53 protein-coding genes, 1 pseudogene and 1 riboswitch (2 of these 55 only partly in view) are annotated in these 56,671 nt (G+C 69.0%); of the genes and pseudogenes, 16 read left to right on the top strand and 38 right to left on the bottom strand.

Translation table 11 applies throughout. The annotated features are described in order from the left end of the window. Positions 1-651: the 5' portion of a carboxylesterase gene (locus A9310_RS04845; protein ID WP_065629640.1), read on the bottom strand. 315 nt of this gene lie to the left of the window's left edge; 651 of the gene's 966 nt are visible here — the first part of the coding sequence; its start codon is at positions 649-651; its stop codon lies off the left edge, out of view. A 60-nt stretch (positions 652-711) separates the two neighbouring features. On the opposite strand from A9310_RS04845, the gene A9310_RS04840 reads away from it, so the two are divergent. Further along, a complete protein-coding gene (locus tag A9310_RS04840) occupies positions 712-1,299 on the top strand; it encodes a TetR/AcrR family transcriptional regulator (RefSeq protein WP_065629607.1) in 588 nt (195 codons plus the stop codon). A 200-nt stretch (positions 1,300-1,499) separates the two neighbouring features. Here the strand turns inward: A9310_RS04840 and A9310_RS04835 are convergent, their stop codons facing one another. Genes A9310_RS04835 through A9310_RS04820 form a run of 4 tightly spaced genes read right to left on the bottom strand, consistent with a single transcriptional unit; the run spans position 1,500 to position 4,766 of the window. Continuing rightward, the gene (locus A9310_RS04835; RefSeq protein WP_058249901.1) at positions 1,500-2,303 is read right to left on the bottom strand and encodes a type III pantothenate kinase; all 804 of its coding nucleotides are present in this window, start codon (positions 2,301-2,303) and stop codon (positions 1,500-1,502) included. A gap of 17 nt (positions 2,304-2,320) precedes the next feature. Further along, positions 2,321-2,761 carry an aspartate 1-decarboxylase gene (gene panD, locus A9310_RS04830; RefSeq protein ID WP_065629606.1) on the bottom strand — a complete coding sequence of 147 codons (441 nt, stop codon included), beginning with the start codon at positions 2,759-2,761 and terminating at the stop codon, positions 2,321-2,323. A gap of 2 nt (positions 2,762-2,763) precedes the next feature. Continuing rightward, positions 2,764-3,711 carry a pantoate--beta-alanine ligase gene (gene panC, locus A9310_RS04825; RefSeq protein ID WP_065629605.1) on the bottom strand — a complete coding sequence of 316 codons (948 nt, stop codon included), beginning with the start codon at positions 3,709-3,711 and terminating at the stop codon, positions 2,764-2,766. Between the two features lie 20 nt (positions 3,712-3,731). Then, the gene (locus tag A9310_RS04820; RefSeq protein WP_065629604.1) at positions 3,732-4,766 is read right to left on the bottom strand and encodes a Rossmann-like and DUF2520 domain-containing protein; all 1,035 of its coding nucleotides are present in this window, start codon (positions 4,764-4,766) and stop codon (positions 3,732-3,734) included. Positions 4,767-5,078: 312 nt separating this feature from the next. Here A9310_RS04820 and A9310_RS04815 point away from each other — a divergent pair, with 312 nt between their 5' ends. Continuing rightward, a complete protein-coding gene (locus tag A9310_RS04815; protein ID WP_065629603.1) occupies positions 5,079-6,491 on the top strand; it encodes a serine/threonine-protein kinase in 1,413 nt (470 codons plus the stop codon). 26 nt (positions 6,492-6,517) lie between these two features. Here A9310_RS04815 and A9310_RS04810 read toward each other — a convergent pair whose 3' ends face one another. From A9310_RS04810 to hpt, 9 genes are all read right to left on the bottom strand, one after another. Continuing rightward, on the bottom strand, positions 6,518-7,303 hold the full coding sequence (locus A9310_RS04810; protein ID WP_065629602.1) for a hypothetical protein: 786 nt from the start codon (positions 7,301-7,303) through the stop codon (positions 6,518-6,520). A gap of 124 nt (positions 7,304-7,427) precedes the next feature. Next, positions 7,428-8,780, bottom strand: coding sequence for a DUF6779 domain-containing protein (locus A9310_RS04805; protein ID WP_065629601.1), 1,353 nt, complete (start codon positions 8,778-8,780; stop codon positions 7,428-7,430). 115 nt (positions 8,781-8,895) lie between these two features. After that, a complete protein-coding gene (locus A9310_RS04800; protein ID WP_065629600.1) occupies positions 8,896-9,411 on the bottom strand; it encodes a DUF3180 domain-containing protein in 516 nt (171 codons plus the stop codon). Beyond that, positions 9,408-9,926 carry a 2-amino-4-hydroxy-6-hydroxymethyldihydropteridine diphosphokinase gene (gene folK / locus A9310_RS04795; RefSeq protein ID WP_065629599.1) on the bottom strand — a complete coding sequence of 173 codons (519 nt, stop codon included), beginning with the start codon at positions 9,924-9,926 and terminating at the stop codon, positions 9,408-9,410. Before folK ends, A9310_RS04800 begins: the two co-directional genes overlap by 4 nt. Beyond that, the gene (gene folB, locus A9310_RS04790) at positions 9,923-10,294 is read right to left on the bottom strand and encodes a dihydroneopterin aldolase (protein ID WP_065629598.1); all 372 of its coding nucleotides are present in this window, start codon (positions 10,292-10,294) and stop codon (positions 9,923-9,925) included. Before folB ends, folK begins: the two co-directional genes overlap by 4 nt. Beyond that, positions 10,287-11,141 (bottom strand): dihydropteroate synthase, encoded by an 855-nt coding sequence (gene folP, locus A9310_RS04785; RefSeq protein ID WP_065629639.1) that lies wholly within the window; start codon positions 11,139-11,141, stop codon positions 10,287-10,289. The genes folB and folP overlap by 8 nt, the downstream gene beginning before the upstream one ends. 50 nt (positions 11,142-11,191) lie before the next feature. Further along, positions 11,192-11,803, bottom strand: coding sequence for a GTP cyclohydrolase I FolE (gene folE, locus A9310_RS04780; protein ID WP_065629597.1), 612 nt, complete (start codon positions 11,801-11,803; stop codon positions 11,192-11,194). 9 nt (positions 11,804-11,812) lie between these two features. After that, positions 11,813-14,200, bottom strand: coding sequence for an ATP-dependent zinc metalloprotease FtsH (gene ftsH / locus A9310_RS04775; protein WP_065629596.1), 2,388 nt, complete (start codon positions 14,198-14,200; stop codon positions 11,813-11,815). Positions 14,201-14,371: 171 nt separating this feature from the next. After that, positions 14,372-14,935, bottom strand: coding sequence for a hypoxanthine phosphoribosyltransferase (hpt, locus tag A9310_RS04770; protein ID WP_065629595.1), 564 nt, complete (start codon positions 14,933-14,935; stop codon positions 14,372-14,374). A 333-nt stretch (positions 14,936-15,268) separates the two neighbouring features. Here hpt and A9310_RS04765 point away from each other — a divergent pair, with 333 nt between their 5' ends. Continuing rightward, positions 15,269-15,979, top strand: a complete 711-nt coding sequence (locus A9310_RS04765; protein ID WP_065629594.1) for a hypothetical protein — start codon at positions 15,269-15,271, stop codon at positions 15,977-15,979. 27 nt (positions 15,980-16,006) lie between these two features. Here the strand turns inward: A9310_RS04765 and tilS are convergent, their stop codons facing one another. Genes tilS through dacB form a run of 3 tightly spaced genes read right to left on the bottom strand, consistent with a single transcriptional unit; the run spans position 16,007 to position 19,451 of the window. Next, on the bottom strand, positions 16,007-16,957 hold the full coding sequence (gene tilS / locus A9310_RS04760) for a tRNA lysidine(34) synthetase TilS (protein ID WP_065629593.1): 951 nt from the start codon (positions 16,955-16,957) through the stop codon (positions 16,007-16,009). Then, positions 16,936-18,051: a zinc-dependent metalloprotease gene (locus A9310_RS04755; protein ID WP_065629638.1), complete on the bottom strand. Its 1,116-nt coding sequence runs from the start codon at positions 18,049-18,051 to the stop codon at positions 16,936-16,938. Before A9310_RS04755 ends, tilS begins: the two co-directional genes overlap by 22 nt. Continuing rightward, complete coding sequence (dacB, locus tag A9310_RS04750) at positions 18,048-19,451, bottom strand: D-alanyl-D-alanine carboxypeptidase/D-alanyl-D-alanine-endopeptidase (RefSeq protein WP_083207259.1); 1,404 nt, start codon at positions 19,449-19,451, stop codon at positions 18,048-18,050. Before dacB ends, A9310_RS04755 begins: the two co-directional genes overlap by 4 nt. Before the next feature lie 164 nt (positions 19,452-19,615). Here dacB and A9310_RS04745 point away from each other — a divergent pair, with 164 nt between their 5' ends. After that, positions 19,616-20,128 (top strand): inorganic diphosphatase, encoded by a 513-nt coding sequence (locus tag A9310_RS04745; protein ID WP_058249886.1) that lies wholly within the window; start codon positions 19,616-19,618, stop codon positions 20,126-20,128. 162 nt (positions 20,129-20,290) lie between these two features. Here A9310_RS04745 and A9310_RS04740 read toward each other — a convergent pair whose 3' ends face one another. Further along, positions 20,291-20,791: a hypothetical protein gene (locus A9310_RS04740; protein ID WP_065629592.1), complete on the bottom strand. Its 501-nt coding sequence runs from the start codon at positions 20,789-20,791 to the stop codon at positions 20,291-20,293. Then, entirely contained in the window at positions 20,788-21,714 is a 927-nt protein-coding gene (locus tag A9310_RS04735; protein WP_254661177.1) for an aminotransferase class V-fold PLP-dependent enzyme, read from the bottom strand. The genes A9310_RS04740 and A9310_RS04735 overlap by 4 nt, the downstream gene beginning before the upstream one ends. Positions 21,715-21,732: 18 nt before the next feature. Continuing rightward, positions 21,733-21,846, bottom strand: a riboswitch (SAM riboswitch). Positions 21,847-21,953: 107 nt separating this feature from the next. Between A9310_RS04735 and A9310_RS04730 the strand changes: the two genes are divergently transcribed. Then, positions 21,954-23,030: an isochorismate synthase MenF gene (locus A9310_RS04730; protein WP_065629590.1), complete on the top strand. Its 1,077-nt coding sequence runs from the start codon at positions 21,954-21,956 to the stop codon at positions 23,028-23,030. Positions 23,031-23,080: 50 nt separating this feature from the next. Further along, positions 23,081-24,025: an ERCC4 domain-containing protein gene (locus A9310_RS04725; RefSeq protein WP_065629589.1), complete on the top strand. Its 945-nt coding sequence runs from the start codon at positions 23,081-23,083 to the stop codon at positions 24,023-24,025. An 83-nt stretch (positions 24,026-24,108) separates the two neighbouring features. On the opposite strand, the gene A9310_RS04720 is transcribed toward A9310_RS04725, so the two are convergent. The 3 genes from A9310_RS04720 to A9310_RS04710 are packed head-to-tail and all read right to left on the bottom strand — an operon-like array spanning position 24,109 to position 26,203. Further along, complete coding sequence (locus A9310_RS04720; protein ID WP_065629634.1) at positions 24,109-25,326, bottom strand: O-succinylhomoserine sulfhydrylase; 1,218 nt, start codon at positions 25,324-25,326, stop codon at positions 24,109-24,111. Beyond that, positions 25,323-25,736 carry a rhodanese-like domain-containing protein gene (locus tag A9310_RS04715; RefSeq protein ID WP_065629635.1) on the bottom strand — a complete coding sequence of 138 codons (414 nt, stop codon included), beginning with the start codon at positions 25,734-25,736 and terminating at the stop codon, positions 25,323-25,325. Before A9310_RS04715 ends, A9310_RS04720 begins: the two co-directional genes overlap by 4 nt. Continuing rightward, positions 25,733-26,203 carry a hypothetical protein gene (locus A9310_RS04710; RefSeq protein ID WP_065629636.1) on the bottom strand — a complete coding sequence of 157 codons (471 nt, stop codon included), beginning with the start codon at positions 26,201-26,203 and terminating at the stop codon, positions 25,733-25,735. Before A9310_RS04710 ends, A9310_RS04715 begins: the two co-directional genes overlap by 4 nt. A 170-nt stretch (positions 26,204-26,373) precedes the next feature. On the opposite strand from A9310_RS04710, the gene A9310_RS04705 reads away from it, so the two are divergent. After that, positions 26,374-27,399: an ABC transporter substrate-binding protein gene (locus A9310_RS04705; RefSeq protein ID WP_065629588.1), complete on the top strand. Its 1,026-nt coding sequence runs from the start codon at positions 26,374-26,376 to the stop codon at positions 27,397-27,399. 180 nt (positions 27,400-27,579) lie between these two features. Beyond that, positions 27,580-28,977, top strand: coding sequence for an FAD-dependent oxidoreductase (locus tag A9310_RS04700; RefSeq protein WP_065629587.1), 1,398 nt, complete (start codon positions 27,580-27,582; stop codon positions 28,975-28,977). A 225-nt stretch (positions 28,978-29,202) separates the two neighbouring features. On the opposite strand, the gene A9310_RS04695 is transcribed toward A9310_RS04700, so the two are convergent. Then, entirely contained in the window at positions 29,203-29,709 is a 507-nt protein-coding gene (locus A9310_RS04695) for a hypothetical protein (protein ID WP_065629586.1), read from the bottom strand. Between the two features lie 269 nt (positions 29,710-29,978). Between A9310_RS04695 and A9310_RS04690 the strand changes: the two genes are divergently transcribed. Genes A9310_RS04690 through A9310_RS04680 form a run of 3 tightly spaced genes read left to right on the top strand, consistent with a single transcriptional unit; the run spans position 29,979 to position 32,988 of the window. Further along, on the top strand, positions 29,979-31,022 hold the full coding sequence (locus A9310_RS04690) for an iron ABC transporter permease (protein WP_065629585.1): 1,044 nt from the start codon (positions 29,979-29,981) through the stop codon (positions 31,020-31,022). Further along, a complete protein-coding gene (locus tag A9310_RS04685; protein WP_065629584.1) occupies positions 31,019-32,152 on the top strand; it encodes an iron chelate uptake ABC transporter family permease subunit in 1,134 nt (377 codons plus the stop codon). Before A9310_RS04690 ends, A9310_RS04685 begins: the two co-directional genes overlap by 4 nt. Then, a complete protein-coding gene (locus A9310_RS04680) occupies positions 32,149-32,988 on the top strand; it encodes an ABC transporter ATP-binding protein (protein WP_065629583.1) in 840 nt (279 codons plus the stop codon). Before A9310_RS04685 ends, A9310_RS04680 begins: the two co-directional genes overlap by 4 nt. Before the next feature lie 467 nt (positions 32,989-33,455). Here the strand turns inward: A9310_RS04680 and A9310_RS04675 are convergent, their stop codons facing one another. Continuing rightward, a complete protein-coding gene (locus tag A9310_RS04675) occupies positions 33,456-34,784 on the bottom strand; it encodes a ClC family H(+)/Cl(-) exchange transporter (RefSeq protein WP_065629582.1) in 1,329 nt (442 codons plus the stop codon). A 26-nt stretch (positions 34,785-34,810) separates the two neighbouring features. Then, a complete protein-coding gene (locus A9310_RS04670) occupies positions 34,811-35,848 on the bottom strand; it encodes an Lrp/AsnC family transcriptional regulator (protein WP_065629581.1) in 1,038 nt (345 codons plus the stop codon). Between the two features lie 216 nt (positions 35,849-36,064). Between A9310_RS04670 and A9310_RS04665 the strand changes: the two are divergent. Then, a pseudogene (locus A9310_RS04665) lies at positions 36,065-37,557 on the top strand (MFS transporter). Between the two features lie 15 nt (positions 37,558-37,572). On the opposite strand, the gene A9310_RS04660 reads toward A9310_RS04665, so the two are convergent. From A9310_RS04660 to A9310_RS04630, 7 genes are all read right to left on the bottom strand, one after another. Then, positions 37,573-38,052, bottom strand: a complete 480-nt coding sequence (locus A9310_RS04660) for a hypothetical protein (protein ID WP_254661174.1) — start codon at positions 38,050-38,052, stop codon at positions 37,573-37,575. Between the two features lie 32 nt (positions 38,053-38,084). After that, the gene (locus A9310_RS04655) at positions 38,085-38,966 is read right to left on the bottom strand and encodes an LLM class flavin-dependent oxidoreductase (protein WP_083207261.1); all 882 of its coding nucleotides are present in this window, start codon (positions 38,964-38,966) and stop codon (positions 38,085-38,087) included. A 109-nt stretch (positions 38,967-39,075) separates the two neighbouring features. Next, the gene (locus tag A9310_RS04650; protein WP_065629580.1) at positions 39,076-40,359 is read right to left on the bottom strand and encodes a fatty acid desaturase; all 1,284 of its coding nucleotides are present in this window, start codon (positions 40,357-40,359) and stop codon (positions 39,076-39,078) included. A gap of 8 nt (positions 40,360-40,367) precedes the next feature. Next, the gene (locus tag A9310_RS04645; protein ID WP_065629579.1) at positions 40,368-41,480 is read right to left on the bottom strand and encodes a ferredoxin reductase; all 1,113 of its coding nucleotides are present in this window, start codon (positions 41,478-41,480) and stop codon (positions 40,368-40,370) included. 142 nt (positions 41,481-41,622) lie between these two features. Then, positions 41,623-42,102 (bottom strand): DUF456 domain-containing protein, encoded by a 480-nt coding sequence (locus A9310_RS04640; RefSeq protein WP_058249871.1) that lies wholly within the window; start codon positions 42,100-42,102, stop codon positions 41,623-41,625. Positions 42,103-42,117: 15 nt separating this feature from the next. Further along, on the bottom strand, positions 42,118-43,800 hold the full coding sequence (gene purT / locus A9310_RS04635; protein WP_065629578.1) for a formate-dependent phosphoribosylglycinamide formyltransferase: 1,683 nt from the start codon (positions 43,798-43,800) through the stop codon (positions 42,118-42,120). A gap of 79 nt (positions 43,801-43,879) precedes the next feature. Continuing rightward, positions 43,880-44,230: a UBP-type zinc finger domain-containing protein gene (locus A9310_RS04630; protein ID WP_065629631.1), complete on the bottom strand. Its 351-nt coding sequence runs from the start codon at positions 44,228-44,230 to the stop codon at positions 43,880-43,882. Positions 44,231-44,273: 43 nt separating this feature from the next. Between A9310_RS04630 and A9310_RS04625 the strand changes: the two genes are divergently transcribed. Next, entirely contained in the window at positions 44,274-45,866 is a 1,593-nt protein-coding gene (locus tag A9310_RS04625; protein ID WP_065629577.1) for a Na+/H+ antiporter, read from the top strand. Between the two features lie 318 nt (positions 45,867-46,184). Next, on the top strand, positions 46,185-46,583 hold the full coding sequence (locus tag A9310_RS04620; RefSeq protein ID WP_065629576.1) for a hypothetical protein: 399 nt from the start codon (positions 46,185-46,187) through the stop codon (positions 46,581-46,583). 9 nt (positions 46,584-46,592) lie between these two features. Here the strand turns inward: A9310_RS04620 and A9310_RS04615 are convergent, their stop codons facing one another. After that, complete coding sequence (locus A9310_RS04615; RefSeq protein ID WP_065629575.1) at positions 46,593-48,146, bottom strand: adenylate/guanylate cyclase domain-containing protein; 1,554 nt, start codon at positions 48,144-48,146, stop codon at positions 46,593-46,595. 402 nt (positions 48,147-48,548) lie between these two features. Continuing rightward, the gene (locus tag A9310_RS04610) at positions 48,549-49,835 is read right to left on the bottom strand and encodes an adenylosuccinate synthase (protein WP_065629574.1); all 1,287 of its coding nucleotides are present in this window, start codon (positions 49,833-49,835) and stop codon (positions 48,549-48,551) included. Positions 49,836-49,916: 81 nt separating this feature from the next. Between A9310_RS04610 and A9310_RS04605 the strand changes: the two genes are divergently transcribed. After that, positions 49,917-50,573: a hypothetical protein gene (locus A9310_RS04605; RefSeq protein ID WP_065629573.1), complete on the top strand. Its 657-nt coding sequence runs from the start codon at positions 49,917-49,919 to the stop codon at positions 50,571-50,573. A gap of 8 nt (positions 50,574-50,581) precedes the next feature. Here A9310_RS04605 and A9310_RS04600 read toward each other — a convergent pair whose 3' ends face one another. The 4 genes from A9310_RS04600 to A9310_RS04585 all read right to left on the bottom strand — a co-directional run bounded on the left by A9310_RS04600 (position 50,582) and on the right by A9310_RS04585 (position 54,605). Further along, on the bottom strand, positions 50,582-51,934 hold the full coding sequence (locus A9310_RS04600) for an MFS transporter (RefSeq protein WP_065629630.1): 1,353 nt from the start codon (positions 51,932-51,934) through the stop codon (positions 50,582-50,584). Between the two features lie 91 nt (positions 51,935-52,025). After that, positions 52,026-52,937 (bottom strand): cation diffusion facilitator family transporter, encoded by a 912-nt coding sequence (locus A9310_RS04595; RefSeq protein WP_065629572.1) that lies wholly within the window; start codon positions 52,935-52,937, stop codon positions 52,026-52,028. Between the two features lie 48 nt (positions 52,938-52,985). Then, the gene (locus A9310_RS04590; protein WP_065629571.1) at positions 52,986-54,110 is read right to left on the bottom strand and encodes an aromatic acid exporter family protein; all 1,125 of its coding nucleotides are present in this window, start codon (positions 54,108-54,110) and stop codon (positions 52,986-52,988) included. Positions 54,111-54,152: 42 nt separating this feature from the next. Continuing rightward, positions 54,153-54,605: a DUF3151 domain-containing protein gene (locus A9310_RS04585; protein ID WP_065629570.1), complete on the bottom strand. Its 453-nt coding sequence runs from the start codon at positions 54,603-54,605 to the stop codon at positions 54,153-54,155. Positions 54,606-54,984: 379 nt separating this feature from the next. Between A9310_RS04585 and A9310_RS04580 the strand changes: the two genes are divergently transcribed. Then, a protein-coding gene (locus A9310_RS04580; RefSeq protein ID WP_083207257.1) for a hypothetical protein crosses the window boundary here: on the top strand, positions 54,985-56,671 show its 5' portion. The gene runs 107 nt beyond the window's last position; the window shows 1,687 of its 1,794 coding nt (coding positions 1-1,687); the start codon lies at positions 54,985-54,987; its stop codon lies off the right edge, out of view.

Here is a 56,671-nt window from a genome sequence, read left to right as displayed (position 1 = left end):
CGGGTCGCGACTCATCGCCGACATCGGCGCCACCCAGCGGATCGGGAACCGCATCCGGGCGAGCACCCCGACGCGGGCGAGCACCGGCATCAGCGGGATCAGTCGCGCGAGCGCCGGCGTACGCGCGACCGCTCGACGCGCATCGGGATCCCCGGCCAGATCGAGCAGGCAGGTCGCGACGACCGCGGCCACCCGTCCGGTCCGGCTCGCGACCTCGTAGGCGAGCATCCCACCGAGACTCGCCCCCAGCACGATGAGCGGACGCGGATCGTCCTCGGTCTCGGCCACCACGAGATCGGAGATCAGATCGACCCAGTCCTGGTAGCGGACCCTCCCCGGATCGGCCACCCGCGTGCGTCCGTACTGCGGCAGATCGGGGGCGAGGACCTCGAACCCCTCGTCCGCGAGGATCGCGCCCAGCGGCCAGACCAGGGCACTGTGTCCGCCACCGCCATGCAGCAGCAACACGCGCAGCGGTGCCGCGCTCCGGCGCGCCCGCAGGATGTGGACGTCGACCTCCCCGTACGGCCGGCCGGAGCTCGACGGCCAGGTCCACCAGGTGGATTCGGCCGCGACCCCGGCGGCGACGGAGCGCCATGGCTCGGGCAAGAAGCGAAGGTAGGATTCGGGGGTTCCGGATCGGCGGATCATGTATCCATCGTCGAACCGGCGGCGGGACTCCACAACTCGCATTCCACGAGGATCGATCAGATGCGCAAAAGGCCACGGCAGCAACGCTCTTCGTTCACCGTCGACACGATCCTCGAGGCGGCCACTCAGCTTCTCGACACCGAGGGCGCGGAGATGACGACCAACCGCATCGCCGAGAAGGCCGGGGTGTCGGTGGGCTCGATCTATCAGTACTTCGGCGACAAGCAGGCGATCTTCGACGAACTCGCGCTTCGCCATCTCGACGCGGCCGCCGGGGCGATGACGGCCGTCCTCGCCGACCACCCGCCCGGTTCGTGCCCGTGGCCGGAGGTGCTTCATGCGGTGATCGAGGTCGCGGTCCGCGAGAACTCTACGCACGGCCGCGCCCATGGGCGGCTGCGCGAACTGGCCGACCCGACACGCCTGGCCACGGAGTACACCACCCTGATCGATTGGCTGATCGACCGGTTGAGCGCCCATCTCGTCGCCGACGGCTGGACGGCGCAGTCCGCGGCCGCCGACCTCCGGCTCGCCTTCGCCGCCGTCGACGCCCAGATCCACCAGCTGGCCGGCACCGACCTGACCGCCGACGAACTGACCGACCGCATCACGGCCTACACCGAGGCAGCACTCCGCGCGCACCGATGACACGCCGAATCCCCGTGCCGCTGTTCGGTTCGCCTAGTGTCCCGGGTCGGAAATTCGTTTCATGAGTTCGGCGGTCCAGGTGGATGCATCGCGAGGCGGCGGAGGACGCAGCTACTGGATGTACCTGCGACGACGCCAACGAAGCGAGGCGCCGCCTGGGCGTCGCAATCATCAACGAATTCCGGCGCGGGACACTAGATCTACTTCCCGCGACGCGGATTCGCCTTGGCCCGTTCGTGGACCAGGCGCAGGCCATCCAGGGTCAGGTGCGGGTGATGATCGGTGAGGGAACGACATTCGTCGAACATCAGCGGCGCGAGAAACCCGGTGGCGACCACCGTCACGTCGTCGCCGTCGAATCCCGGGACGGTGTCGCAGACGCGGTCGACCAACCCGTCCACCTGACCGGCGAAGCCGTACAGGATGCCCGACTGGAGCGCTTCGACGGTGTTCTTGCCGAGCACGCTGCGAGGCGGCATCAACTCGACCTTCCGCATGGTCACGGTGTGCTCCGACAGCGCCTCGACCGCGAGGTTGACGCCCGGTGCGATGGCCCCGCCGAGGAACTCGCCCGTCGCGGAGACCGCGTCGACGACCGTTGCGGTACCGAACGCGACCACGATGCATGGTCCGCCGAATTCCGTGTGCGCGGCAAGGCAATTGGCGACCCGGTCGGTGCCGACCTCTTTCGGGTTGTCGACCAGGAGGGGAACCCCGGTCCGCACACCCGGTTCGAGCAGCACGTGTGGCCCGTTGCCGAAGTAGCGCGGCACCATCACGCGCAGTTCGCGCAGGAGCGACGGAACCGTCGACAGCGCACTCACCCCGGTCACCTGCTCGATGTCGTCGCCGAGCATGCCGCGGAACGCCCACGCCAGTTCGTCGGCGGTGTAATGCGGGTCGGTGTGGATTCGCCAATCACGCACCAGGCGCGCGTGATCCCCGACCCCGGCGTACACGCCGAGATGGATGTTGGTGTTGCCGACGTCGACGGTGAGCAGCATCAAAGGTCGTCGCCGCGTCAGAGCGAGGCGTCGGCGAAGATCGGACCGTCGAGGTGACGCGGGTCGAGCAGGCCCGACCCCGCGGGTACGTCGGCCGGATCGTCGCCCGTGGTCACGATGCGGTTCTGCGCGTCGACGAACACCACGTTCGGCGAGTACTCACGCAGCTCGGCCGCATCGAGCATGCTGTAGGCGATGATGATGACCAGGTCGCCGGGGTGAACGAGATGCGCTGCCGCACCGTTGATCCCGATGACACCACTGCCGCGCTCGCCGGCGATCGCGTAGGTCACCAGCCGGGCGCCGTTGTCGATGTCGACGATCGTGACCTGCTCACCCTCGAGCAGACCCGCGGCGTCGAGCAGATCGGAGTCGATGGTCACCGAGCCGACGTAGTGCAGGTCGGCCTGGGTCACGGTGGCGCGGTGGATCTTCGAGGTCATCATGGTGCGCAACATGGTCATCGTCCCTCTGTCGTGGTTGTGGTGGCATTGGTCCAGGCGATTTCTTCTTCGAGCGCGGCGACGCCGCCGACCGTCACGCCGACGTTGTCGATCAGGCGTGCGCCGCCGAGCCGGGCGGCGACGAGCAGCCGTCCCGCGCCCTTCTCCGGTGGTTCCTCGAGCTGACGCCCGCGCAGGTCCAGGTAGTCGACCTCGATCTCCGGGACCGTGGCGAGCACCGACCGCGCGGCGGCGAGGATGGCTTCGCGTCCGCTTTCGGCCGCGTGGGCCCCCGCGACGAGCGACGCCGAGAGCGTCGTCGCCAGCTCCCGCTGCTCCGGGGTGAGGTAGCGGTTGCGTGACGACATCGCCAGCCCGTCGGACTCGCGGACGGTCGGGACGCCGACGATGTCGACGTCGAGGTTCAGGTCGGTCACCATCTGCTTGATGAGCACCAGCTGCTGATAGTCCTTCTCACCGAAGAACGCCGCATTGGGTCCGACGATGTTGAGCAGCTTGAGGACCACCGTCAGCATCCCGGCGAAGTGTGTCGGCCGCGAGATCCCGTCGAGGATTCGGCCCACCTCGCCCGGGTGCACCGTCGTCCGCGGACCGTTCGGGTACATCGACGACGCGGACGGCGCGAACACCAGCTCGACGCCCAGCGGCTCGAGGAGCGCGAGGTCGGCGTCGAGGGTGCGCGGGTAGGCGTCGAGGTCCTCGCCGGCGCCGAACTGCAACGGGTTGACGAAGATGGACACCACCACCACGGTGTTGCCCTTCGCCTTGGCGGCCCGGACGAGCTGCAGATGGCCGGCGTGCAGGGCACCCATGGTCGGGACGAGCACGACACGTTTGCCCGCGGCCCGCAGCGCGCGGGCGACGCGGCTCAGGGACGCCGGCTCTCGATGCACGGTCATCCTGCCGGCCGAGTAGGTGGGCTGTGCGTCGGACGGGCCGCTCACGCCGTCTCCTCCGCTTGATGTCATCGGTCCTCCAATGCGTCGATCAACGCCTGCGGTGCGTGGCTGTGGTCCGCGGCGCGCCGGGCGAGTGTGCGATATGCCTCGGCGATGCCGTGCGGTCCCGGGCCGGCGGGGACGGTGCGCAGCGCCGCCAGGTGTCGGGCGACCGCGGGCGCGTCACCGCGGGCGACGGGCCCGGTCAGCGCCGACGGGCCGAGTTCCAGCACGTTTCGCAGCGACGCCGCGGCCAACGGCCCGAGGATGCGTTCGGCGAGGCGGTTACCGTGTCCGTCGACGGTCGCGGTGTCGCGGCCGGAGTGGTCGATGGCGGCGTTGAGTGCGAGGACCGCGTCGGAGATCAAGGCGATCAGGTGGTTGGCGCCGTGGGCCAGTGCGGCGTGGTAGAGCGTGCGCTCGGCTTCGGCGATCCGCACCGGGTCACCGCCCATTTCCAGCACCAGCGACGACGCGATGGCCTCGCCGACCGCATCGGCGGCGGTGACGGCGAAACAGGCGTTGGTGAGGCGCGCGGTGTCGTCCTCCGAACCCACGAACGTCATCGCCGGATGCAGTGCGATCCCCAGTGCACCGCGGTCGGTCAGCGGTTGCAGCACGGCCACCCCGTGCGCGCCCGCGGTGTGCGCGACGATCGTCCCCGGACGGAGCGAGTCGGACGCCGCGATCTCGTTGACCACGGCGGCGAGCTCGGAGTCGGGCACGCTGACCAGCAGCAACTCGGATCGCGCGACGACCGCGTCGAGGTCGAGGACCTCGGAATCGGGGAGTCGACTCACCGCGCGGGCCCGGGACTCGGGCGACCGCGCCACCACGGCTCCGACCACATGCCCGGCCTTCTCGAGCGCCTCGCCCAGAGCGGTCCCGACGCGGCCGGCGGACACGAGGCCGACGGTGAGGCGAGCGGGCGTCGGCAGATTCGTCATGCCGGGAAACGGGTCGGTGAGACCGGAACGGAGGTGCGAGCCATCGACGAAGGCGTCATCGCCACCGGTTCGCCGTGCCGATGGCATACCGGCATCACCGCTCGGTGAGGTCACCGCTGTCCTCCAGAGTGTCGTTCCAGTCCCGCATCTGCCGAGACGTCCGTCGGATGAGCGGACTCATCGCGGCGGCGTCGGCACGGGTACCAGACGTTGCAGAGCAAGAGTAGGTCCGACACCGCGGCCGGTGCCAACGTCTGTGACAGGTGTCACCTCGAGGTCGTCCGGTCGATCCGCCGGTCGTGCCGACCGATCCACCGAACCACCGGTGACCTGCGCCGACGCGGCGTAGTCTGAGACAGCCGCAGTCCGCCCAGGATTGCCGGCCCGGACGACATCGACACACCCCCGCACACGAAGGTCCCGCCCATGAGCTTGGAACCGGGCACAGAGTTCGCCGGTTACCGGGTCGTGCGCAGGATCGGTGCGGGCGGGATGGGTGAGGTGTACCTCGTCCGCCATCCACGGCTCCCGCGCCATGACGTGATCAAGGTGCTCGCCGAGCAGGTGTCGAACGATCCGATCTTCCGCGCCCGGTTCACCCGCGAGGCCGACCTCGCCGCCCAACTGGACCACCCGTGCATCGTCAGCGTCTACGACCGGGGCGAAGTGGAGGGACGACTCTGGATCTCGATGCAGTACGTGCCCGGCACGGACGCCGCGGCAGTGCTCGCCACCAGCCCCGGCGGGCTCCCGCTCGCCGACGTCGCGGCCGTGGGCGACGCGATCGGCGCGGCGCTCGATCACGCACACCGCTCCGGACTGCTGCACCGCGACGTCAAACCGGCGAACATCCTGATCAGCCCCGGGGAGTCCGATCCGCGACTCCCCCAGCACGTCACGCGCCGGCGTATCCGGCTGGCGGACTTCGGGATAGCGCGCCCGACCGACGGTGGTGCCACCTCGCTCACCTCGACGGATCTCGTCATCGGCTCATTCCCCTATTCGTCACCCGAACAGCTCTCGGCCGAGACCCTCGATGCCCGCAGCGACGTCTACTCACTGGCCTGCAGCGTCTTCGAATTGATCTCGGGCACAGTGCCATTCACCGCACGGACGCCCGCCATGATGATCCACCACCACCTCAGCACCCCGCCCCCGGAGCTGTCCGACCTCCGTCCCGACGTGCCGCGGGCGGTGTCCGGCGTGGTGCGCTCCGGTCTCGCGAAGAGCCGGACGGACCGTCCGTCGTCGGCGGGCGCCTTTGCCGCCGAGCTCCGTTCGGCGATCGACTCGACGGTCTTCGCCCCGGCGCCACCGCGGCCGGAGCGCACCGTGCGCGGCCACGCCGCGGCGGCACCGATGTCCGGTCCACCGATGTCCCGACCCGCACCGCCGGCGCTGCCCCCGACCGCCTTCGCACCAACTGCTGCGATCCCGGTCACCGGTGCCACCCGGCCGAGGGACGACGGCGCTCGGCCCACCATCGCACGGGGCGCGACGGCATACTCCGGACTCCCCGGACACGCTGTCCCCCAGCATGATCCCGGTTCGTCGACGGTCCGCGCCTCGCGCGATCTACCGGTGCTGGACCCACCTCGGCCCGGCCCGGGTGCGACCCGGCGGACCACCGCGTCGCTCGCATGCGGTGTGGCGGCGATCCCGTTGAGCGTCGTCGGCGGACTGGGCCTGCCGGTCGGCGTGGCCGGCTGGTATCTCGCCGGCCGTGGTCAGCCGGGTTCGGCCGGGCGGTTCGCCCGTGTGCTGTGCGTCCTGGGCGTCGTGCTGAGCCTGGGGTTCATCGCGTTCACCGTCGGACGCGCCGTGGCGATGCAGTTCTGACTTCGACGTCGTGGCAACGGATTTCGTCAGCGCCAGCTCCCCGGCCGGGACTGCTGCGGCTCACGCGCCTGCCTGGACAACGCGCCGAATACGGCGTCGACCACCCACAGGGTCAGGATGCCCGCCACGATGTCGACCACGTCGTCGAACGGTGAACGGAATCTCGGCGAGAACGGGTCCAGTACCTGCGAGGCCGGGACGTCGAGGAGTCTCCCGGTGCCGTCGACGATCGCGTCGACCGGGTTCGACGCCCAGCCCTCGTACGCGTTGATCGCCAGCAGCATGATGACCGGAATGGCCAGCACCCACCAGAATCCACGTCGACGCGCGACCGACCACGCCACGATCAGCATCACGACGAAGGCGGGCATGTGCTCCGAACAGAGCGTGAGCACGGGGTAGTCTCCCGATCGCACCAGGACCGGGACCTGACCACCCCAGAATCCGAGTGCTCCGACCGCGCCGATCACCACCGCGATCCCCGACCGCATCGGATTACGAGCCCAGATCCCCAGCACGAGAACCATGTACAGCGGCATCAGAGCCGTCAGCGACCAGATGAGCAACAGGCTCGCCTCGGGACCGTTGGCCTGGAGGTTCGCGTGGTACTCGGGGAACGGGGTGCCGTCGAGCGGGTCGAAGGTGAAGAGCCACAACACCGTCGGCCACCACGCGATGACCGGCAAGAACACCGCGGTGCTCACCAGCGACTGCTTGACCGCGTTCCCGCGCTCGGTATGGCGGATCGCGGCCATCGACGGATCGGACCCCGGCCCGAGACCGAACTCCCCACCCGCGAGCGTCTCGCTCATACGGGAATACTAGGGCGATCGTCCAACTCGTATCGGCGAATCCGCGGCAACGCCGCAGATGCACCCGGACGGATGACAGGGGCATCGGACCGCGACCCGGCAGTGTCGCAAGCGGCCGGGCGGATCAGCCGTTCCGTCGGCGCCGTCCGCCGCCGGTGGACTCCGTCTGTGACCGCAGCTGGCTCAGGAGTTCGGAGACGGGCAACCCCGCCGAGTGTGCCGATTCCGCGTCGTCGGCAACCGCACGGCGTCGACGACCACCGCCGAAGGACTCCGCGGGCCGACCGCCCGGCTGATTCTCGTGTCGTCCAGCGGACCCGAGGAAGGGCGGGGGCTCCACGTCGTCGGAAGCATCCGCGACGCCCGGGGTCTCATCGCTCTCGGGTGCTTCGCCCGACGCCGCCCGGGTCGACCATTCGTCGGTCGGGGTGTCGTCGGTGTAGAGCGGTTGATTCGCGTCCGCGACCGGCGACTGCGATCCCGGGCCTCGGGTATCCGCCGCGTCGGTGTCGTTCCCGAGGTAGAAGCCCCCGGAGAACGGCACTGACGCGGACTCGCCGGCGCCGGTCGACGCACCGTCCGCACCCGAGGTCTCGGCGCCTGCGGAGGCCTCCGGGCCGTCGGCGTGATCGGTGTCGACGATCTCGGCGTCGGAGACGTCTGAGTCGGACGTCCTCCCGGACGTCCCCGTCGCGGCAGCGGGTTCGGCCGGCGCGCTCGTCGCCGCGGGCTCATCGGGCGATACCTCGGTGGCGATGCGGCCCGAGATCGGATCGTCGGTGACGACCGGGATCACCTCGGTCATCTCGTTGGGATCGACCGGTCCCGTATGCCTGCCGTCGTCCGCGGTCGGAGCCGTCGCCGCGAAGTCGCGCGCGGCGAGCACCCCGTCGTCGGCGTAGGTGGCGCCGTAGGAGGACACGCCACCGATATCACCGGAGAAGCCACCGCCGTAGGGTGCGCCGGATCGACGTCCCGCGCGTGATTCGTCGTTCAGGCCCGAGGCCAGTTCGCGCATCTTCTCACTCGACAGGGCGACCCGCTGATCCGGCAGCGGTTCACCGAGGAGCATCTCCAGGCTGGAACGCAACGCCAGCACCTGGGCCTTGAGCTCGGAGAGTTCTTCGTTCGACTCGGCGGTGACCTCTTTGCGGATGGTCGTCTCGACATCGAGTTCGTACTGCCGACGCGCGGCGATCTCGCGTTCCAGCTGCAGTTCGTAGACCAACCGGAGGTCACGGCTCTTCGCCTCGGCGCTCTCGGCCTGTCGACGGAACTTCGTCACCAGGATCGCGCCGATGACGGCCGCCCACAACGCCGCGATGACTGCCAGCGAGCCGGTGATCGACAGCCTGTCGGTGAAGACCATCAGGATGCTGGCGATCAATGCGAGCACGATCAAGAGGCCGAGCAACCACTGAGCCGTCGACCGACTCGAGCGGCGCGAGTCGGCGGCACGGCCGTTCGAGGTCGTCATGATCGTGAATTTACCCGCTGTGAGTGCATTCGGACCGCAGGCGGGTGCGGAGTTTCTCCGATAGTCGACATGTTAGGCGACGAGTGGGCGGGGCGTCCGACACTCGCCCCGACCCTCACGGACCGCCGACGGCGGACGGATCGTCGGGTGCTCGGCAGCAGTACTCGAGCCACAGCGCGGCACCGACGAGGACCACCCCGCCGATCAGTCCGACGATCGCGCCCGGCCGGTCGTGGTCGGCAGCGGCCAGATCGTGTTGGCCGAGCAGGAAGGCCAGCAGACCCAGCCACACCCCGACGGCGATCGCGCCGAGGATCGCAGAAGCCATGGCCAGGGCCAGCACTCGCGCGGCCGTGAGTGGATGGAGTTGTCCCCGCGCGCGACCGACATCCCGCGAATCGACCCGGGAACGGACGACGAAGGCGATGACGATCTCGAGTGCGGCAAGCACATACAGCACCACACCGGCGAGCAACGGCAGCGGCGGGAAATCGGAGTAGTTGTACCGCACCAGGATCCACGCGACGATCGCCGTGACCGCTGCGATGACGGCGAGATCGCGGACCCGGGTGGGACCGAGACCGGTCTCCTCGTCGTCCTGATCCGGCCGGCGCGGATCCGGCGCGGTCACGACTCGACCCCGGTCAGGCGGCCGACCGGACGCACCGCGTCCCGCTCTGTGGCGTCGAGCCGGGCCACGAGATCGGACACCGCGCGCGCACCGTCCGGGGTCCAGAGGGTGGCATCGGGTTCGATCTCGAGCCACGGGACGAGGACGAAAGCCCGTTGCGCGGCACGGGGATGGGGCAGTGCCAGGTCCGGGTCCCCGGATACGACGACCTGGCCGGACTCGGACACGGTGATCACGTCGACGTCGAGAGTTCTCGGCCCCCAGCGGATCTCGCGCGTCCGTTCGGCCGCCCGCTCGAGTTCGAATCCGCGCTCGAGCCACCCGCGCGCATCATGCGGGCCGTCGACGACGAGCGTGATGTTGCGGAAGTCCTCCTGCTCGACCCCGCCCCACGGCGGCGTCGAATAGACCGCGGACACCGCGACCAGGTCGTCGGCGAAAGCCTCGACGACCGAACGCAGGTGCGCGGTCGGGTCACCGATGTTGGAACCGGCCGAGAGCACCGCGCGGCTCATCGCGTCCCCTTGCGGGAACGCCTGGTCACCACCGCGACGTCGTCGAAGGTCAGTGGGATCGGCGCCGACGGCTTGTGCACGGTCACCTCGCAGGCATCGATGCGCTCGTCGGTCATGATCGACTCCGCGACCTCGGCCCCCACCTTCTCGATGAGGTTGCGCGGTTCGCCCCCGACGATGCCGGCGACCTGCTGCGCGAGCGCGCCGTAGTCGACGGTGTCGGCGAGGTCGTCGGACTCGCCGGCGGCCCGTAGGTCCACCCAGAGCACGACGTCGATGTAGAAGTCCTGGCCGTCGGCCCGTTCATGGTCGAACACACCGTGATTGCCGCGGACCTTGAGGCCGCGCAGTTCGATCCGGTCAGCCATTCGAGTCTCCTACCGAGGACGAGGTTCGGGAACCGCCGGTACGCCAGGCCGCCGCGACCGCGACCGCGTCGCGACTGCTCGCGACGTCGTGGACGCGCACCCCCCACGCGCCCGCGGCGGCGGACAGCGCCGAGACCGACGCGGTGGCGACATCGCGTCCGGCGGGCGGCCGGTCCGCACCGTCGCGACGCAGCAGCGCCCCGAGGAAGCGTTTGCGGGAGGCTCCGACCAGCACCGGGAAGCCGAGACCGGTGATGGTGGGCAATGCGTGAAGCAGGGCCCAATTGTGCTCGGCGGTCTTGGCGAAGCCCAGCCCCGGATCCAGGATGAGGCGGTCGGCATCGACGCCGGCCGACACCGCCGCGTCGACCTGGGCGAGCAGTTCCCCACTCACCTCGGCAACCACGTCCCGGTACCCGTCGACGTCTCCGCTGCGGTGCGTGAACCGCCGGTCCGAGCTGTCCCCGGCCGGGCGCCAGTGCATCAGGATCCACGGCAATCCCGCGTCCGCGACGACCCGCGCCATGTCGGCGTCGGCACGCCCGCCGGACACGTCATTGACGATCGCGGCGCCGGCCCGGATCGCGGCGGCCGCGACCGGGGCGCGCATCGTGTCGACCGACACGGTCACCCCGCGCGCGGCGAGTTCGCCGATCACCGGGACCACGCGCTCGGCCTCGAGACCGGGGTCGACCCGGACCGCGCCGGGCCGGGTCGATTCGCCACCGACGTCGATGAGGTCGGCACCCTGCTCGATGAGTTCGAGCCCGTGTGCGATGGCTGCATCGGCGTCGAGGTAGCGGCCGCCGTCGGAGAACGAGTCGGCGGTGACGTTGAGGACGCCCATCACGAGAGTCCGGTGCACACCGCCGCCGGCGGGGACTGCGTACGCCTGCGTCACCGGGCGATCAGGTCGAGGGCTTCGCCGCGGGACACCGCACTGGTCTTGAAGATGCCCCGCACCGCCGACGTGGTGGTCGTCGCGCCGGGTTTGCGGATACCGCGCATGGCCATGCACAGGTGCTCGGCCTCGATCACCACGATCACCCCGCGGGGTTCGAGTCTGCGCATCATCGCGTCGGCGATCTGGCTGGTGAGCCGCTCCTGGACCTGCGGACGCTTCGCGTACAGGTCGACCAGGCGCGCCAACTTGGACAGCCCGGTCACCCGGCCCGAGGTGCCAGGGATGTAGCCGACGTGGGCGACACCGTGGAACGACACCAGATGATGCTCGCAGGTGGAGTACATCGGGATGTCCTTCACCAGCACCAGCTCGTCGTGGTCCTCGTCGAACGTCGTGGCGAGGACCTCGTCGGGCTCGGTGTACAGACCGGCGAACATCTCCCGGTAGGCGTTCGCCACCCGCGTGGGCGTCCGGATCAGACCCTCCCGATCCGGGTCCTCGCCGACGGCGAGCAGCAACTCGCGGACCGCGGCTTCGGCGCGTGCCTGGTCGAAGTCGGACCGGGGTCCCTCGAGTACGGCGTCCCGCCGCTCGCTGATACTCATCCGGCCACTTTACGAACTCGGACGCGAGTCGTCGTCACCGGCGCGATGACCCCAGCCGTTCGTGTCGCCGTTGCGACCCGACCGCGGGTCGGGCTCGGGCGGCCAACCGGGTGCGGACCAATCGCGCGGCGCGCCGTAATCCGGACGCGTGCCGCCCCCGTACGGCCCGCCCGACCCGGGTGCCGTCCGGCCGTTGCCCGGGTCCGGATACTGCGGGTTGGGGTAGTTCGGGTTCGGGTACTGGGGGTTCGGATACTGGGGATTCGGATAGTGGGGGCCGGGATCGGCCGGCGGATATCCGTGGTCGGGGTACCGCGGTTCCGGATTGCCCTGCGTCGGGGGTGTCGGACCACCCGGCTCGGGATACATCGGCGGGTAGTTCGGCACCTGGCCGGGGACCTGCGGCCCACCGGGATAACCGGCACCCACCGGCTCGGGGATCTTGGCCTGCTCCGGCGGCGGCCACGGCTCACCGCGTTCGATCGCCAGCTCTCCCGGCGTCTTCACCGGCGGTTTGTCACTCGGAGTGCGTTCGCCGAAGTCGTTGAACGCGGTGATCCGCGGACGCTTGTCGACGTCGGCGAAGATCTTCTCGAGGTCCTTGCGGGTCAGCGTCTCCTTCTCGAGGAGCTGCGTCGCGAGCACGTCCAGGGTGTCCCGGTACTCGGTCAGGATGGCCCACGCCTCGGTGTGCGCGGCCTCGATGAGCCGGCGCACCTCGTCGTCGATCTCGCTCGCGATTTCCGCGGAGTAGTCGGTGTGCGAGCCCATGGACCGGCCGAGGAACGGATCGCCCTGGTCCTGGCCGTAGCGCACCGCACCCAGCTTCGAACTCATGCCGTACTCGGTGACCATCGCACGCGCGATCTTCGTCGCCTGGTCGATGTCCGACGACGCGCCGGTCGTCGGCTCGTGGAAGACCAGTTCCTCGGCGGCACGGCCGCCCATCGCCATCACCAGCCGCGCGATCATCTCCGAGCGGGTCATCAGGTCCTTGTCCTGCTCGGGGACGGCGAGCGCGTGGCCGCCGGTGCGCCCGCGCGCCAGGATCGTGACCTTGTAGATCGGGTCGAGATCGGGCATCGCCCAGGCAGCAAGAGTATGGCCGCCCTCGTGATAGGCGACGACCTTGCGCTCGTGTTCGCTGATGATCCGGGACTTGCGGCGCGGACCGCCGATGACCCGGTCGACCGCCTCTTCGAGGGCCTCGGCGGTGATCGTCTGCTTGTTCTCCCGTGCGGTGAGCAGCGCCGCCTCGTTGACGACGTTGGCCAGATCCGCTCCGGACATGCCGGGCGTGCGCTTGGCCAGACCGTCGAGATCGGCGTCGGAGTCGATCGGCTTGCCCTTGGCGTGGACCTTCAGGATGGCCCGGCGACCCGCCATGTCGGGGTTGCCGACCGGGATCTGCCGGTCGAAACGTCCGGGGCGCAGCAGAGCCGGATCGAGGATGTCGGGGCGGTTGGTGGCCGCGATCAGGATGATGCCCGAGCGGTCGCCGAACCCGTCCATCTCGACGAGGAGCTGGTTGAGCGTCTGCTCACGCTCGTCGTGACCACCGCCGAGACCCGCGCCGCGCTGTCGGCCGACGGCGTCGATCTCGTCGACGAAGATGATGCACGGACTGTTGTTCTTGGCCTGCTCGAACAGGTCACGCACACGCGACGCGCCGACGCCGACGAACATCTCGACGAAGTCCGAACCGGAGATCGTGAAGAACGGGACGCCCGCCTCGCCGGCCACCGCGCGGGCCAGCAGCGTCTTGCCGGTTCCGGGAGGGCCGAAGAGCAGCACACCGCGCGGGATCTTGGCGCCCAGCGCCTGATACCGCGTCGGGTTCTGCAGGAAGTCCTTGATCTCGTAGAGCTCTTCGACGGCCTCGTCGGCGCCCGCGACGTCGGCGAAGGTCGTCTTCGGCATGTCCTTGGTGAGCTGCTTGGCCTTCGACTTGCCGAAGCCCATCACGCCGCCGCGGCCACCGCCCTGCATACGGCTCATCACGAAGAAGAACAGACCGAACAGCAGGATCATCGGCAGCACGAAGATGAGGATCTGCCACAGGACGGACTGCTCGTTGACGTTGGTCGTGTACGGGGCGCCGGTGCCCTGGACGGCCTCGAAGACCTGGTCCCCCGCCTGCGCCGGGTACTTGGCGCTGATCTTGTCGGCGTCGGCGTCGTTGACCTTGATCGGGGTGTTCAGCTCGATGCGCAGCTGCTGCTCGCGGTCGTCGATGCTGATGAACTTGGTGTTCTTGTCGTTGAGTTGCTGCAGTGCGACAGAGGTGTCGACGCCGCGGTACTCCCGACCGGAGTCGCTCATCACGCTCCAGCCCCACAGGGCGAGCAGGATGAGCGCCAGGATGGCGAGGTTGCGGAAGACTGTCTTACGGTTCATGCCAGTTGGTGGGGGTCGTGCGGGCTCACGGGATCGAGTCCCGGTGCCGACGCCGTTCCCATGTCCTTCCCGTCGACGTACACATTGAGGCTACCGGTCAACGATCGCGCTGGTGAAACCGTTCCCTCGCAGGTCGGACACGCGGGCGCCGCGTCATGCGCCGGCGATGGATCAGTGCGTGTACACCGACGGCTTCAGTCGTCCGATGTAGGGAAGGTCGCGGTATCGCTCCGCGTAGTCGAGGCCGTATCCGACGACGAACTCGTTGGGGATGTCGAACCCGACGTCGGCGACCCGGATGGTGGAACGCACGGCGTCCGGCTTGCGCAACAGAGCGCACACCTCCAGGCTGCGTGGCGACCGTGTGGCGAGATTCTTCATGAGCCAGGACAGCGTCAGACCGGAGTCGATGATGTCCTCGACGATCAGGACGTCGCGTCCCTCGATGTCGCGGTCGAGGTCCTTGAGGATGCGGACCACACCCGAGGACGAGGTCGACGACCCGTAACTGGAGACCGCCATGAACTCCATCTGCGACGGGATCGGCAGCGACCGGGCGAAGTCCGTCATGAACATGATCGCGCCCTTGAGGACACCGATGAGGACCAGATCCTCCTCGATGTCGGCATAGCGCGACGCCACGGACTGGGCGAGTTCGGCGGTGCGCTGCTTGATCTCTTCCTCGGTGATCAGGACAGCGTCGATGTCGGCGGCATACGGATCGGCAAACTGCACGGTCCCAGCTTGTCATGTTTTGCCGATACCGCGGCGAACGGGGGTTGCACGAGGGCCGCGACCGTCGGTCGGAGAAATGATCGAGCATCGACCTGCGGTTTTATCGAGAAATGCCTGCTCAAATCATTGTTGACCTTTCACACCGACATTTCGCGGAATTGCTATGTGCATAACGGTCCCATAACAACTCATCACACCGGCACCATTCCGAGTGGTTGCGTTTCGAAGTGGATCAAGCGTCTGACATTCTCGGAAACAGAGTGCTGAGCAACAGACCTCTGAATTCCCCTCCCCTTCTCACGCCCTGTCCCGTGCGGACAAGAAGGAGCGCTCGTGTTCCCCACTTCGCGTTCTCCCCTGCGCAAAATACGTTTCAGCGCAATTCTCTGCCTGGTCACCGCGGTCGTCACCGTCTTCGCCGCGACCGCCGAAGCTGCACCTCAGCGGGCCGCGGCTCCGACCTACGACGCGTCGTGGAATGCCTCGGCCCTCACTCTCACGGTGCACAACGCATCGGTCAGCACGGAGAACGGAAATCTGACGATCCGGGACACCGCCGGCGCGGAACTCTTTCGCATGCCGCTCATGTATCGCAGCGAGTATCGGCAGTTCCCGATCGACACTCGGACCACGGGAAACAAGGTGACCCTCATTCCTTCCCGTGAGGTCGCGCGTTCGACGGCGCTCAATCCGACCGCGGTCGATCAATTACGCGGGGTGGCCCGACACAATGTCGCGGCGCCGCAAACACGCCAGGAACGTGACGACCAGGCACTCGAACGTTTCCAATCGCAACTCCGCACAGGAATGACCGTGTCGTCATTAGTGGGGACGATCGTAGGCGGCATCGTAGGCGGCGCACTTGGCTGTGCACTCACGGGAGTAGCCCTAACCCCTCTCGCATGCATCATCGTCGGCATACCGGTTGGGGCAGCTGCAGGCGGGATCGTCGGCCTCGCGCTTGGTGGTGGCGGCACGCTCATCGGTGCCGGCATCCACTACTTCCAGACGATCAACTCGCCGTTCACCCCGCCGCGTCGCTGATCGCCCGGGTCTTCACGACGGTCCGTCTCACCTCGCGGTGAGGCGGACCGTCAGTGTTTCCCCGGCACGTACGACGACGCGTCGTGCTCCGGGGTCGCCGCCGATGGCCACCTGCGACCGTGCGTTCCCGGTGGTCGCCATCAGATCGTCGACGGCCGAGATGACGCGGTGCGTCGGTTCGGTGGCGCCGACGCCGAGCAGCCAGGCGCGCAGGACACGCGTGCGGACCGCGAGCGGCACGGCGAGCAGCGGCGCAACCGCCAGCCCGTCGTAGCGCCCGGCCTCGGCGAAGACACTTGCCGCCCACTCGTCCAGCGCGTCGTTGTCGGCCCGCAGGCCCTCGGCGGTCCGGCCCAGCGCGTCGACGACTCCGCCGTGCAGGACCTCCTCCAGCAGCGGCAGCACCTCGGTCCGCAGACGGACGCGGGTGAACCGCGGATCGTCGTTGTGCGGATCGCGATGGGGCACGAGACCGAGTTCGGTGCAGGCCGCCAGCGTCTGCTGCCGGCGGACGCCGAGCAACGGCCGGGCCCAGGGGTCGTTCCACGCACGCATGCCGGCGATCGACCGCGCCCCGGAACCCCGGGCCAACCCGAGCAGCACGGTCTCGGCCTGGTCGTCGGCGGTGTGGCCGAGCAGGACGGGCCGATCCGCACGGGCCTCGTCGAGCGCCGCATACCTGGCGTCGCGCGCACCGGCCTCGAGGCCGCCACGGCGCCCGACGCGCACCGGTAGCACCCGGACGCGGGCGCCCAGACTCCCCGCCACCTCTCCCGCCGTCGCGGCGACCTGTGCGGAGTCCGGCTGCAGTCCGTGGTCGACGATCAGCGCGGTGACGTCCAGACCGGCGCCGACGGCGGCTGCGGTCAGCGCGAGCGAGTCCGGTCCGCCGGAGAGGCCCACACAGACCTGCGGCCCCGAGAGATGAGCGGCCGCGAACTCCGCGACCGCCCGTCTCACAAGACCCGCTGAATCCATGCCTGCGGGTCGTCGATCTCGCTCGGCAGCGGCATCGTGTCCGGCGAGGTCCACACGACGTTGAACCGCTCCATCCCGACGGCCTCGACCACCGCGTCGACGAAGGCCTTGCCGCGGATGTACTGCGCGAGCTTGGCGTCCATCCCGATGAGCGCCCGGATGAGTCGCTGGACCGGGTTCTGGGGAGCGGTGCGTCGTTTGTCGAACGCGGCTCGGATGCTCGCCACCGACGGCACATGCGCCGGACCCACGGCGTCCATGACATGGTCGGCGTGACCCTCGAGCAGCGTGCCCAGGACCATCATGCGTTGGAAGGCGGCGTGCTGCTCCGGGCTCTGCAGCAGTTGCATCGCCCCGATCACACCCTTTTCGCGCGGACCGTCGGAACCCTTGAGCGCCTTGGTCATCCGCGTGACGATCTCGGTGGTCGACTCGCCGGCGTCGGAGGTCAGCACGGCCACGTTGTCCTGCATGTAGTCGCGCAGCCACGGGTTGGCCGAGAACTGCACCCGGTGGGTGACCTCGTGCAGGCACACCCACAGGCGGAAGTCCGACGGGATCACCTTGAGCTGACGTTCGACGTTGATGATGTTCGGCGTCACCACCATCAGCACACCCGGTTCGCCGGTCTCCGGGTCGGGCGTGAACGGGTCGTACTGGCCGAGGATCGCGGTGGAGAGGAAAGCGAGCAATCCGCCGGCCTGGAGGCCGCCGAATCGGGCCCCGAGTCCGGGCGATCCCGCATCGATCGACTCGTCGGAGCCGAGCATCGAGCGCATCGACCGGGACGCGGCGTCGATCCACCCGGCCCGGTCGAGGACCCGGGTGGTCGGTACGCGCAGGCCGTCGGCGAGCCCGGTGACCTCACGGACCGGGGCTTCGGCCCGGGTCGCGGCGTCGGCCAATTCCGCACGGGCCGCCTCGTAGGTGTAGGCCGTGGTCTTGGGACCGGGACGGGCGAGACGTTTCGCGGTCGACGCCGCGAGCGACCAGTCGATCTGCGACCCGATGCCCGGTTGACGGTCGGCGGTCTCGGCGACCTCTGTGGTCCCGGCGTCGGTGACGTCCGACCCGGCGGTTCCTGAAATGGTCATCGGCACCCGCACTCTCTCAGTTGACCCACCACGGCGTCGAGGGCGGGTCGCGCGTCCGCCGGCGAGGTGCCGCCGGACATCAGGGCGAACGACAGCACGCGGCCGTCGACTGTCTGCACTATGCCGGTCAACGAACTGACCCCGGTGAGTGTTCCGGTCTTGGCGCGCGCCCAGCCCGCGCCCGGGTTGCCGGGGGCGTCGAACCGGTCCGCGAGCGTGCCGGTGCCACCGGCGATCGGCAGCCCGTCGAGCATCGGGCGCAGCGCCGGCCGGCTGGGTCCGCTCGCGGCCGTCATCACGGCGTCGAGCAGTTCCGGCGTGGTGCGGTTGGCGTACGAGATCCCCGACGCGTCGTGCAGGGTGGTACCCGCCCACTGGTCCGGGAACATCGACGACAGCACCTGTTCGATCGCCTCGACGCCGCCGGCGTGCGTCGGCGGCCCGCCCCGGTGCACCGACAGTTCGATGGCAAGCGTCTCGGCGAGCACGTTGTCGCTGTAGCGCAGCATGTCGTTGACCCGGGTGACCAGCGGCGCTGACTGGACCTGCGCGATGACGCGGTCGTTCCCGGATGCGGGTGCGCCGGAACCGGTCACCTCCGTGACGGGACCCTCGACGCCGAGAGCCGCGGCCAGCGCCTCGCCGGCCATGATGCCCGGGGCCGCGGTGCGCGGCGAGTACTCGCCGAGCGGTTCGAGCCGGGCGCCGTCGACCATCAGCGATTCGATCGGCGCGATGTCGCCACCCTGGATGTCCCGGCGGTCCCAGGTGGTGTCCATCGTCGGACCCGAGAACGCGCGCAGGTCGACGGCCACCGACGTCACCGGGATCTCGGTGTCCTCGATCTGCCGCGCCAGGTCGGCAATGCGACCGGGGTCGGTGTAGAAGGTGTCGGTGCCGGCGGGCTGTGCGGACAGGGTCGGGTCACCCGCACCTCGGAGGATGATCTGCCCGTTGCTGCCGGCCACCACCGTCGTGGTCAGTCGCTGATCGTGCGGCACGGCTTCGAGCACGGCAGCCGCGGTCAGGATCTTGGCGTTCGACGCGGGGATCCGCGGACGCTCGGGGTTGCTGGTCCACAGGACCGCGCCGGTCAGCGAGTCGCTGATCATGCCGGTGAGTTCGCCGAGCGCCGGATTCCGCAGTGCCGGCGCGATGGCCCGCGACACACCGCTCGGCGTGGGCTCCGGCGCGGAGGCGACCACCGGGTCGATCCGGGGGTCGACGGCGATCGCGGCGGGCTGCGGGGGAACCCCCGGCGGCAGTTCGGGTTCCCGGTCGAGCCGGAGCGCGATGATCACCGAGGCCGTCGCGACGAGGGCCAGGATCACCACCGCGGTGATCGTCCACCACAGGAGTCTCCGACCGGAACGACCGCCGTTTCGGGTGGATGCGCCCACAAAGCCTCCGGGTCTCTCGCGGTTGACGGTCGATGGAACGGCCCGGACATACGCACAACAAGGGGTACGAACATCGAGGTCGCCGGACCAACAGTATCGTTGGGGCAGCGTGCGGGCGTTTCGGCCCGACGCGGCATCCCCGATCAAGACTGCCAGGAGGAACTGTGGAATTCGATGTGACCATCGAGATCCCCAAAGGTGGCCGCAACAAGTACGAGGTCGACCACGAGACGGGCAAGGTCTACCTCGACCGCTACCTGTACACCTCGATGGGCTACCCGGCCGACTACGGCTACATCGACGGCACCCTCGGTGAGGACGGCGACCCGCTCGACGCGATGGTCCTGCTCCCCGAGTCGGTGTTCCCCGGCATCATCGTGCGCGCACGGGTCGTCGGCATGTACACCATGACCGACGAGGCCGGTGGCGACGACAAGCTCCTCTGCGTCCCGGCCAAGGACGTGCGCTGGGACCACATCAAGGACATCTCCGACGTGTCCGAATACGAGCTGGGACCCATCGCCCACTTCTTCGAGCACTACAAGGACCTCGAGCCGGGCAAGGAGGTCGACCCGGGCGGGTGGGTCGGCCGCGACCAGGCCGAGAAGATCGCACAGGAGGCCATCGATCGCCTCGCCGCGCACCCCGACGCGGCCAACGAGCCCTCGCGCGGCTGATCTCTCCCGCACACGAGACCGCCGGCACCATCATTCGAGATGGTGCCGGCGGTGTCGTCTGGTCACCAGGTGGCTTCGACTCGGCGCCTCGACCTCGACGCGCTCCTTCGTCGCTTGCTCGGCCCGGCGGCTACGCTCGGTGCCGGCTCAACCAGCAGTGGGTCAGGCCACGCGGTACCGCTGCTCGGCGAGCACCGGCAGGATCTGTTCGCGGATGCGGCGTTCGGTGGCCGCGCCGTCGATCGGGATGAGGATCACGGCGTCGGCGACCTCGGCTGCGTAGATGTCGCGGACCAGCGTGATCAGTCCGTGTGTCGTCCCGATGTAGCGGATGGTCCCCGAACTCGTCTCCGACGACGCGTTCACCGCCGCAGCAGCGGCCGTGCGCGCCGACGCGGCGTCCGGCGCGACAGCCACCTCCACCTCGAGTGCGACCACGAACTTGGCCTGATCGTGGCTGCCGGCCCGGAGCAGGGAGCGGGCGCGCTGCGCCTCGCGGAGGGTCTCCCGCCGCACGACGATCGGAAACGTCTGTGCGAGATCGTCTCCCGCGAGCGCGATCTGGAATCCCGGACGTCCGATGCTGATCGGGGCCGTCGGGGTGGCAGTCGGTGCGGCGATCACGGTGCCGCGGTCAGCACGTGCGTCGAGTTCGATGGTCATCTATTCACCCCTGGTCGAGTTCGGTCGGTCTGTTCGGTTCGCGCCCGGAATGCATCGAGAATCCGGTCGATGTCGTCGACGGTGGTGCCCGCTCCGAAACTCGCGCGCACCGTGTCGGCCGGCGGTGCGAGGCCGTCGACGGTGTAGCCCGCGACTCCCGCGCGGTCGGTGGAATCGGTGAAGATCCGCAGCGGCGTGAAGCCGCCGATCGCGGCCAGGCCGGCGTCGAGACGTTCGGCGAGGCGGCGTTCGTGCAGCCCGATCGTCTCGGGTCCGAGATCGGCGAGCACCCGACACGCCTCGGCGACCGCGATCGCCCCGGAAACGCCGTCGGCGTCCGGCGAGGCGTCGACATCGGCGGCGTCGAACCAGTCACGACGACCGATGAGGACGCCGGCGCCGCCCGTCTTCCGACCCGGTTCACCGACCGCCAGGTAGTCGATGCCGTGGCTGACGACGGAGACGGGCCGGTGCCCGACGAGTTGCGCGGCGTCGACCAGGATGCGGGCCCCGGACCGGTGCGCGAGCGAGGCGAGCCGGCCGATCGGCAGCACCTCGCCGGTGATGTCCGATACCGCGGCCACGACCAGGAGCGATGCCGGCGCCGAGGCGAGCTCGGTCTCCAGCGCGACCAAGGTGTCCTCGATGGTCTCGCAGGCCGGGACGAACCGCGCACGGTCGCGTCCCTGCCGTGGTGCGCACCACCTCAGCAGGTCGGCGCCCGACCCGATGTCGAGGACGACGACGTCGCCAGGAGTGATGCGCGCCGCGAGGTCGAGGGCACCGGCGGGACCGCGGGTGAACACGATGGTGTCGTCGACCCGCGCACGGACGAACTGCCGCACCGATTCCCGGGCGGCGTCGAGGCGGACGTCGACTGCGGGCGACAGACGACCGGCGGGTGCGGACAGGACAGCGGTCACGGCAGGAAACTCCTCAGACATTCGCGCTTGCCGCGTCCGGTCGGTACGCGGCCGGGTCGTCACCCGGAGCACCCCACCGCGAAGGAGGGTTGCCGACCAGCGAGCCGGGGCTTGTCACTGGCACTCATGACCTACGACCAAGGGTCGTCGATCTCGCGCGGACGTGTCAATTTTCACTCAACGTGATCGGAAGTTAGGGCACACTTACCTGTAGCGTGTCAGGGGTGTCAGCGACTGATGTGTTCGTGTTGTCCCGCCCGCACGGCACCGTGCGGGGCATGGGCGCGGTCCGTGCGTTCACCGACGTCGACGCCGCCTCGGCCGCCCTGCGCGCCGGGACCGTCGACGGTCTGACCGGCGCGATCCCCTTCGACCTCGCCGACCCCGCCGCGCTGGTGGTGCCCGAAGTCCTGCACGTCGACGCGGCGCCGCTGGCGGGCGGGCCGCCACTGACGCGCACGCCGGTGTCGACGACCCTGTACCCCACGGCCGACGAGCACCGCGAACGGGTCGCGCACGCGGTGAAGCGGATCGTCGCCGGCGACGTCGGCAAGGTCGTCCTCGCCCGCAGCGTCGACATCGTGCTCGACGCCGAGGTCGAGCCTCTGCGACTTCTCGACGCATTGGCGGGCGGCAATGCCGGACACAACGCATTCGGTGTCGATCTCGGCGCGGCCACCGGCTCGGGTTCGTGGCTGTTGGGCGCGAGTCCCGAAGTGTTGCTGCGCAAGTCGGGTTCCGTCGTCACCTGCCACCCGTACGCGGGATCGGCACCGCGGTCACCCGACCCGGTCGTCGACCGCGCCGCTGCCGACGGATTGTTCTCCTCGGCAAAGGACCTCGCCGAGCACGCCTTCGTCGTCGACCACCTGCGAGACCGGCTGGGACACCTCTGCGACGACGTCGACGCGCCGTCGACCCCGCAATTGCAGTCGACCGGGGAGGTCTGGCATCTGGCCACCCCGATCCGCGCGCGGCTTCGGGACCCGGCGACCACTGCGCTCGATCTCGCACTCCTGCTCGGCCCCACCCCGGCGGTCTGCGGCACGCCGAGTGATGTTGCTGCGCAGATCATCCGCGAGGTCGAGGGTGAGCGCGGCTTCTACGCGGGGGCGGTCGGCTGGTGCGACGCCGCCGGCGACGGGGAGTGGATGGTCACCATCCGGTGCCTCGAACTCGAGGCCGATCGTCGCAGCCTCCGGACGTGGGCCGGCGGCGGTATCGTCGAACACTCCGACCCGCAGGGCGAACTCGAGGAGACGGCGTTCAAGCTGCGGACGGTCCTGAACGCGTTGGGCATCGCCGCACTCGACTGAGCGGATCGATTGCGGACGCGCGCGATCTTCGCCCGTTACGCTCGTCGATGATGCCCGACGACCTGATCATCGCCCGAAATCCGGAACAGGGCTCCTCACTGCCCTTTCTGGTCCGGATTCCGCTCGGCAGTGACGGGATCGTCTTGAAGGTGAGGGAGACCTGGCCGCGAACCAGCAAGGTCTATTGTCATCGCGCCGACGAATGGCCGACCACACCGCAGATCGTCGAACGTCTTCCGGTTCGGTCGGTGACGCGGCGCGGGGCGGCGATCGATCTGGTGCTCGACCGCGCTCGCGAGAATCGGTCACAGTTCGTCGTCACGCGGGCTCGCGGACGCGAGATGATCTTCTGGCAGACGCGCAAAACCACCAAGCAGGCGCGTCCAAACGTCACGCTTCCCACCGCCCGGGCACACGGCCAGGCGCTCGAGATCGTCGTCGACACAGGCGAGAAGTACGCCTACTCCTTCGGTCATCAACAGGCGACCACCACTCGACACCGCCTCGATGCCGGCGATTACGCGATCGTCGAGGACGACCAGGTGGTCGCCGCCGTCGAACGCAAGTCGATCGACGACCTCGGCAACGGTCTCATGAAGGGAACTCTCACCTACCAGTTGGCAGGTCTCGCGGGACTCCGACGCGCCGCGGTGGTCGTCGAAGCCTCATACAGCAAGGTGTTCACGCGCGAATACGTCAGCGGCGCCGCGCTGGCCGAGGCGGTCGCCGAGGCGCAGGTCCGGTTTCCGACCGTGCCGATCGTCTTTTGCGACAACCGCAAACTCGCCGAGGAATGGACCTACCGCTGGCTCGGTGCCGCGCTACACGAATGGCGGCTCACCGTCGGCAGCGAGCCCATCGTGCAGGGCCTGCACGGTCCACCGGCGACACCGTCGGAGATCAGGGCGTGGGCTCGCGCCCAAGGGATCGAGGTGCCCTCCAAGGGACGGATCCCGAGTACGGTGCGAGCGGCCTGGGATCGCCGGAACGACTGAATGGCACCACCCTCCGGGGACTCGGCCCCGCTCACCGAGGCGGATTCGCGCTGTGCCGCAACGGAATACGTCAGCGCGTACCCTCAGCCCAGCGCGTGGTCCAGGTCGCCCAACAGGTCGTCGACCCCTTCGAGGCCGACCGACAGCCGCACCACCGAGTCACTCAGACCGATCGCCGCGCGTCCCTCGGGACCCATCGCACGATGAGTGGTGGTCGCCGGATGCGTGATCAGCGACTTCGAATCTCCGAGATTGTTGGAGATGTCGACGATCCGCAGGCCGTTGAGGACCTCGAAGGCGCGCTTCTTGCCGTCGATGCCGTCGTGGTCGTTGAGCTCGAAGGTCACCACCGTGCCGCCGCCGGACATCTGCGATTTCGCCAAGTCGTACTGCGGGTGTGACTGCAGGAAGGGGTATTTGACCCAGCGCACGCGCGGATCGCTCTCGAGGAACTCGGCGATCCGCAGCGCCGACGACACCGAGGCGTCGACGCGCAGACGCATCGTCTCCAGCCCCTTCACGAGGGTCCAGGCGTTGAACGGACTGAGTGCCGGACCGGTGTGTCGCATGAGTTGCTGCACCGGACCGTCGACGTACTCCTTGGTCCCGAGTACCGCGCCACCCATGACGCGCCCCTGGCCGTCGATGTGTTTGGTGCCCGAGTAGACGATGACGTCGGCGCCGAGTTCGAGACCCCGCTGCAGCAGCGGGGTGGCGAAGACGTTGTCCAGCACCACCTGTGCGCCCGCGGCGTGCGCCATCTCGGACACCTTCACGACGTCGACGAGGCTCTGCATCGGGTTCGACGGTGTCTCGAAGAACACCGCGTCGGTGGGCTTGGACAGGGCCCGCTCCCACTGCTCGAGGTCTTCGCCGTCGACGAACTCGGTCTCGATCCCCCAGCGCGGGAGGATCTCGTTGCAGACCACGAAGCAGGAACCGAACAGGCTGCGGGCGGCGACGAGACGGTCGCCGGCCTTCAACAGTGCACCGAGCGCGACGAACACCGCGGCCATGCCGCTCGCGGTGGCGAAACACGCCTCCGCGCCCTCGAGCCGGCGCAATCGCTCCTGGAACATCTCGACGGTCGGATTTCCGTAGCGCGAGTAGACGAATCGTTCGTCCTCGCCGGTGAAGGCTCGCTCGGCGGCCTCGGCGGAGTCGTAGACGTAACCGCTCGTGAGATAGAGCGCCTCGGCCGTCTCGTGGAAACCCGAACGCGCCAGCCCGCCGCGAACCGCGATCGTGTCAGCCGAGAGCCCTTCAGGCAGTTCACGGCTGACGGGCAGATCGAAACTCACGATTGCCTCCACGGCAGGTTCTCGGCACGCCAGCCCGACGTCCCGCGGTGGTCGTTCTCGTCGAGGGCGCCTTCGAACCCGTCGATCACGTTGTATGCCTTCGCGATACCGTCGGCGGTCGCGGCCTCCGCAGCGCCGATCGACCGGTGCCCCGAACGGCAGATGAAGATGACCTCCTGGTCGTCGGAGACACCGGAATCACGCAGCTGCGCCACGAAGTCATCGTTGCGGCGACCCTCGGGGAAGGTGGTCCACTCGGCGAAGATCGCGCGCTTCCCCAGGACCTCGAGGTCGGGCACGCCGACGAACGACCACTCCGCCTGCGTGCGACAGTCGACCAGCACCGCATCCGGGTTGCTCTCGAGCTTCTCCCACGCCTCGCGCGGGGTCAGGTCACCGGCATAGCTCATGAGGAACACACCTTCCACTCGCCGTTCTCGCGCACCACGATCGTGTCCACGACGTTCACATCATCGGGGGTCTTGTCATAGTGCCAATGAACCTTCGCGGTCGCCCGGTCTCCGTCGACCACCAGCTCGGTGATCTCGGGGATCTCGATGTGACCGTTGGCGAGTAGCGACTCCCGGTTGTCGGCGAGGAACTGTTCCTCGGAGACGAAGTCGGCCGCCTCGACATCGGCCGCGCAGGTGTTCGCCCGGTATTCGCCGAAGTTCGGACCGTTGCGCGCGGTGTAGATGTCGTTGATCGCGTACTGGACCTGAGCCGAGTCGCCGGCCCGGTCCTCGGCCGGACGGGTCACATTCGACAGCACGACGCCGAGCACCACGAGTCCCACGACGCCGGCCGCGACGAAGAACGGCCAGGCGTTCTTCCACGACGGGGGCTTCTGGTCGCCCTCACCTGCAGCTTCGGCCATGGCGGGCAGTCTATCGAGCGTCCCGGCGGCGGTTGAGACCGGCGTCGTCGGACCCCGGACGCACCGGGCGGAGCGCCGAACGACGTCGACATCGAACACGTCCTGCGTAAGGTGGCCCTAAGTTCCGCGGCGAACGACGTCGCCGACCGCAACGACCAGCGAGGACCCGGATGCGCGCTTCCACCCACCGTTCACTCACCCTTCTCGTCGGGCTGCTCGCGGCAGCCCTGGTGGTGACCTCGTGTTCGCCGCCGGACGAGACGGTCGACTCCGGCACGGCCCAGGTCCCCACGCCCGAGGCCGGCGCGATCCCGGTCACCGTGCAGCAGGCCTACGCCCCCGCGACCGTCGACCAGGCACTCAAGCGCGTCGCCGCGATGGGCGTGGGTGACGGCGACACCCTCCTCGCACTCGGCGTCACCCCCACCACGATCGCCCCGTTCGCCGACCCCGACCAGGCGTCGGCGCCGTGGAACGCCGAACTCCTGGCCGACTCCAAGCCGGTGGTGCTGCCGAACGCGTCCGGCGCGTTCGGCGATGAGATCCCCAAGGCGCTGGCCACCGAGCCCGACCTCATCACCGCCGTCGGCGCCGATCCCACCCGCGACCAGTTCGATCTGCTGAGCAAGACCGCCCCGACGATCCTGCGGCCCGCCCAGTTCCAGCCGTGGCAGGTGCCGTGGGACGCGCAGACCCGCCAGATCGGTACCGCCGTCGGACTGCCCGAACTCGCCGATCGCAAGGTGACCGAGACCGAGCAGTTCCTCGCGAACGTGCGGGAGCAGAACCCGCAGCTGGCCGGGAAGACGGCGGTCGTGGTCACCGCCAGCCCCACCGGCGGCGTGTCGATCTACGGCCCCGGCGACGGGCGCGGACAGACCCTCACCGGTTACGGACTCACCTTCCCGCCCGCGCTGCAACCTTCGGTGACCAGCGGTTTCTACGGTGACCTGCCGGCCGAGAGCCTGAACCTGCTGGACTCGGCCGACGTCGTCGTCGCCGTCGACTGGCAGGGTTCCAACGACCAGCTCAAGTCCAACGCGGCGTTCAACCGGCTGGCGGTCGCGCAGTCGGGCCGCGTGGTCTATCTGCCCCAGGAGGTCGGCAGCGCGATGTCGGTGCCGACGGTCCTGACGATCCCGTGGGTCGCCGAGCAGGCCGTCGGACCGATCGCCGCGGCCGCCGGCAAGGCGTAGCGGGCCCGAACCCGCCGGACACCGCGCACCCGCCGAGTGAGGGTTACCTCACAGACGGATTTTGGTCGGGGACAGCAAGCGCCTACCGTAGAAGGGATAGGCCTTATCCATACGCGCGGACCTGGGGGTCACCGAGATTTGCTTGTCCTCGCGTGCTGAGCAACGGAAGACACCTACTCCATGAGCGACAACAGCCGCCCGCTGCGGGTTGCGATCGTCGGTGCCGGTCCCGCCGGGATCTACGCCGCCGACGCGTTGATGAAGTCCGACACCGCCAAGGACCGCGGGGTCAGCATCGATCTGTATGAGCGCATGCCCGCTCCGTTCGGTCTGATCCGCTACGGCGTCGCACCCGACCACCCGCGCATCAAGGGCATCATCACCGCCCTGCACAAGGTCCTCGACAAGCCTCAGGTCCGCCTGCTCGGCAACGTCGACTACGGCACCGACATCACCATCGACGAACTACGCGCCCACTACGACGCGGTGATCTTCTCCACCGGCGCCACCGACGACCGCGCCCTCGACATCCCCGGCATCGACCTCGACGGCAGCTACGGCGCCGCCCAGTTCGTCGCCTGGTACGACGGCCACCCCGACTTCCCCCGCACCTGGCCCCTCGAGGCCGAGAAGGTCGCGGTCATCGGCGTCGGCAACGTCGCCCTCGACGTCGCCCGCGTGCTCGCCAAGACCGGCGACGAACTGCTGCCCACCGAGATCCCCGCCAACGTCTACGACGGACTCAAAGCCAACAAGGCCGTCGAGGTCCACGTCTTCGGCCGCCGCGGACCCGCCCAGGCGAAGTTCACCCCGCTGGAACTCAAAGAACTCGACCACTCCCCCAACATCGAGGTCGTCGTCAACCCCGAGGACATCGACTACGACGAGGGATCGGCCGTCGCCCGCCGCGGGTCGAAGATCACCGACCAGGTCGCCACCATCATCGAGAACTACGCGATCCGCGAACCCAAACAGGGCGCGATCCACAAGCTGTTCCTGCACTTCTTCGAAAGCCCCACCGAGATCCTCGGCGCCGACGGCAAGGTCGTCGGTCTGCGCACCGAACGCACCCAACTCGACGGCACCGGCAACGTCAAACCCACCGGCAAGACCACCGACTGGGAGGTCGGCGCGGTCTACCGTGCGGTCGGCTACCTATCGGACAACCTGCCGCAGATCCCGTTCGACTCCCAAGCCGGGGTCATCCCCAACGAGGCCGGACGCGTCTTCGACGAGGGACAGCAGCTGACCGGTATCTACACCACCGGATGGGTCAAACGCGGCCCCGTCGGCCTCATCGGCCACACCAAGGGCGACGCCAACGAGACCGTCGACTGCATCCTCAAGGACATGGAAGCCGGCACACTGCTCGACCCGGCCCACCCCGGCGAAGACGCCATCGTCGAACTCCTCGAGTCCAAGAACATTCCCTTCACCACCTGGGACGGCTGGTACCGCCTCGACGAACACGAACGCGCCCTCGGCGCCGCCGAAGGCCGCGAACGCGTCAAAGTCGTCGAACGCGAAGACATGCTCGCCGCATCGGAGCCGGACAAGGTGTCCCGCCCGTCCGCGTGACCCCGCTTCCCGCCGGCTGAGCCCACCCTCCGCCGGCTGAGCCCACCCCCGCCGGCTGAGCCACCCTCCGCCGGCTGAGCCTGTCGAAGCCATAAGAGCGGCGGCCGAGTTCGCTCGGTCGCCGCTCTTTCGCATGCGCCCGGCGGGTGCGGGGGCGTCCTCCCCGCACGCCGCCCGGCGCGAATGGCTCAGTTGTGGTGCATTCTCAACTGTCGTCGGATGAGGTCAGCGACCCGGAATCGCCGGCACGCCCGCGACGTCGGTGCCGCCTCCGGTCAGGGCGGCCGCCGAAGCGGAGGAGCCCGTACCGAATCGGTCCAACGGGTTGTCGATGCGCCGGATGTTCCACCAGAAACCGGCGTTGTCGGTCAGGTTCTCGGCGTAATCGGAGATCGCGTACCCCGCGATGGAGGACGGGAAGCAGCCGAACCAGGTGGTCTTGATGGTGAGCGACTCGTTCTTCTTCAGCAGCGACTTGAACTTCGTCGCGCCGTTGATCTCCTGCAATGTGACGTTACGGAAATCGCCGTCACGCGCGGTGACGCGCATGAACCGGGTCATGCTCCACGCCTGATTCCACGGCGTGCCAGGGGCTGCGAACTGGCAGTAGACCCCGCCCGTCATCTGGAGGTTGGGAACAGCGGCCTGTGCCGGCGCGGCACCCACCAGCGATCCACCGGCGATTCCTGCAGCGACCAGAACCCCTGTGAGAGCCCGTTTCAGCGATTTCATCGATCCTCCTCGTTCGTAGGCGACACTGTGTTTCCCGACGTCGCCGTCGTGGGGAGCGGTTCACGCCCCCCACCGACGACCGGTCTTGCTGCGGTCGGCCCGAGATGCCCACCGACACCGGGACTATCGACCCAGCCTGAGCGAAGTGTTACCGCGCGCACAGCCTTCCCTCAGGTTTCGTCGACAATTCGTTATACGAACGACACCGACGACCGAGCTCGACGCCGCGCATGACGAATCATCCAAGAAGGTTGGTAAGGTTTACCTTCGTGCGCCGATCCCTCCGACTTTTCGGAATCCCGCTGCTCCTGGCGGTCCTCGCAGCGCTGGTCGTCGCGTCGGTTCTCTTCGGCACCCGACCGGTCCCGCTCGACGAGATCTGGCCCAGCTTCACCGCTGGWGTCGAAGAGATCTGGAACGCGCTGATCAACCTACGGATGCCGCAGGTGCCCAAGGATTCCGATGTCGACGGCATCGTGTGGGATCTGCGCGTGCCGCGCACTCTGCTCGGCCTCGCCGCCGGACTCGCGATCGGCGCGGCCGGTGCCATCACCCAGGGCCACACCCGCAACCCGATCGCCGATCCCGGCATGCTCGGCGTCAACGCGGGTGCCGCCTGCGCGGTCGTCGGCGGCATCTACCTGCTGGGCATCACCAGTCCTATCGCGTTCATGTTCTTCGGTCTCGWCGGGGCGATCATCGCCGCCACCGTGGTGTTCGGACTGTCGTCGCTGAGCGGCTCGAGCCCTCTGACCCTGATTCTCGCCGGCACCGGCCTGACCGCGATGCTGACCGCCATCACGTCCGCGATCGTGCTCGTCGACACCAATTCGCTGGACCAGTGGCGCTTCTGGAGCGTCGGCTCCACCGCGGGTCGGGGCATCGACGTGTTCTGGGCGAGCCTGCCGTTCATCACGGTGGGCCTCGTCCTCGCGCTGGCGAGCGGCTTCTTCCTGAACGTCCTGAGCCTGGGCGACGACATGACCAAGGCCCTCGGTTCCCGTGTCGTGCTCATCCGCGCCCTCGGCGTCCTGACCATCACGCTGCTCATCGGCGCGGCGACCGCGGCGTGCGGGCCGATCGTGTTCCTGGGCCTGGTCGTACCGCATATCGCCCGCGCCTTCGTAGGCGCCGACTATCGGTGGATCATCCCGTATTCCGCTCTGCTGGGCGCCATCCTGCTCGTCGGATGCGACATCCTCGGCCGGATCGTCGCCCGTCCCGGCGAAGTGCAGGTCGGCGTCATGCTGGCACTGGTGGGCGCACCCTTCCTCATCGTCATGGTCCGCCGACAGAGATTGGGGACCGTGTGAATCCGCCGACCTCCATCAAGACCGACATCACGTCCGGAACCACGACGAAGGGCCGGATCGCACCGCACCCCGGCGGTTATCGGATCGCCGTCGAACCGCTGTCGATGGTGGTGCGACCACGGATGCTCACCGTCGCGGTCGTGTCCACGGCCGTCACGGTCGTCCTGTTCCTCACGAGCGTCGGTGTCAGCGACTTCCCGCTGACCCCCGTCGACGTCGCCCGCATCCTGCTCGGCGGCGGCACCCGCGTCGAGAACGTGGTGGTCTTCGACGTCGCGCTGCCCCGAGCGCTGGTCGCCCTGCTCGTGGGATTCGGTCTGGGCCTTGCGGGTTCGATGACCCAGCTGATCGCCCAGAATCCTCTGGCCACACCGGACATGCTCGGCATCACCGCCGGCGCGAGCGTGGCGGCGGTGACCGCCATCGCGTTCTCGACCACCAGCTGGGGTGCCTGGCTGGGCGATCTCGGCGTCCCGGCGGCGGCGATGATCGGCGGGTTGCTCACCGCGGTCGCGATGTACGTCCTCGCCTGGCCGGGTCGCAAGGCCAACAGCGGCATCAACCCGTTCCGGCTCGTGCTGATCGGCGTCGGGATGACGTGGTTGCTGCAGGCGCTGACCCAGTTCCTCCTCTCGCGCGCCGACATCCGGGATGTGGCTCGTGCGCAGGTGTGGATCGTCGGGTCGGTGTCCAACGTCGGCTGGTCCAACGTGTGGCCGGTCGCCGCCGGTGTCGTCGCGAGCATCATCGTGGTGGTCGTCCTGGCCCGCCAGATCGGGATGCTCAGCCTCGGACCCGATCTCGCCCGCGGACTCGGAGTCCGGACCGGCGCGGTGTCGACGACGCTGCTCCTGGCCGCGGTCCTGGTGAGCGCGCTGAGCGTGTCCGCGGCCGGGCCCATCGCCTTCGTCGCGCTGCTGGCCCCACAGATCGCGCTGCGGCTGGCCGGTACCGCCGTGCCCACGCCGCTCGTGTCCGGTGTCATCGGTGCGTCGTTGGTACTGGGCGGCGACCTGATGGTGCGCACGGTTCTGCCGGGCGGCCTGCCGGTCGGCATCGTCACCGCGGCGATCGGCGGCCCGTTCCTGATCTACCTGATGATCGTCATGTCCCGAAAGGCGAGCGTATGACCGCGTCATCCCTCGAATCCCCTGCCACCACCGCCCGATTGCGGGGCGTCGGACTGACCGTCGGCTACGACGAACGGATCGTCATCGACGGCCTCGACATCGACATCCCCGACGGTCAGGTCACGACGATCATCGGTTCCAACGGATGCGGCAAGTCGACACTGTTGCGTTGTCTCGCACGGCTGTTGCCACCCCGGGCCGGTGCGGTCTACCTCGACGGCGACGACATCTCCTCGGTCCGGCCCAAACAGGTCGCCCGCACCCTGGCGATCCTGCCGCAGAATCCCATCGCGCCCGAAGGGCTCACCGTCGCCGATCTGGTCGGGCGGGGACGCCATCCGCACCAGCGCTGGTTCGCGCAGGCCAGCGCGGCCGACGAGGCGGCAGTGGCGCTGGCGATGGAGATGACCGACACCCTCGACCTCGCCGACCGCACCCTCGACGCCCTGTCCGGCGGTCAGCGGCAACGGGTCTGGATCGCGCTGACGCTCGCCCAGGACACCGATCTCATCCTGCTCGACGAGCCCACCACCTACCTCGACCTCGCACACTCCATCGACGTCCTCGACCTGGTCCGCCGGCTCCGCGACGAGCACGGCAAGACCGTCGTCATGGTGCTGCACGACCTCAATCTGGCCGCGCGCTACAGCGATTCGCTGTTCGTCATGCGCAACGGAGCCATCGTCACCACCGGCTCGCCCACCGAGGTCATCGACGCCGAGACCCTCGACGCGGCGTTCGGCCTCCGGGCGCACGTCATGACCGATCCGATCACCGGTGGCCCGCTCATCGTGCCGCTGGACTCCCGGACCCGCGCTACCCCCACCGCTCCCTGATCCGAAGCGCGGCCCCTGCTCCCCGCTCCCCGCTCCCCGCTCCCTGCTCCCCGCTCCCTGCTCCCTGCTCCCCGCTCCCCGCTCCCCGCTCCCCGCTCCCCGCTCCCCGCTCCCTGCTCCCTGCTCCCTGCTCCCCGCTCCCCGCTCCCCGCTCCCCGCTCCCCGCTCCCCGCTCCCCGCTCCCTGCTCCCTGCTCCCCGCTCCCCGCTCCCCGCTCCCMGCTCCCCGCTCCCCGCTCCCTGCTCCCTGCTCCCTGCTCCCTGCTCCCTGCTCCCTGAGGTGCGAGCGAAGCGAGCCACGAAGGGCTTCGCAACGTGTCTCACCAGGCCCTTCGTGGCTCGTCGCCTCGACGCGCTCCTTCGTCGCGTGCTCGGCCCGGCGGCTTACGCTCCTCGCACCTCAGGGACCAGTGGGTGTGTGGCTCTTCCGGATTAGGGAGCATGGGCGGCAGCTCGCAAGCTCGCTCCTCAGGGAGCGGGGGGAGGCTCTTCTCGTCCAGCCGGTTTCGCGAGCATCCGCTCGCGAAGAGAGTCGTAGACCGGCGGCGACCCGGACAGATGGGCGACGAGCACCGCGGCGGCCGTCGCGGCCAGCATGGGGAGGGCGACCGTCGTCGTCGCGGTCATCTCCATCACGACGACCATCCCGGTGAGCGGGGCCCGGACGACCGCGCCGAACAGCGCCGCCATCCCGGCGAGGATCATCGCGCCCCGGAGTCCCGACGCACCTGAATCCGGTTGTTGCACAATGATGTCGGCGACCTCGGCGAAGGCGGCACCCCACAGGGCGCCGAGCGCGAGCAGCGGTGCGAACAGGCCACCCGGTGTGCCCGCGGCATAGGAGAGCGGACCCGCGACGAACCGGACGAGGAAGAGCGCGACGAGTGCGGGGAGTACGACACCACCGTCGACGACCGCCTGGGTGAGGCCGTCACCGCCGCCCGCGGTGCGAGCGTCGAGGGCGAGAAGCGCACCGATCGCCGCGCCGATGAGGGCGGCGCGTCCGATCGGCGGTATCCGCGAGAACCGGCCGACCCAGCCGAGGGTGCCGAGAACCATGCGGCTGTAGGCGATCCCGATGACGCCGGACACGAGCCCGAAGACCACGAAGACGGGCAGCACCGTCACCGACGGCACGTCGAGCGAGGGCACGTCGAACTCCGGGCGGTCTCCCAGGATGACCCGTCCGGCGGCGACGGCGGCCACCACGGCGAACACCGTCGGCACCACGAGGCGCAACCGGACCGAGCGGCCGACCTCCTCGAGTGCGAAGAGCGCGCCGCCGATCGGAGCCGTGAACGCCACTGCCAGTCCGGCCCCGCTGAGTGACGTCTGCATCACCCGGACGTCGGCGTCGTCGAGACCGCCGCGCCGGCCGGTCTCCGCACCGACGACCGAACCCATGTGCACTGTCGGGCCTTCGCGGCCCAGCACGAGTCCGGAACCGATCGCGGCGAGCGCGCCGAAGAATTTGGCCGGGATGAGGCTCAGGGGCGCCGGTGACGCCTCCCCGCGCTCGACGGCCTCCACGTGTTGGATCCCGCTTCCCGCCGCGGTCGGCACCAGCCGGACGGCGAGCGCGCCGAGCGCCGCACCGGTCGCGGTGACCGCGATCGGGATGAGCCACCCGGGGACACCGAGTCCCGCCGACCAGTCGAGCATCTCGACCCGCCAGCGGTCCAGGTGGTTCAGGCACCAGCGGAAGGCTCCACCGAGTACGCCGGTCWGCWGACCGGCGATGACCGCCAGCAGACACAACCGCACCAGGCCGCGGTCGGCACGCTGTGGCGAGATCACACGTGGACGCTACCCCGCCGCGGGCATCACACCGGCTGAATCAACCGCCCCTGCACCACAAGCGAGGCGTTCTGCTTCAGCCGGCGCATCCGGATGCTGACCGAGTACCCGGTGACGCCGCCGATCGCGGCGACCCGGGTGCGCAGATAGTCGTGGAAACGCGCGGTGTCCCGGCAGATCACCGACACCATGAGGTTCCACTCGCCGCTGATCGCCGCCGCGAACGCCACCTCGTCGTGAGCCGCGAGTTCGGTGCCCACCTGATCGAGAGCCGAGGGGGTCACCGTCAACCACAGCGTGGCGCTCAGGTCGAAGCCGAGCCGGTCGGGGAGGATCTCGACGTCGTAGAAGAGCGCACCCCCGCGCTCGAGCGTGCGGAGCCGGCGGCGCACTCGTCCGACCGTCCAGCCACAGATCCGAGCCAGTTCGCGGTGCGCTCGCCGACCGTCCTGGGTCAGCGCGTCGATCAGCACGGCATCGCCGGCCGTCAACCGCGCGCCACCCGCCGGGGCATCCGACGACGGATCGTCCTGCTCGGGGTCCTCCGGCATGTCGTCGACCACGGCAGCCGCAGCGGAAGCGAGGAGGTCGCGGTCCCGATCAGAGAGGTGGCCACCGAATCCGGTCCACCTCGACGCGGGGTGACCGGGATCGAAGGCGTGCAGGACGAGATCGATGCGGACGTCGGTCACCGAGGCTCGGGCGGGGAACGTCTTGGCGATGGCCTCCTCACCGGCCACGCCGAGCGGCGCCCGGATGAGACAGATGATCTCCGCACCACCGGACGCGACATACGCGAAGGCGACATCACGCCGGCGAGCGAGCGAGGACGCGAGCGGTTCCATCCGGTCCGGACGGCACCGCACCCGCGCCACCCACTCCGACTGGCCGCGGACGGACGGCTTGATGATCCCGACGACCTTCATCACGCCGGCCCGCCGCATCGCCTGGTAGCGGCGCGCCGCGGTCTGCTCCGAGATCCCGGCCACCTCACCCAGTTGGCGGAACGTCGCACGCGGCGACACCTGCAGCGCACGGAGGATCGTGCCGTCGATGTCGTCCATGGTGGAGGAAGTGTATCGCCGCGCGACCCACAGTGCCGTATCGATACCGGCACTCGGGATCTGTGCGTGGTTTCGTAGACGCGGACCAGACAATGAACTCCCGCGCCGTTCGGCGACCCTCATCGACCTGCGAAAGCGAGCGCGTTGACCGCGACCATCTCCCCCGTTCCCACCGGCGTACCGACTCCCCCGGCACGTCGGACGGCCACCGTCGTGATGGCCTGCCTCGGCGTCTTCGTCGCCTACCTGCCCATCACGAGCGTCGCCGTCACCCTGCCGGCGATCGGCACCGCCTTCGGCGCCTCGACCGCCCAGTTGTCCTGGGTACAAGACGCGTTCGTCCTGCCGATGGCCGCATTCATCCTCACCGCCGGGGTGTTCGGCGACGTGCACGGCCGTCGCAAGGTCTATCTGGTGGGGCCTGCCTCACGGCGTCGGGCGCGTTGGTGGCGCTGTGTGCGCAATCGATCAGCATGGTGTGGATCGGACAGGCGCTCGCCGGAACGGGCGCGGCCGCCCTCCTGCCCACGACCCTGGCACTGATCAGTCACGCGGTCCCCGACTTCCGGGAACGGGGCAAGTTCATCGGCATCTGGGCGTCGGCGCTCATGCTCTCGCTGACCGTCGGGCCGCTGGTCGCGGGTCCGGTCGCCGAGTCCGCCGGCTGGCGATGGATCTACCTGCTGCCGATCCCGATCGCCCTCATCGCGCTGGCGGTGGCCGCGACGATGCTCCCGGAATCCCGCGCACCCCATGCCCGTCGCCTCGACTGGTCCGGCCAGATCTCGGCCGCGATCGCCGTCACGGCACTCGTCTTCGGCGTCATCGAGGCCGGCGTCTACGGCTTCGGCGACCCCCGCGTCGTCGCCGCGCTGCTGGCCGCCGCGGTCGCCGCAGTCGGGTTCGTCGTCATCGAAAAGCGTTCGGCGAGTCCGATGCTCGACCTCGACCTGTTCCGGAGCCGCGCCTTCACCGCCACCACCCTGGTCGCGATGATCGCCTTCCTGGCTCTGATCGGGTTCATCTTCGTGCTGAGCATGTATTTCGGGCTGGTTCAGCAACTCGGCACCGTCGAGGCCGGTTGGCGGCTGGCCCTCATGAACGGCGCCTCGATGCTGGTCGGCGGGCTCGCCGGCAAGATGATGCATCGGATTCACGCCCGGTTCCTGATCGGCGGCGGACTCCTGATGGTCGCCTGCGCCCAGTTCGCGCTGCTGACCCTCGACGCCCACACCTCCTTCGCCGCAATCTCGTGGCGTCTGGTCGTGCTCGGGCTCGGAATGGGACTGGTGATGGCGCCGATGACCGCGACCGCGGTGTCGGCCGTGCCCTACCACCTGTCGGGGATGGCCGCGGCCGGGAACAACGCCTTCCGTCAGGTCGGCGGCGCGCTCGGCCCGGCCGTGCTCGGCGCCCTCTTGACCGCCGGTGCGGTGAACTCGTTGCCGCAGAAGCTGATCGATGCCGGTGTCGCCGAGCCGGTACGTGACCGGGTGATCGGCGCGGTCGACACCGAGGGCCTGGCCGCCGCGAGCGGCCTGAACCTCGGCGCCGACGCCCCGGCCGTGATGAACGCCGTCGGCGACGCCTTCCTCGACGGAATGCGTCTGTGCCTCACGTTCTCCGGCGTGCTCACCGCGGCCGCTGCGATCCTCGCACTCGTGATGCTGCGCCCCGGGCGGGCCGTCGAGGAGCAGCCGACGGGCTGACCGCCGGTCGGTCCGTCAGCTCCGGCGGCCCCCGACGAGTGAGGTGACGTAGCGCGCCGGGACGTCGAACCACACCTCGCGCACCGGGGCCTGCTGGTGCACCGAGCCGGGCAGCTCGGTCAAGTAGGTCAGACTCAATGTTCCGCTGAAGTCGGGGTTCACGCGCTCGAGCGCCGGGATCTCGATGACGAGCCCGCCGTCGTCGATGACCGCGCGGAGCATCGAACCGCGCGGGGTCGTCCACTCGTGGTCGATGGCACGACCCGCCCGACCGGGCACACTCGACATCGTCGCGAGGACGCGTCGGGGCGTCAGGACTACAGCACCGGTGAAGGGCCGGACGTTGCCCTGCGCCGATCGACCGGGCACTTGCCCGCTGAATCTCAGTGTCACGGGCACGAATTCGACGATGAGGTACGCGCCGTCGGAGACGACCTGCGCACGGAGGTCGTCTGGGAGCTTGCCGATGCCGAGCATCCGGCGCAGGGAGGCCACCGCCACACCCTAGATCTCGGGACGCCGCGTCGTCAGGAGAACGCCGCCGCCACGTCCGCGGCGCGCCGGAGCTGATCGGGGTCGGTACTCGTCGGGATGAGTTGCACCTCGTCGGTACCGATGTCGGTAAACCGCCGCAGGACCTCGGCGAGCTCGGCCTCGGTGCCCGCCCACCCGGTGGTGGGTGCGATCGCGTCGACGAACTCCGACGGGATCCAGTTCATGTAGTGATGCAGGTGCCGGGTCACCTGCGCTCGGGGACCGTCGCCCTCACCGATCGCGAACCAGAACGACGTCGCGAGATGCGGTGCCGCCCGACCGGCATCCGCCCATGCCGACCGGGCAATATCGAAGAGCTCGTTCTGCTTGCCGGCATCGAGATCGAGGGTGACCCCGGCGATTCCGTCCGCCCAATCGACCGCGCTACGAATCGTCTTCGGCCCGGTGGTCCCGACATGCAGCACCGGACCGCCCTTCCTGTGCGGCGGCGGACCGACCGGCAGGACCGACTCGGTGAGTTTCTCCCCGGCCCACACCCGTTTCATCGTCGCGGCGCGTTCGGCCAGTTGGCGCATGGTCTGCGTCGACGGGTCCGCGCCGACGGCCCGGTAATCCTCGTGCCGCCCGCCGACCCCGAGTGCCACGGTGAGGCGTCCTCCCGACAGCATGTCGCCGGTCGCCAACGACTTGGCGAGAATCACCGGGTCGTGCAGCTGCGGCACGACGACCGTCATCACGAGCGGCACCCGTCGCGTCCACGCCGCCAGCGCGCCGAGGAAGGTCAGGCATTCCGGATTGTCGAACGCGATACGTTCACCCCAGCACAGCGAGCTGAACGGACCGTCGTCGATGGTGGTGGCCCACGAGTGGAGCATCTCGGCGTCGAGATCCGGCTCCATCACAGGCATGGTCATCCCGATGCGCACGTGCGTCATTCTGACACGGACACACGACGCCCCGGGCGCGATTCGCAGATGTCGCGCATCGTCGCGGAATACGCAACGATGCGCGACATCTGTTATGTCACAACTGGTTCCATGCCGGGCGGCCCGACGCGGCCCGCCCCACATGGGCCGACCGCACCGGCGAGTTCTTCAGGTCACGCAACGCCGTCCGCAGACCCCGTCGCTTCCCGGTCTCCGGGTCGACGCCGAAGTGGTCGCTCATCCCCTCCCGGATCGCGAAGCGCAGCTCCGACGCCGTCTCGGGCGCATCATCCGACGTCGCCTTCAACAACGAGTTCGGCAGTGCCAGCTTGGCGATGGTCCGGAACGACTGGGCATATTGACCCAGGAGGGTCCCCGTCGTGTACGGCAGGTCGTATTTGTCACACAGCTCGCGGACACGCACACCGATCTCCTCGTACCTGCTGCTCGGCAGGTCGGGGAACAGGTGGTGTTCGATCTGATGACTGAGGTTCCCGCTCATGAACCGCATGAGTGGACCCGCCTTGAAGTTGGCCGACCCCAACATCTGGCGCAGGTACCAGCGCGGCTGATCCTCGTTCTCGAACTCCTCGACGGTGAACTTCTCGGCGCCGTCGGGGAAGTGCCCGCAGAAGATGACCATGTACGCCCAGTAGTTGCGGACGATGTTCGACGTGAAGTTCGCCGTGAGCGTCGTCTTCCAGTTCGGTCCGGCGAGCGCCGGGAAGATCAGGTAGTCCTTCGCGGCCTGCTTGCCGACCTTCGTGCCGATCACCCGGAGGTCCTTGGCCGCCTGCCGGTACGTCTTCTCCTTGTTGCGCAGCTTCTCCGTTTCCAGATGGTGAAGCGCGACACCGTATTCGAAGAACGTACCCAACGTCAGGTTGTAGATCGGGTTGCCGACGTTCCACCACTCCCAGGGCTGATCCCGGGTGACGCGCAGGATGCCGTAGCCCACGTCGTCGTCCATCCCTACGACGTTCGTGTACTTGTGGTGGACGAAGTTGTGCGAGTGCTTCCACTGCACGCTCGGACAGGTGGTGTCCCACTCCCACGACGCCGAGTGGACCTCCGGATCATTCATCCAGTCCCACTGCCCGTGCATCACGTTGTGGCCGAGTTCCATGTTCTCGATGATCTTGGCCAGTGAGAGCATCGCGGTACCGGCCGCCCATGCGACCTTCTTGTTGCTGAACATCAGGGCGAGCCGACCACCGGCAGCGAGACTTCGCTGGATGGTGATCGCCCGGCGGATGTACTTGGCGTCGGCCTCGCCGCGCGACTCCTCGATGTCGCGACGGATGGCGTCGAGCTCGGCGCCGAGGGTTTCGACGTCGCTCTCGGTGAGATGTGCGTACTGATCGATGTCGGTGATGGCCATGAAGCCTCCTACAGATCGAGGGTGCATTCACCAGACACGGCGCTGATGCATGTCTGGATTCGTTCTCCTTCGCGACGCTCCTCGCCGGTGCGCAGGTCACGGACGTAACCTCCGGCGAGCGGCACGACGCAGGTCTGGCAGATGCCCATCCGGCATCCGAACGCCATCTGGATTCCGAGGTTCTCGCCGGCCTCGAGCAGCGTTGTGGCGCCGTCGATCTCGGCTTCCTTGTCGGAGATCGCGAACTTCACCGTGCCGCCCTCACCACCGTGGTCGGTGCGGGCGATGGCGAAGCGCTCCACGTGCAGCCGCTCACGCAGGCCGCCATCTTCGTAGTGCGTCTCCATCGCGTCGAGCAGCGCGACCGGACCGCAGGCCCAGCATTCTCGTTCGCGCCAGTCCGGCGCCCACTCGTCCATCCGCGAGACGTCGAACTTGCCCATCTCCTTGGTCAGTTGGAGATTGAGGTCGTAGTCGTCGGCCTCCGCGGCGAGTTCCTCCATCTCGTCGAGGAAGATGACGTCCTCGCGCGTCGGGGCCGAGTGGATGTGCACGATGTCGGGGGTCTGTCCGTGCGAACTCAGCTGTCGCAGCATCGCCATCACCGGGGTGATGCCGCTACCGGCTGTCACGAACAGGATCTTGCCCGGAACAGGTTCGGGCAGATGGAAATCACCCTTCGGCGACTGCAACCGGATGATCGTCCCTGGGCTGACGCCGTCGACGAGATGCGACGACAGGAATCCGTCGGGGTTCGCCTTGACCGTGATCGCGATGGTCTTGTCCTCGTTGGCGCCGAACGACGTCAACGAGTACGACCGCCAGTGCCACTTGCCCTCGATCTGCAGACCGATCCCGACGTACTGGCCCGGTTTGTACGACTCGGGGAACCCCCAGCCCGTCCGGATGGTGACGGTGGCGGTGTCGTCGGTCTCCTTGGTCACGTCGAGCACCTTGCCGCGGAGCTCGCGCGCGCTCCACAGCGGATTGATCAGGTGCAGATAGTCGTCCGGCAGGAGCGGAGTGGTCGCTCGCGCCACCAGACCGCGGATGATGTTGACCTCCGGCTTGCGGGCTTCGACCCCCGCCGCCGGCCGCTTGCTCCACTTCAACAGGTTCACTCAGACTCCTCCCCTAGAAATCCCCACGGCTGGAGTTACTGACCGGTACTACCCTTCGGTGCACGACTGTACACATCAATCGGTGACCGCGATCACAAGATTTGATACTGGCAGGTCACGACCGGTGCCGCGACCCGTTCGGTCACCAGGTGAAGGCGCCGCCGGTCCAGATGCCCGTCGCGATCAGCGCGAAGAGGAGTTCGATGCCGATCGTCTTCACCGCCGCCTTCAGCGCCGAGAACGCGCCCCGCCACGCGCCGTCGAAGCTGCGCGTGCGGACGAGTTCCGATGCCAGCGCACCCACGATGAAGCCGAGCAGCAGGCCGATGACGGGGACGACGAAGAAGCCGACGATGCCGACCAGGCCGCCGACCACGATCGTGCGGTTCGGGATCGCGTCCGCGCGCAGCGACCGGCCCGCGATCAGATACTTGAGCACCTCGCCGATGCCGATGACGACGATGGCCAGAGCGAACACCGACCAGGCCCAACCACCCACGACGAGGGCCCAGACGAACAGTGCGCCGACGATGAGCAAGGTGCCGGGCAGGATCGGCACGACGATGCCCACCAGGCCCACCAAGATCACCGCTGCGACCAGCAGCTCACCCCAGAACGGCACCCGGACCTCGTCCGATCACTCGCCGGGCTTCGACGACGCACCGGGGCGCGCGTCGGCGGGCCGGTCGTCGGTCTTGACCATCGAGGTCATCGCCGGGGCCTGATCGTACGGGGCCTTTTCCTGCGGGGCGGGCGGTGGCGGCGGGCCCGCCGGACGCGGCGGGGTCCCCGACGGGGGGATCGGTGCGGGCGGTACCGGGCGCGGCCCCCCAGCCGGCCGCGGTGCGGGTGGCCGGGGTCCGGGCGGCGGTCCCGGACGACCGGGCGGCTGTCCCAGCGGCGCACCCGGCGGTTTCGGTACACCGGGAGGCGGACCGACGGGTCCGCGCGGCGGGCCGACCGGGCCGGGCGGCGGCCCGGGGCGTCGCGGAGGCGCCGGGGGCGGGGTCGGCGGAAGGGTGGTGGCCTTGCGAACGGCCGGGCGGCCCGGCACGGGTGTGACGAGCGACGCGGCGCGGACGGCACGTTCACGCGCGACCGGCACGTCATCGGCTGTCGCGGTGACCACGCCCATGCGCCGGCGGTGGAAGCTCTCGGGCTTGCCGAACAGCCGGATGTCGGTCTCGGGTACGGCAAGTGCGGCGGCGACGTTCTCGAAACCGATCGCCGGCTCGTCGAGTTGCCCGTAGATGACGGCCGAGGCACCCGGGGACGCGAGCGTGACGTCGACCGGGAGACCGAGGATCGCGCGGGCATGCATCTCGAACTCGGACAGTCGCTGGGTCGCCATCGTGACGAGGCCGGTGTCATGGGGCCGCGGGCTGACCTCGGAGAAGTAGACGTCGTCGCCTTTGATGAACAGTTCGACGCCGAAAACGCCGCGCCCGGCCAGCTTTCCGTCACCGAGGGCGGTGGCGATGCGCGCCGCGATCGAGGTCGCCGAGGCGTGCGCGTCGGTGCTCATCTCATGGGGCTGCCAGCTCTCCACGTAGTCGCCGTTGATCTGCCGGTGGCCGATGGGCGCACAGAAGTGGGACGTGAGCCGGCCGGTGGCCGGATCGATCGCACGAACCGTGAGAAGGGTGATCTCGTAATCGAATTCGACGAAGCCCTCGACGATGACGCGACTGCCCTGCACCCGACCGCCGGTGTTCGCGGTCTCCCAGGCCGAGGCCAGCTCCTCGGGGCCCCGCACGACCGACTGTCCCTTGCCCGACGACGACATGACGGGCTTGATCACACACGGGAACCCGACCTGGCGGGCCGCGACGGTGACCTCCTCTAGAGTGTCGGCGAAGAGATACGGCGACGTCGGCAGCCCGAGTTCCTCGTCGGCGAGACGTCGGATTCCCTCGCGGTTCATGGTGGCGACGACAGCGCTCGCGGTGGGGATGACCTCGGCGATACCGCGTTCGGCGACGTCGACGAGGGCCTCGGTGGCGATCGCCTCGATCTCGGGCACCACGTACGCGGGACGATGTTTGTCGATGACCGCGTGCAGGGCGGCGGGGTCGGTCATGTCGATGACCTCGGCATGGTGGGCGACCTGGTGGCCGGGCGCGTCGGCGTAGCGATCGACGGCGACGACCTCGACGCCGAGGCGCTGGAACGCGATCACGACCTCTTTGCCGAGTTCACCTGCCCCGAGGACCATCACCTTGGTCGCGGTCGGACTCAGCGGCGTGCCGATGACGTCCGGCGGCCCGGTCGTCGGCGCCGGCTGGGCTGCGCTGGGCGCACTCTCGCTGTTCGACGTCATCCTCAAATCCTACTTGCCGCCAGCACAGATCCCGGCGCACTCCTCCACCTCGTCGAACACACCAAGGACCGTCGGGTGATCATCCCGTCACCTCGTGCACGAAGCACCAGCGCCACACCTCGTCCGGTTCGGCCGAACGCATGACCGGGTGCCCGGTCTCGTGGAAGTGACCGGTCGCGTGTCGTCGCGGGCTCGAATCGCAACAACCGATGTGCCCGCACGTCAGGCACTTCCGAAGATGTGCCCAGTGGGTCTCGCCGATCGCGACACAGTCCTGGCAACTGCGGTCGTCGCCCGATGCCGGCGCCGGGTCGGCGGCCGGCGCGGCGTCGAACGACTCCAGTTCGACGCAGCGCGCCGTGCTCGAGGCGTCGGAACCGGACCCCGCCGGCCCGGACGCGGCCGATGACTTCCACCGAAAGATCTTCATGCCCGACATTATCCATCGGGCCGGCACGATTAGAGTCGCTCGAATGGGCGCATCGCTACTGCTGGTCGCGGTCATCGCCGTGGCGGTCGCCGCGTTGTGTCGTCGCTATGGCTGGTCATCGCCGCTGGTGCTGGTCACCGTCGGTCTCGGGATCGCATGGATTCCCGAGTTGCCGTCGGTGGCCCTGGAACCCGAGCTCGTGCTCTTCCTCATCCTGCCGCCGCTGCTGTACTCGGCCGCGCAGGAGAGTTCATATCAGGCGTTCCGCGCCAACTGGCGTGCAATCGGATTCCTGGCGGTCGGCCTGCCGCTGGTGACGACCCTGGTGGTCGGATACGTCGCATACCTCGTCGTCCCCAATCTCCCGCTCGCCGCGGCACTGGTCCTCGGCGCGGTCGTCGCGCCGCCGGACGCGGTGTCGGCGCAGGCGATCGGCCGCCGGCTCGGTCTGCCGCGCCGGATGATGACGCTGCTCGGCGGCGAGAGCCTGCTCAACGACGCGACGGCCCTCACCGCGTTCCGGATCGCGCTCGCCGCGGCGGTGGGGGCCACCGCGACGGTCGGCGAAGGGGTCCTGACGTTCGCGGTGGCCGCCCTCGGCGGCCTGGTCGTGGGCCTCCTCGTCGGGGTGGTCGTGTCCTGGGTCCGTGTCTGGCTCACCGACCCGCCGATGGAGACAGCGATCGGCATCATCGTCCCGTTCGCCACGTACTACGCGGCCGAGGAACTGCACGGCTCGGGTGTCATCGCGGTGGTCACCGCCGGTCTCTACCTCGGCCACCGGTCGGTGCGGCTGGGCTATGCGACCCGTCTGCAGGACGAGGCGGTGCGCAAGTCGATCGACACCATCCTCGAGTCGTTCGTCTTCTTGCTCATCGGGCTCCAGCTGCCCATGCTCATCGAGGGTGTCGAGAACGAGTCGTGGACGCAGATCGCCATCGACGCGGCGGCGGTCCTGGCGGCGACGATCCTCGTGCGCATCGTCTGGGTCTACCCGGCGACCTACCTGCCCCGGCTGCTCTCGCATCGGATCCGCGACCGCGAGCCGCCGCCGAGTCCGGCGTCGGTGTTCGTCGTCTCCTGGGCCGGTATGCGCGGTGTGGTGTCACTGGCCGCCGCGTTCGCCATCCCCGTCTACACCGAGACGAACGAACCGTTCCCCGCCCGCGCCGAGATCCTGTTCCTGACCTTCGTGGTCGTGGTGGGGACGTTGCTGATCCAGGGCACCACCCTGCCCTGGGTCATCCGCTTCCTCGGGGTGAGCGGCGACGAGCGCGCCCAGGACCGGCTGGCGTATGCGGCCGCGCAGGACCGTGCGTCCCGGGAATCCGAACGGCGCCTCGACGATTACGCCACCGAACTGTCCGACGACGATCCGCGCCGGCTCCAGGTGGCGATGCTGCGCAAGTGGATCACCACGCAGCGCAATGTGGCCTGGGAGGAACTCGGCCGGGGTCCCGAGGATCTCGGCGAGAGTCCGACGTCCGCCGGGGCACGACTCCGGACGGAGATCCTGCAGATCCAGCGCGCGGTCTTCATCGCCGAACGCGATGCCGGACGCATCGACGACGAGGTCCTGCGAATCGCGTTGCGTCGTCTCGACTTCGCCGAGGGGCAGGGCGACCGGGATCCCTAGCTCCCTGAGGAGCCCGGAGCTTGCAGGCGACACCCCCCTCGCTCCCTGAGGAGCCCGGAGCTTGCGGGCGACACCCCCGTCGCTCCCTGAGGAGCCCGGAGCTTGCGGGCGACACCCCCGTCGCTCCCTGAGGAGCCCGGAGCTTGCGGGCGACACCCCCGTCGCTCCCTGAGGAGCCCGGAGCTTGCGGGCGACACCCCCGTCGCTCCCTGAGGAGCCCGGAGCTTGCGGAGGGCGTCTCGAAGGGTCCCCCATCCGAACGAAACCGGGGAGTTCTGCCCATTCCCACTCGACAAGCCCTGTCCTACCTTCGCTCTCATGAACACGACCATCACCCGCCTGGCCACTGCCGGCGCTTCCCTCGTCCTCACCGCCGGCGCGCTCGCCGTCGGCACCTCGACCGCGGTCGCCGCGCCCTCGGCACCGTCCTGCGATCCCGGACAGCGGACCGTCACCTCCGTCGTCACCACCCGGTCGGCGGCGTCGATCTGTCAGTGGCGCGCCGACGGCACCCTCGAGTACCGGGGTGTCGCGCGTTCGAGTGGCAACACCCTGTGCATCCCGGTGTCCGAGGTGCACGTGCAGGAGAACGGCAGCGGCCGTCACTACTACGTCGCCTACAACAACGGGTACAAGTACTCGGTCTTCGACGGACTGGGCCTCAGCATCGTCGGCCCGGACGGGCGGCTGATCAGCTCCGAAGACGCGATCGGCTGAGCGAGGCCCTCACTCGTCGTCGACGAATGCGGCGAACACGGTCGTCTCCTCGGTCCGGCCGCGCAGCGAGGTGGTCTCCTGTTCCTCCCACCGCTCGGCCTCGTCCCGCTGCGCGGCCTTGACCGCGCGTCCGGAGGCCAACGGCCGCCGCGGATCCCGTTTGGCCAGTTCCGACAGGCGGGCACTCTCGTTGACCGGGTCGCCGATGACGGTGTACTCGAATCTCTCGATGGCACCGACGTTCCCGGCGACCACGGCCCCGTGGCTGACCCCGATACCGGCCGACAGGTCGGGCACCTCCTCGGCCAGGCCGCGGGCGATGTCGCGCGCGGCGGCGAGCGCGCTGCCCGCGGCGTCGTCGAGATCGATGGGTGCGCCGAAGATGGCGAGCACCGCGTCGCCCTCGAATTTGTTCACCAGGCCGTCGTGTTCCTCGACCGCCCGCACGATGACCGCGAAGAACTTGTTGAGGATCTCGACCACCTCGGTCGGGCGTCGTTGCACGGCAAGCGTCGTCGAACCGATGACGTCGACGAAGAGCGTGGCGGCGAGGCGTTCGGTCCCGCCGAGTTCCGGGTTCGACGACATGGCCGCCTCGGCGACTTCGTGGCCCACGTGGCGTCCGAAGAGATCTCTGATGCGTTCTCGCTCACGGAGTCCCGCGACCATCGAGTTGAAACCCACCTGCAGGTCGCCGAGTTCGGTGCCGTCGTAGACGACGAGGTCGGCGTTGTCGAGGTCACCGTCGCTGACTCGGTTCATCCCGGCGCGCACGCTGCGGATGGGGCCGGTGACGCTCATGCTCGACAGCAGCGTCAGCAGCAGGCCGGTGAAGAGTGCGGTGACCCCGAGGACCGTGGCACCGACGAACAGGTCGAGCTTGGAGGTCTCGTCCCGCGCGAGCCCGAACGCCAGCACCAGCAGGATGCCGATGATCGGGGTCGCCGAACCCACCATCCACGAGACGACCGAGCGCGCCCGCACACCGGTACGTTTGCGCCGGCGGTGGCCGGCCGAGATCAGTTCCGCCGCAACGGGACGCAGGGTGAAGTCGATGAACAGATATGAGATCGCCACCACCACAACACCACTGAGGCTCACCACGAAGATGGTCTTGGGGACCAGCTGTGGGTCGACGATCCCGTACATGATCGTGAGCATGATGGCGGCGATGCCCCACAGGAATCCCTGCACCAGCGACAGTCGCCACGGCAGCCGCATGGTCCGCCGGGCGTCGCGTGTCGTCGGGGTGACATCGCGGATCGCCCACCGCAGATCACGGACGCCGACATAGGTGCCCCACCCGATCCCGACCACGAACGCCGCGGTGATGTAGACCGGCACGACGATGAAGTTGACCCACCACAACTCGGCGGTGAACACCGTCGGCTGCGGGATGCCGACCGCGGTGAGCGCGACCGCGATGATCGCCCCGAACAGGTTGGCCACCACGATGGATGCGGTCAGCAGGGTCTGGATACGGATCCGCTGTTTGATCGTGCTCTCGCCGACGGACCCGAGCAGGATGGATCCGTAGTCGCGACTCCCCCGCTTGGCACGCATGGGCACTAGCTAATCACGAGCCGACCGCGAATCCGCGACGAGCTTCGCGGGGGCGACTCATCCATTCCGCCCAACCCTGCTCCCTGATCCGAGAGAGCGACGTGCCCCCTGCTCCCTCTAATCCGAAGGAACGACCTGCCCCCCGCTCCCTGAGGAGCGCCCGGAGCTTGCGGAGGGCGCGTCACGAAGGGTCTTCGCAACCCGACTCACCAGGACCCTTCGTGACGGCCTCCGCAAGCTCCGGCCTCCTCAGGGAGCAGTGATTGGGCTCGCGCCGAGCACAACGGGTTCTTCGTGGCCCACGACGGCCGCCAGGCCGCAGTTACTGAGGTGCGAGGAGCGCAAGCCGCCGGGCCGAGCAAGCGACGAAGGAGCGCGTCGAGGTCGACGAGCCTTGAAGGGTCAGACGATCTCGCGCCGCACGATCGTCTGGTCCCGTCCCGGACCCACGCCCACGCACGAGATGTGCGCACCCGAGAGCTCCTCGAGCCGCAGGATGTAGTTCTGCGCGTTCTGGGGCAGTTCGTCGAAGGTCTTGCACTGGGAGATGTCCTCCCACCAGCCGGGCATCTCCTCATAGATCGGCTTCGCGTGGTGGAAGCCGGTCTGGGTCATCGGCATCTCCTCGACGCGCTCACCGTCGACCTCGTAGGCCACGCAGATCGGCACGGTGTCGAGGCTGGAGAGGACGTCGAGCTTGGTGAGGAAGTAGTCGGTGATGCCGTTGACGCGGGTCGCGTAGCGGGCGATCACGGCGTCGAACCAGCCGCAGCGGCGAGCGCGACCGGTGGTGACACCCACCTCGCCGCCGGTCTTGGCGAGGTAGGCGCCCCACTCGTCGAAGAGTTCGGTGGGGAACGGCCCGGAGCCCACGCGCGTGGTGTAGGCCTTCAGGATGCCCAGGACGGTGGTGATCTTGTTGGGTCCGATGCCGGCGCCGACCGCGGCGCCACCGGCGGTCGGATTCGACGACGTCACATACGGATAGGTGCCGTGGTCGACATCGAGCAGGGTGCCCTGGGAGCCCTCGAGCAGCACCGTCTCGCCGTTCTCCAGGGCCTGGTTGAGCAGCAGCCGGGTGTCGGCGATGCGGTGCTTGAATCCTTCGGCCTGCCCGAGGACCTCGTCGACGACCTGCGCCGGGTCGAGGGCCTTGCGGTTGTAGATCTTGACCAGGATCTGGTTCTTCAGCTCGAGCGCCGCCTCGACCTTCTGGGTGAGGATCTTCTCGTCGAGGACGTCGGCGACGCGCACGCCGACGCGGGCGATCTTGTCCTGGTAGCAAGGACCGATGCCGCGGCCCGTGGTCCCGATCTTCTTGTTGCCCAGGAAACGCTCGGTGACCTTGTCGATCGCGACGTGGTACGGCATGAGCAGATGCGCGTCGGCGGAGATCAGCAGGCCGGAGGTGTCGACGTCGCGGTCCTCGAGGCCACCGAGCTCGGTGAGCAGCACGCCGGGGTCGACGACCACGCCGTTGCCGATGACGTTCTGCACGCCGGGCGTCAGGATGCCGGACGGGATGAGGTGCAGCGCGAAGGATTCCCCGGTGGGGAGTACGACGGTGTGCCCGGCGTTGTTGCCACCTTGGTAGCGGACAACCCAGTTGATCCGGCCTCCGAGGAGGTCGGTCGCTTTGCCTTTGCCCTCGTCACCCCACTGGGCTCCGATAAGCACGATCGCGGCCATGTCCGGTACTCCTTTGTGTGGCGCGCTTGGGACCAAACCTGACCAACACTACTGGGTCGGCGCGCTCGATACGCTATCCGCGTGCCGTTTGCCCTTCTGAGCCAGACCAGCCGCGCCGACGACAAGAAGGCCGTCCGCGCCGCGGTCGCCGACGCCCTCACCGATCCCGACGTCACCCGACTCGTCGTCGAGCCGCGTGTCGCGGAGCGCTTCGCACCGACCGTGGCGCGCGAGAACGACATCTTCCTGTCCCAGGTGCTGGCCGCACTGATGGTCACCGAACGACTCGACGTCGAGATCGCATACGTCTCCGCCGAGGCCACGCCCGCGACGCGTCGCTACCGGTTGCCGCACGGACCGGCGGCCCGCGAGCTCGCCGAGCACGGCACCGCGGTCGCGGTGCCGCTCATCCGCGACGACGCCGCGACCGTCATCGTCGGCAGCGCGCGTCACCTGGGCGCCGAGGGCGCGAAGCTGCACGGTGAGACCTACGTCGACAACGAGCGCCTCTTCGACGGCGAGGTGCGATCGATCCTCATCGAACCGACCCTGACCGCACCCGGCCTCCGCGCGCAGGTGGAGCGGATGTTGTTGCCGGGCAAGTGGTTCACCGGGCGCGCGTGTCAGACGGGCGGGACCAACGTCGTCGTCGAGCGCGAGGGCGTCGTGAACCCGCGCGTGCTCAAGCGCTCGACGTTCTACCGCCACGTCACCGATCTCCTGCTGGTGCGCCCCTGATCCGGGACTCAGGCGACCGGCCGCGCCTGCGGGCCCGTCGTGAGGTGGAGATCGTCGCGCCGGATGAGCGTCGTGGCCACGACGCTGATGACCGCGGTCAGCACGAGGTAACCGGCGGCGAGCCACGGTGACCCGCCGGCCGCCCCGATCAGCGCGGTCAGGATCAGCGGCGTCAGACCCGAGGCGTAGATGCCGGAGAACTGGTAGACGACCGACAGTCCGGTGTAGCGCACCGGGGTCGGGTACAGACTCGCGAACAGGGTGCCCTGCGCGCCGTAGAAGAGTGCGTGGATCACCCCGAAGACGATCACCAGTCCCACGGTGAACCACAGCAGGTTCGAGGTCCCGAACAGCGCGAACACCGGGTAGACCGCAACGCCGTAGGCGGTGATCCCGATCAGGTAGATCGTCTTGGCGCCGTACCGGTCGGTGAGCAGTCCGGAGAACGGCAGCAGGGCGGCCATCACGAGCGAGGCGATGGTCACGGCCACCAGGACCGGGACCTTCTCCATGTCCAGTTCGGTGGTCGCGTAGGCGATCGCGAAGACACCCCAGGTGTTGAAGGCCGACCCCTCACCCCACCGGGCGAGGAGGCCGAGGACGGTGTTCCGCGTGTTCGGCGGGACCACGACGTCGCGCAGTGGCGCCGTGGACTTCTTGGCGAGCTCGGCCACCTCGGCGAACGCCGGCGTCTCGTCGACCTTCAACCGCACGACGAAACCGATGACCACCAGGACGATGCTCACCAGGAACGCGATGCGCCAGCCGTAGGTCAGGAACGCCTGCTCGTCGAGCGCCACCTGCAGCAGCGCGAACACTCCGGTGCCCAAGGCGAGTCCGAGGGCCAGGCCGATCTGCGGGATGCTCCCGAACAGACCGCGCTTGCCGTCCGGGCTGTGCTCGACCGACAGCAGCACCGCACCTGCCCACTCCCCGCCCAGCGCGAAACCCTGCACGATGCGCAGGAGAAGCAGGAGGATCGGCGCGAGCACACCGACCGTCTCGGCGGTGGGCAGCACACCCATCAGGGCGGTCGCGACGCCCATCATCACCATGGTGATCGCGAGCGTGCGCTTGCGGCCGATGCGATCGCCGATGTGCCCGAATACGACTCCGCCGATCGGGCGCACGACGAAGCCCACCGCGAACGTCGCAAAGGACAGCAGGGTGCCGACGAACGAACTCTGGTCGGGGAAGAACAACTGGTTGAACACGAGGCTCGCCGCGGTCGCGTAGAGAAAGAAGTCGTACCACTCGACGGTGGTGCCGAGAAGGCTTGCGGCGACGACGGTCCGGAGCCGTTTGCGACGTTCGACGTCGGTCTCGCCGGCGAGCACGGGTGGAAGCGTGGAGGTAGCCATGACCGACACACGGTAACGACGCGGCCACCCGATCCGACGACTACGAATCAGCGTGAACGAAACATTGCGACCGAGTCGCGGCGCCGTGTGGTCACCAGGTCATCTCGTCACGACAACGTCGCTGGTGGTCGTCGGGGTCGATCTGCACCGTCGCATGTTCGAGGCCGTGGCGGGCCAGGACGGCCTGTGCCGCGGGCAACACCTCACCGTTGGGCCGGCTGCTGCCGAGATGCACGGTGGCGACGTCCATCCCGGTCGTCAGCGTCCAGACATGAAGGTCGTGCACGTCGTCGACGACGGGGATGTCGGCCAGATCGGCCCGCAGGGCCTCGACGTCGATGTGGGCCGGCGCCTGCTGGTTGAGGATGCGCAGCGCGTCGAGCGCGAGTCGCACCGCCCGCGGGACCACCCACAGCGCGATCAGCACCGCGACGACGATGTCGGCGTAACCCCACCCGGTCGTCATCGCGACGACGCCGGCGATCAGCACGCCGACGCTGCCCACGGCGTCGGCCAACACCTCCAGGTAGGCGCCGCGAACCGCGATCGACTCCTTGGCGTCCGCCCGCAACAGCAGCATGACCCCGAGATTCACCAGCAGACCGATCAGGGCCACCACGATCAGCGTGAAGCCCGGGACCTGCGGGTCGCTACCGATACGCTCGACCGCCTCGTAGAGCACGAAGACCGCGACGCCCATCAGCAGCACGGCGTTGGCCACGGCGGTGAACACCTCGGCGCGATGCCACCCGAAACTACGGGTGTCGGTGATCCGCCCGTGCCGGCCGAGCAACAGCGCGATCAGCCCCATGACGAGTGCGACGACATCGGTCAGCATGTGCCCGGCGTCGGCGATCAGCGCGAGCGAGTTCACCAGGATGCCGGTCACGAGCTCGACGACGAAGTAGCCGCCGATCAGCCCGACCGCCAGCACCATCGGCCAGAGCCGACGCTGTCCCGCAGCCGCGGCGGGAGCGTGCGAGTGCGAATGTGAGTGCCCCATGATGCCGGTCAATATATGCAGAACTTCGCATATGTGGCAACAGCCGGGTCAGCTCCGCAGGGTCGCCAGCGCGGAGGATCGGCGGAGCCCCGCGGTCATCAGCAGGTCGACGAGCAACGACCGGATCTCGGCCAGCAGGGCGGCCTCCGACAGTTCGCTGTTGGTCACCAGATCGGCACGCGCCTTGCGCACGATGCTGCGGATCACCCGCGCGGCGTCGGCCTGATCGGGTTCCTCGCCGGGGTCCGCCATCATCATCGCGCGTAACACCTCGAACGCCCCGGCGAGATCGTCGATGATCTCGATCAGCTCCGGCTGCACCGCGACACCCCGCTGGGTGAGGCCGAGGGAACGCCGGGCGATGATCCGGAAGTTGCGGACCGCGTTGTCGATGGGGTCAGCCGTTGCCGAGATCCGGTCCAGCCGCATCCTCGATCCCCAGTACAGGGGCGAGATGCGGGTGACCTCGCGGCCGCCGGTCATGTCCGATCGCATCTTGTTGATCTCGGCCTGCGTCCCGCGACCTGCTTCGAGGGCGGCGGCGATCAGCTCCTCGTCGCGTTCGCGGAGTCCGGTGGCCAGCCGGCGAGCGGCATCGCGGACCGTCGCCAGGACGCCCGCCGCGTCGCGTCGCGCTCGGCTGGCCGGGTTCACCGGCAGCAACGCACCCACGAGGATCCCCACCAGCCCGCCGATGAGGGCGTCGATCGCGCGATGGAAACCCGCCACCCCACCGGGCGGGAGGAGCGTCGCGACCAGCGCGGCCGACGAGGCGGCCTGCATGGGGACGAGCGGACCGTCGTCGAGGAAGACCGCCACCAACATCGCCAGCGCGACGACGACCATGATCTGCCAGGCGCCTTCGCCGACGAGACTGATGAAGAGGTCGCCGACGAGGATGCCGATCGCGACGCCGCCCACGAGTTCGGCGGCCCGGCGCCAACGCTGTCCCAGGGAGAGCCCGAGCGAGATCACCGCGGCGATCGGCGCGAAGAACGGATCGGGATGATCGAAGATCTCCACCGCGATCCACCACGACGCCCCCGCCGCCAGCGCGCACTGGACGATCGGGACCAGCGACACGCGCAGCCGGCGCAGGCGGCTCTTCAGCGGCGCGGGCATCGCATTGAACACCCGGCGCGGGTACGACGGGTTCGCGGCACTCGGAGCCATCAGGCGGACGTCATCCGCAGGTGACCGATCGACTCGGTGCGATCACACGAGGCCGAGTTCGGCGGCCGCGCGCGGGTCGCTGTCATTGAGCAGGTCGAGGCAGCGCAGGTGCTCGTCCTCCTCGCCGATCAATTCGGCGGCCCGGGCCAATGCCCCGACGCAGCGGAGGAAGCCGCGGTTGGGTTCGTGACTCCACGGCACCGGCCCGAAACCCTTCCAACCGTGGCGTCGGAGCTGGTCGAGGCCGCGGTGGTAACCGGTCCGGGCGTAGGCATAGGCCGCGATGACCGCGGCGGTGTCGATGTCGTCGCCGGCGGAGGCCGTCTTCGACGACTCTAGAGCCGCCTCGGCCAGGTAGGCCCAGGCGATCGAGGCGGTCGGGTGTGCGGCTGCGACCGCGGCCGGCGCGGCGCCGTTGAGCAGGTCCGATTCGGCGTCGTCGTCCCCGGTGAGCAGAACGGGTTGCGGGCCGAGTAGATCTCCGAAAGACGTCATGTCCTCTATTCAAGCACCGCCTGCGGACTCCGACGCCGTTCGCTCGCGGCGGCCGGCGCCCATTCGATCAAATGCCCTAGTGCTGGACCGCCGGGCCGTTCGCTAGGGTGAATGGCGCAATCGGTCCTGCTGCCCGCCGCTGAACGGCGACGCCGGGCGGCCGGGCCGTAGTCGTGCACGGGCGAGATGCGGGGTGATTCAGTCGATGGCGCGATCCGACAGGCCGAGAGCCGCTGTCACCAAGGCACTGTCGACGCTCAAGCAGGTGCGGGACGAGCGCCGGGCTCGACAGACGGACACGCGGCCGACCCCCGATACTGTTCCGACCGGCACCGACGCCGCTCCACCCAGCACCAGCAGAGAGGGTCACGAGCCACCCGTGGACGATCCCACCGAGAACGAGACCGCCGACGACACGGCCGCCCCGACCGAGGCGACCCCAGCGGAGTCCACGACAGACGCGTCCACGTCCGAGGAGACCACCACGCGCAAGGCAGCGACCGACAAGGACGCGACGGACAAGGACGCGCCGGACAAGGATGCGAAGCAGCCCGCGGCACCCACCCCGAGAGGTGGGCGTGGGATCGACGGCGCCACCCAGATCATCAACCGCGACAACCTCCCGTCCGCCGAGGACCTCGAAGACCTGGACGACATCGACCCGCTCAGCGAGGCGCCCGACACCGCGGAGACCGAAACGACCGAGCCCGACGACGCCGAGGCCGCCCCGCCGGCACCGGCCCGGCTCGGCCCGAGCGACTCCGCGACCACCGTCATCCGTCGCTCGGACCTCCCGGACGCCGCCGAGCTCGAGGACCTCGACGACATCGACCCGACGGCCCCGGAGCCCGAGGCAGCGTCCGCCGGAGAAGAGAGCGCCGACTCCACGACCGAGGGCTCCGACGCCGAGACCGCGTCCACCGAGTCCGGGTCCGCGCCCGAATCCGAGTCGGATCAGGACACCGGTGCGGACGCCGAACCGGTGCTCGCCGACGACGGCACGGACCCGTCGACGGGCACCGCGGTCAGCGCCGGTGTCGCCGCGGCGGGCGCTGCGGCCGTGGCAGCCGGAACGACTCGTGACTCCGACGACGAGGCCGAGTCCGAGGCCGTGGATACCGACGTGGCGCCAGACGAGGCAGCGACGGACGAGACGGCAGCAGACGAGGCAGAGGCGCACCAGGACCCCGTAGCCGACTCGGACGCCGAGAACGAGCCGGCCGCAGCCGAGGCCGAGGGCGTCGAGGCGGAGGGCGCAGAGGCGGAGGGCGTCGAGACCGAACCAGCACCGGCGGAGCCGGTCGCGGAACAGCCTGCCCCGGACGAGACCCCCGCGGACGCGGCGACAGCAGACGACTCGACCGCAGACGACTCGGCCGTGACGGAGGTCGACTCGCCGACCGAGACCGATGCTGCCGCCGACGCTGACGCCGACGCCGACTCCCCCACCGAGGCGATCGCCGTCCCGACCGGCGAGGACACCGACACAACCGAGCCGGACACCACCGACACCGACACCGAGGACGACGACTCCGGTTCGGGCGCGGCGACGGCCGTCATCCCGGCGGCAGCAGCGGCATCGGCCGCCGCCAAAGCCCGGACCGAGACCGACGCTCCGGCCGACGACGACGCGCGGACGGCCCCGGAGCCGGCCGTGGCCGCGTCGACCGCCGGATGGACGACCACCGACCGCGAACCCCAGGTCATCCCGGGCAGCGGCCCCAAGGCACCGCGGAAGAAGCGCGGCAAGGGTCTGCTGATCGCCGCGGCGGCGATCGTGGTGGCCATCGTGGCCGTCGTCGGCGGCATCTTCGCCTACAGCAGCCTGCAGGCACCGGCGCCCGCCGATGGAGCCGCGACCGTGGCCATGGACTACACCACCGCGCTCTACGAGGGCGACCTCGGGACCCTGCGATCGGTCACCTGCGGTGAACTCAATGCGTTCTACAGCGACTTCGACGACGCCGCCTATCAGCGGACCTACGAAGCGCAGCGGGCCCGCAACGAGCTCGTTCAGACGCAGTCGATCAACGCGGTCCGGGTCGTCGAGGGCGGCGATCAGGCCG

Source organism: Gordonia sp. UCD-TK1, assembly GCF_001691435.1.
GTDB lineage: Bacteria > Actinomycetota > Actinomycetes > Mycobacteriales > Mycobacteriaceae > Gordonia > Gordonia hongkongensis.
The sequence above is the reverse complement of the archived record's forward strand: the minus strand, read 5'-3'. Positions and strand labels throughout refer to the sequence as shown.

Excerpts from the sequence above, each read along its gene's own strand:
- tilS (WP_065629593.1), bottom strand. The coding sequence starts at position 16,957 with ATGGATTCAGCGGGTCTTGTGAGACGGGCGGTCGCGGAGTTCGCGGCC.
- folP (WP_065629639.1), bottom strand. The coding sequence starts at position 11,141 with ATGGGCGTCCTCAACGTCACCGCCGACTCGTTCTCCGACGGCGGCCGC.
- ftsH (WP_065629596.1), bottom strand. The coding sequence starts at position 14,200 with ATGAACCGTAAGACAGTCTTCCGCAACCTCGCCATCCTGGCGCTCATC.
- A9310_RS04680 (WP_065629583.1), top strand. The coding sequence starts at position 32,149 with ATGACCGCGTCATCCCTCGAATCCCCTGCCACCACCGCCCGATTGCGG.
- A9310_RS04815 (WP_065629603.1), top strand. The coding sequence starts at position 5,079 with ATGAGCTTGGAACCGGGCACAGAGTTCGCCGGTTACCGGGTCGTGCGC.
- A9310_RS04715 (WP_065629635.1), bottom strand. The coding sequence starts at position 25,736 with ATGAGCTATGCCGGTGACCTGACCCCGCGCGAGGCGTGGGAGAAGCTC.
- A9310_RS04655 (WP_083207261.1), bottom strand. The coding sequence starts at position 38,966 with ATGACCATGCCTGTGATGGAGCCGGATCTCGACGCCGAGATGCTCCAC.
- folK (WP_065629599.1), bottom strand. The coding sequence starts at position 9,926 with ATGAGCCGCGCGGTGCTCTCGGCCGGTTCCAACATCGGTGACCCGACC.
- A9310_RS04805 (WP_065629601.1), bottom strand. The coding sequence starts at position 8,780 with ATGACGACCTCGAACGGCCGTGCCGCCGACTCGCGCCGCTCGAGTCGG.
- A9310_RS04810 (WP_065629602.1), bottom strand. The coding sequence starts at position 7,303 with ATGAGCGAGACGCTCGCGGGTGGGGAGTTCGGTCTCGGGCCGGGGTCC.
- A9310_RS04840 (WP_065629607.1), top strand. The coding sequence starts at position 712 with ATGCGCAAAAGGCCACGGCAGCAACGCTCTTCGTTCACCGTCGACACG.
- A9310_RS04670 (WP_065629581.1), bottom strand. The coding sequence starts at position 35,848 with ATGGACGACATCGACGGCACGATCCTCCGTGCGCTGCAGGTGTCGCCG.
- A9310_RS04650 (WP_065629580.1), bottom strand. The coding sequence starts at position 40,359 with ATGGCCATCACCGACATCGATCAGTACGCACATCTCACCGAGAGCGAC.
- A9310_RS04755 (WP_065629638.1), bottom strand. The coding sequence starts at position 18,051 with ATGACCATTTCAGGAACCGCCGGGTCGGACGTCACCGACGCCGGGACC.
- folB (WP_065629598.1), bottom strand. The coding sequence starts at position 10,294 with ATGGCTGACCGGATCGAACTGCGCGGCCTCAAGGTCCGCGGCAATCAC.
- A9310_RS04610 (WP_065629574.1), bottom strand. The coding sequence starts at position 49,835 with ATGGCCGCGATCGTGCTTATCGGAGCCCAGTGGGGTGACGAGGGCAAA.
- A9310_RS04695 (WP_065629586.1), bottom strand. The coding sequence starts at position 29,709 with ATGAAATCGCTGAAACGGGCTCTCACAGGGGTTCTGGTCGCTGCAGGA.
- A9310_RS04700 (WP_065629587.1), top strand. The coding sequence starts at position 27,580 with ATGAGCGACAACAGCCGCCCGCTGCGGGTTGCGATCGTCGGTGCCGGT.
- A9310_RS04725 (WP_065629589.1), top strand. The coding sequence starts at position 23,081 with ATGCCCGACGACCTGATCATCGCCCGAAATCCGGAACAGGGCTCCTCA.
- A9310_RS04630 (WP_065629631.1), bottom strand. The coding sequence starts at position 44,230 with ATGAAGATCTTTCGGTGGAAGTCATCGGCCGCGTCCGGGCCGGCGGGG.
- A9310_RS04740 (WP_065629592.1), bottom strand. The coding sequence starts at position 20,791 with ATGACCATCGAACTCGACGCACGTGCTGACCGCGGCACCGTGATCGCC.
- A9310_RS04600 (WP_065629630.1), bottom strand. The coding sequence starts at position 51,934 with ATGGCTACCTCCACGCTTCCACCCGTGCTCGCCGGCGAGACCGACGTC.
- panD (WP_065629606.1), bottom strand. The coding sequence starts at position 2,761 with ATGTTGCGCACCATGATGACCTCGAAGATCCACCGCGCCACCGTGACC.
- folE (WP_065629597.1), bottom strand. The coding sequence starts at position 11,803 with ATGAGTATCAGCGAGCGGCGGGACGCCGTACTCGAGGGACCCCGGTCC.
- A9310_RS04595 (WP_065629572.1), bottom strand. The coding sequence starts at position 52,937 with ATGGGGCACTCACATTCGCACTCGCACGCTCCCGCCGCGGCTGCGGGA.
- A9310_RS04590 (WP_065629571.1), bottom strand. The coding sequence starts at position 54,110 with ATGGCTCCGAGTGCCGCGAACCCGTCGTACCCGCGCCGGGTGTTCAAT.
- purT (WP_065629578.1), bottom strand. The coding sequence starts at position 43,800 with ATGACGTCGAACAGCGAGAGTGCGCCCAGCGCAGCCCAGCCGGCGCCG.
- A9310_RS04625 (WP_065629577.1), top strand. The coding sequence starts at position 44,274 with ATGGGCGCATCGCTACTGCTGGTCGCGGTCATCGCCGTGGCGGTCGCC.
- A9310_RS04615 (WP_065629575.1), bottom strand. The coding sequence starts at position 48,146 with ATGCGTGCCAAGCGGGGGAGTCGCGACTACGGATCCATCCTGCTCGGG.
- A9310_RS04705 (WP_065629588.1), top strand. The coding sequence starts at position 26,374 with ATGCGCGCTTCCACCCACCGTTCACTCACCCTTCTCGTCGGGCTGCTC.
- A9310_RS04710 (WP_065629636.1), bottom strand. The coding sequence starts at position 26,203 with ATGGCCGAAGCTGCAGGTGAGGGCGACCAGAAGCCCCCGTCGTGGAAG.
- A9310_RS04835 (WP_058249901.1), bottom strand. The coding sequence starts at position 2,303 with ATGCTGCTCACCGTCGACGTCGGCAACACCAACATCCATCTCGGCGTG.
- A9310_RS04585 (WP_065629570.1), bottom strand. The coding sequence starts at position 54,605 with ATGACGTCTTTCGGAGATCTACTCGGCCCGCAACCCGTTCTGCTCACC.
- A9310_RS04620 (WP_065629576.1), top strand. The coding sequence starts at position 46,185 with ATGAACACGACCATCACCCGCCTGGCCACTGCCGGCGCTTCCCTCGTC.